The organism is Actinotignum urinale DSM 15805 (genome assembly GCF_000420445.1).
Classification (GTDB): Bacteria; Actinomycetota; Actinomycetes; order Actinomycetales; family Actinomycetaceae; genus Actinotignum; species Actinotignum urinale.
The window spans coordinates 69785-127455 of the sequence record NZ_ATUY01000003.1; the positions used below are offsets into that span (position 1 = coordinate 69785).

The 57671-nt window shown below is 52.5% G+C and carries 43 protein-coding genes (1 of these 43 cut by a window edge); 10 read left to right on the plus strand and 33 right to left on the minus strand.

Annotated elements, in window-relative coordinates; translation table 11 throughout:
* Window positions 1–249: 249 nt before the first annotated feature.
* The 8 genes from G445_RS0103350 to G445_RS0103385 all read right to left on the minus strand — a co-directional run bounded on the left by G445_RS0103350 (window position 250) and on the right by G445_RS0103385 (window position 9743).
* Window positions 250–1026, minus strand: coding sequence for a glucosamine-6-phosphate deaminase (locus G445_RS0103350; RefSeq protein ID WP_022866153.1), 777 nt, complete (start codon window positions 1024–1026; stop codon window positions 250–252).
* A gap of 83 nt (window positions 1027–1109) precedes the next feature.
* Window positions 1110–1811 (minus strand): N-acetylmannosamine-6-phosphate 2-epimerase, encoded by a 702-nt coding sequence (locus G445_RS0103355; RefSeq protein WP_022866154.1) that lies wholly within the window; start codon window positions 1809–1811, stop codon window positions 1110–1112.
* 86 nt (window positions 1812–1897) lie between these two features.
* Window positions 1898–3031 carry an ROK family protein gene (locus tag G445_RS0103360; RefSeq protein ID WP_022866155.1) on the minus strand — a complete coding sequence of 378 codons (1134 nt, stop codon included), beginning with the start codon at window positions 3029–3031 and terminating at the stop codon, window positions 1898–1900.
* Window positions 3028–3951, minus strand: coding sequence for a dihydrodipicolinate synthase family protein (locus G445_RS0103365; RefSeq protein ID WP_022866156.1), 924 nt, complete (start codon window positions 3949–3951; stop codon window positions 3028–3030). The genes G445_RS0103360 and G445_RS0103365 overlap by 4 nt, the downstream gene beginning before the upstream one ends.
* A 6-nt stretch (window positions 3952–3957) precedes the next feature.
* On the minus strand, window positions 3958–4821 hold the full coding sequence (locus G445_RS0103370) for an ABC transporter ATP-binding protein (RefSeq protein ID WP_022866157.1): 864 nt from the start codon (window positions 4819–4821) through the stop codon (window positions 3958–3960).
* A gap of 9 nt (window positions 4822–4830) precedes the next feature.
* The gene (locus tag G445_RS09500; RefSeq protein ID WP_022866158.1) at window positions 4831–6960 is read right to left on the minus strand and encodes a dipeptide/oligopeptide/nickel ABC transporter permease/ATP-binding protein; all 2130 of its coding nucleotides are present in this window, start codon (window positions 6958–6960) and stop codon (window positions 4831–4833) included.
* Window position 6961: 1 nt separating this feature from the next.
* On the minus strand, window positions 6962–7918 hold the full coding sequence (locus G445_RS0103380) for an ABC transporter permease (protein ID WP_022866159.1): 957 nt from the start codon (window positions 7916–7918) through the stop codon (window positions 6962–6964).
* A gap of 229 nt (window positions 7919–8147) precedes the next feature.
* Window positions 8148–9743: an ABC transporter substrate-binding protein gene (locus tag G445_RS0103385; RefSeq protein ID WP_022866160.1), complete on the minus strand. Its 1596-nt coding sequence runs from the start codon at window positions 9741–9743 to the stop codon at window positions 8148–8150.
* A gap of 359 nt (window positions 9744–10102) precedes the next feature.
* On the opposite strand from G445_RS0103385, the gene G445_RS0103390 reads away from it, so the two are divergent.
* The gene (locus G445_RS0103390; RefSeq protein WP_022866161.1) at window positions 10103–10888 is read left to right on the plus strand and encodes a FadR/GntR family transcriptional regulator; all 786 of its coding nucleotides are present in this window, start codon (window positions 10103–10105) and stop codon (window positions 10886–10888) included.
* Between the two features lie 22 nt (window positions 10889–10910).
* Here the strand turns inward: G445_RS0103390 and G445_RS0103395 are convergent, their stop codons facing one another.
* Window positions 10911–15608 (minus strand): DUF3418 domain-containing protein, encoded by a 4698-nt coding sequence (locus G445_RS0103395; RefSeq protein ID WP_026420916.1) that lies wholly within the window; start codon window positions 15606–15608, stop codon window positions 10911–10913.
* A gap of 97 nt (window positions 15609–15705) precedes the next feature.
* Window positions 15706–17256 (minus strand): hypothetical protein, encoded by a 1551-nt coding sequence (locus G445_RS0103400; RefSeq protein ID WP_022866163.1) that lies wholly within the window; start codon window positions 17254–17256, stop codon window positions 15706–15708.
* A 477-nt stretch (window positions 17257–17733) separates the two neighbouring features.
* On the opposite strand from G445_RS0103400, the gene G445_RS0103410 reads away from it, so the two are divergent.
* The gene (locus G445_RS0103410; protein WP_026420917.1) at window positions 17734–18750 is read left to right on the plus strand and encodes an endonuclease/exonuclease/phosphatase family protein; all 1017 of its coding nucleotides are present in this window, start codon (window positions 17734–17736) and stop codon (window positions 18748–18750) included.
* A gap of 246 nt (window positions 18751–18996) precedes the next feature.
* Complete coding sequence (locus G445_RS10770) at window positions 18997–20136, plus strand: trimeric intracellular cation channel family protein (RefSeq protein WP_051126996.1); 1140 nt, start codon at window positions 18997–18999, stop codon at window positions 20134–20136.
* A gap of 241 nt (window positions 20137–20377) precedes the next feature.
* Here G445_RS10770 and G445_RS0103420 read toward each other — a convergent pair whose 3' ends face one another.
* The 5 genes from G445_RS0103420 to G445_RS11895 form a co-directional block, all read right to left on the minus strand.
* Window positions 20378–21130, minus strand: coding sequence for an iron ABC transporter ATP-binding protein (locus G445_RS0103420; RefSeq protein ID WP_026420918.1), 753 nt, complete (start codon window positions 21128–21130; stop codon window positions 20378–20380).
* Window positions 21131–21246: 116 nt separating this feature from the next.
* Complete coding sequence (locus G445_RS0103425) at window positions 21247–22449, minus strand: iron chelate uptake ABC transporter family permease subunit (protein ID WP_022866168.1); 1203 nt, start codon at window positions 22447–22449, stop codon at window positions 21247–21249.
* Window positions 22449–23567, minus strand: a complete 1119-nt coding sequence (locus G445_RS09510) for an ABC transporter permease (RefSeq protein ID WP_022866169.1) — start codon at window positions 23565–23567, stop codon at window positions 22449–22451. The genes G445_RS0103425 and G445_RS09510 overlap by 1 nt, the downstream gene beginning before the upstream one ends.
* Window positions 23568–23679: 112 nt before the next feature.
* Window positions 23680–24732 carry a siderophore ABC transporter substrate-binding protein gene (locus tag G445_RS0103435; protein WP_022866170.1) on the minus strand — a complete coding sequence of 351 codons (1053 nt, stop codon included), beginning with the start codon at window positions 24730–24732 and terminating at the stop codon, window positions 23680–23682.
* 244 nt (window positions 24733–24976) lie between these two features.
* The gene (locus tag G445_RS11895; RefSeq protein ID WP_051126997.1) at window positions 24977–25795 is read right to left on the minus strand and encodes a hypothetical protein; all 819 of its coding nucleotides are present in this window, start codon (window positions 25793–25795) and stop codon (window positions 24977–24979) included.
* Between G445_RS11895 and G445_RS12110 the strand changes: the two genes are divergently transcribed.
* Window positions 25794–25982 carry a hypothetical protein gene (locus G445_RS12110; RefSeq protein ID WP_211210500.1) on the plus strand — a complete coding sequence of 63 codons (189 nt, stop codon included), beginning with the start codon at window positions 25794–25796 and terminating at the stop codon, window positions 25980–25982. The genes G445_RS11895 and G445_RS12110 overlap by 2 nt on opposite strands.
* A gap of 248 nt (window positions 25983–26230) precedes the next feature.
* Here G445_RS12110 and G445_RS09520 read toward each other — a convergent pair whose 3' ends face one another.
* From G445_RS09520 to G445_RS0103505, 12 genes are all read right to left on the minus strand, one after another.
* Window positions 26231–27265 carry a bile acid:sodium symporter family protein gene (locus tag G445_RS09520; RefSeq protein ID WP_022866173.1) on the minus strand — a complete coding sequence of 345 codons (1035 nt, stop codon included), beginning with the start codon at window positions 27263–27265 and terminating at the stop codon, window positions 26231–26233.
* 310 nt (window positions 27266–27575) lie between these two features.
* Window positions 27576–29033 (minus strand): NADP-dependent phosphogluconate dehydrogenase, encoded by a 1458-nt coding sequence (gndA, locus tag G445_RS0103455; protein ID WP_022866174.1) that lies wholly within the window; start codon window positions 29031–29033, stop codon window positions 27576–27578.
* Window positions 29034–29322: 289 nt separating this feature from the next.
* Complete coding sequence (gene pgm, locus G445_RS0103460; RefSeq protein WP_022866175.1) at window positions 29323–30999, minus strand: phosphoglucomutase (alpha-D-glucose-1,6-bisphosphate-dependent); 1677 nt, start codon at window positions 30997–30999, stop codon at window positions 29323–29325.
* Window positions 31000–31085: 86 nt separating this feature from the next.
* The gene (locus G445_RS0103465; RefSeq protein WP_022866176.1) at window positions 31086–31487 is read right to left on the minus strand and encodes a fluoride efflux transporter FluC; all 402 of its coding nucleotides are present in this window, start codon (window positions 31485–31487) and stop codon (window positions 31086–31088) included.
* Window positions 31484–32293: a fluoride efflux transporter FluC gene (locus tag G445_RS0103470; protein ID WP_022866177.1), complete on the minus strand. Its 810-nt coding sequence runs from the start codon at window positions 32291–32293 to the stop codon at window positions 31484–31486. Before G445_RS0103470 ends, G445_RS0103465 begins: the two co-directional genes overlap by 4 nt.
* A gap of 411 nt (window positions 32294–32704) precedes the next feature.
* Window positions 32705–33403, minus strand: a complete 699-nt coding sequence (locus G445_RS0103475; protein WP_022866178.1) for a DUF981 family protein — start codon at window positions 33401–33403, stop codon at window positions 32705–32707.
* 5 nt (window positions 33404–33408) lie between these two features.
* The gene (locus G445_RS09525; RefSeq protein WP_022866179.1) at window positions 33409–33618 is read right to left on the minus strand and encodes a hypothetical protein; all 210 of its coding nucleotides are present in this window, start codon (window positions 33616–33618) and stop codon (window positions 33409–33411) included.
* Window positions 33619–33991: 373 nt separating this feature from the next.
* On the minus strand, window positions 33992–35629 hold the full coding sequence (locus tag G445_RS09530; RefSeq protein ID WP_022866180.1) for a DUF2079 domain-containing protein: 1638 nt from the start codon (window positions 35627–35629) through the stop codon (window positions 33992–33994).
* Window positions 35629–38520, minus strand: coding sequence for a lysylphosphatidylglycerol synthase transmembrane domain-containing protein (locus tag G445_RS10780; RefSeq protein ID WP_022866181.1), 2892 nt, complete (start codon window positions 38518–38520; stop codon window positions 35629–35631). Before G445_RS10780 ends, G445_RS09530 begins: the two co-directional genes overlap by 1 nt.
* Before the next feature lie 72 nt (window positions 38521–38592).
* A complete protein-coding gene (locus tag G445_RS0103495; protein ID WP_022866182.1) occupies window positions 38593–41316 on the minus strand; it encodes a heavy metal translocating P-type ATPase in 2724 nt (907 codons plus the stop codon).
* Between the two features lie 270 nt (window positions 41317–41586).
* Window positions 41587–41820 (minus strand): heavy-metal-associated domain-containing protein, encoded by a 234-nt coding sequence (locus G445_RS0103500; protein ID WP_022866183.1) that lies wholly within the window; start codon window positions 41818–41820, stop codon window positions 41587–41589.
* Window positions 41821–42225: 405 nt separating this feature from the next.
* Window positions 42226–42984: a DedA family protein gene (locus G445_RS0103505; protein ID WP_022866184.1), complete on the minus strand. Its 759-nt coding sequence runs from the start codon at window positions 42982–42984 to the stop codon at window positions 42226–42228.
* A 410-nt stretch (window positions 42985–43394) separates the two neighbouring features.
* Between G445_RS0103505 and G445_RS09540 the strand changes: the two genes are divergently transcribed.
* Both G445_RS09540 and G445_RS0103515 read left to right on the plus strand, forming a co-directional pair.
* The gene (locus G445_RS09540) at window positions 43395–43682 is read left to right on the plus strand and encodes an AbrB/MazE/SpoVT family DNA-binding domain-containing protein (RefSeq protein WP_022866185.1); all 288 of its coding nucleotides are present in this window, start codon (window positions 43395–43397) and stop codon (window positions 43680–43682) included.
* Between the two features lie 9 nt (window positions 43683–43691).
* A complete protein-coding gene (locus G445_RS0103515; RefSeq protein WP_022866186.1) occupies window positions 43692–44090 on the plus strand; it encodes a PIN domain-containing protein in 399 nt (132 codons plus the stop codon).
* A gap of 6 nt (window positions 44091–44096) precedes the next feature.
* Here the strand turns inward: G445_RS0103515 and purB are convergent, their stop codons facing one another.
* Window positions 44097–45521, minus strand: coding sequence for an adenylosuccinate lyase (gene purB, locus G445_RS0103520; RefSeq protein WP_022866187.1), 1425 nt, complete (start codon window positions 45519–45521; stop codon window positions 44097–44099).
* 374 nt (window positions 45522–45895) lie between these two features.
* The gene (locus G445_RS10785; protein WP_022866188.1) at window positions 45896–48919 is read right to left on the minus strand and encodes a coiled-coil domain-containing protein; all 3024 of its coding nucleotides are present in this window, start codon (window positions 48917–48919) and stop codon (window positions 45896–45898) included.
* A gap of 392 nt (window positions 48920–49311) precedes the next feature.
* Between G445_RS10785 and G445_RS0103530 the strand changes: the two genes are divergently transcribed.
* From G445_RS0103530 to G445_RS0103540, 3 genes are all read left to right on the plus strand, one after another.
* Window positions 49312–50127, plus strand: a complete 816-nt coding sequence (locus G445_RS0103530; protein ID WP_022866189.1) for a transporter substrate-binding domain-containing protein — start codon at window positions 49312–49314, stop codon at window positions 50125–50127.
* Window positions 50128–50253: 126 nt separating this feature from the next.
* Window positions 50254–50922: an amino acid ABC transporter permease gene (locus tag G445_RS0103535; RefSeq protein ID WP_022866190.1), complete on the plus strand. Its 669-nt coding sequence runs from the start codon at window positions 50254–50256 to the stop codon at window positions 50920–50922.
* Window positions 50923–51066: 144 nt separating this feature from the next.
* The gene (locus tag G445_RS0103540) at window positions 51067–51831 is read left to right on the plus strand and encodes an amino acid ABC transporter ATP-binding protein (RefSeq protein ID WP_026420923.1); all 765 of its coding nucleotides are present in this window, start codon (window positions 51067–51069) and stop codon (window positions 51829–51831) included.
* Window positions 51832–52110: 279 nt separating this feature from the next.
* Here G445_RS0103540 and G445_RS0103545 read toward each other — a convergent pair whose 3' ends face one another.
* The 4 genes from G445_RS0103545 to pheA form a co-directional block, all read right to left on the minus strand.
* On the minus strand, window positions 52111–53046 hold the full coding sequence (locus G445_RS0103545) for an HAD family hydrolase (protein WP_022866192.1): 936 nt from the start codon (window positions 53044–53046) through the stop codon (window positions 52111–52113).
* Between the two features lie 278 nt (window positions 53047–53324).
* Window positions 53325–54596 carry a serine--tRNA ligase gene (gene serS, locus G445_RS0103550; protein ID WP_022866193.1) on the minus strand — a complete coding sequence of 424 codons (1272 nt, stop codon included), beginning with the start codon at window positions 54594–54596 and terminating at the stop codon, window positions 53325–53327.
* Window positions 54597–54600: 4 nt separating this feature from the next.
* A complete protein-coding gene (locus G445_RS10790; RefSeq protein WP_211210501.1) occupies window positions 54601–55767 on the minus strand; it encodes a phosphotransferase in 1167 nt (388 codons plus the stop codon).
* Between the two features lie 219 nt (window positions 55768–55986).
* Complete coding sequence (pheA, locus tag G445_RS0103560; RefSeq protein WP_022866195.1) at window positions 55987–56937, minus strand: prephenate dehydratase; 951 nt, start codon at window positions 56935–56937, stop codon at window positions 55987–55989.
* Window positions 56938–57252: 315 nt separating this feature from the next.
* Here pheA and G445_RS09555 point away from each other — a divergent pair, with 315 nt between their 5' ends.
* Window positions 57253–57671, plus strand: partial view of an alkaline phosphatase family protein gene (locus G445_RS09555; RefSeq protein ID WP_156825539.1) — the 5' end (the start) only. 2044 nt of this gene lie beyond the right edge of the window; the window shows 419 of its 2463 coding nt (coding positions 1–419); the start codon lies at window positions 57253–57255; its stop codon lies off the right edge, out of view.

A 57671-nucleotide genomic window follows, 5' to 3' on the forward strand; every position in this document is an offset into this window, starting at 1 on the left:
GTTCGCAACAACCACGTTCGCAACAACCACGTTCGCAACAACCACGTTCGCAACAACCACGTTCGCAATCCGCACGGTTTACAACAAGTGTACCCGTGCCAATGTGCGCGAAATTAACAATGCTGTTCCATATGCGCGCAGAATCCGCGTCCTTGTTCCATATATGCGCAAAATCTGCGTCCTTGCCCCATATGCTCAGTGTTGCCGATGTTATGGCAACCCGTGCGGGTCACGTTATAACAAGGGAAATTACTGAAGATTCCAACGATTACGGTACAGTTCCGTGAGCTTGAGCTGGCTGGCGGCCGCTTCGTCGACAAGAACCGTCACATCTGGGTGAAGCTGAAGAATGGTGGCGGGCCAGAACGCGCTCACCGCGCCCTCTACGAGCTCGCGCACGGCATCCGATTTCCCCTCACCGAAAGCGAACAGCACAATCTTGTCCGCATCCATAATGGTTGCCAATCCCTGAGTCATGCAGGTTGTGGGAACCTTGGATTCGTCGTTGTCGAAGAAACGTGCGTTGTCCTTAATCGTTTGCGGGGCAAGAGCCTCAACGTGTGTGCGAGAAACAAGTGAACCGCCCGGTTCGTTGAAACCGATATGCCCATCGGCGCCAATACCCAAAATCTGCAAATCCACTCCGGCATCCGCAATGGCTTCATCATAGGCCTCGGCGGCGTCATAAGGAGTTTCGAAAGTCCCGCCGTGCCCCGGCGTGTGCAAGCCTTCTTCCGTCAGCCCCGTTTTGTCATCGCCCACGAGCTCGCGACGCAACACATTGCGGTAGGACTCGGGATGATCCGAATCTAAGCCAACATACTCATCCAGCGCGAAAGCCTTCGCCTTTGCGAGACTAAACGTGCCGGCAGCGTGATCCGCACGAAGATGAGCATAAAGCTTATCGGGTGTGGAACCCGTTGCGACACCAAGATGAGCTTCCGGGTTTCCCGCAAAAAGCTCATTAATCATATCTGCGCCCACCCGTGATGCTTCATCAGCAGTGGCGAAAATTCCGATACGCATTTTCTCTCCTTTAGTTGCGTGTTTCGAAAACGTAGTGATTGTTATAAAAATGTACGACGACGAAGCGCGTTCCACACCTCGATTTATGCGTGCTTGCCCGCGTCCTCTACAGCAGAGCGGAACCACGTGGTAATCGTCGTCGGGTGGGTAATAGCTGTTCCCACGACCGCGCACCACGCGCCAGCCTTAATAACGGCCGCAGCGTGTTCAGGAGTGTGGATACGCCCTTCGCACACAACGGGGTGGTTGGGGAGCGCCTCAATAATCTGGGCGAGAAGCTCAAAATCCGGGCCGTCTGTTTTCGGGCGATCCGGAGTATAGCCCGAAAGGGTTGTGCCAATAAGGTCCGCCCCGGCATCGGCTGCACGCAAAGCGTCATCGAGGCTGCCGCAATCTGCCATAACCAGCGCGCCATGCTTATGCAGAGGCGCCACGTTATCCGCAAACGTGAGACCATCGGGGCGAGGGCGAGAGGTTGCGTCAATAGCAACAATATCCGCGCCGGCATTCACGCATGCGCGTGCGTGGCGAAGGGTCGGGGTGATATATACACCCTCATGGCCTTCTTTCCACAGGCCGATAACGGGCACATCCACCTGCCCTTTAATGGCGGAAATATCGGCAAGACCCTGGCAACGGATAGCGGCAGCGCCTCCGCGTTCGGCGGCGAGCGCCATTTGAGCCATTGTTTCCGGGTGGCGTAACGGTTCGCCAGGATATGCCTGGCAGGAAACCACGAGTTTGCCTCGAAGTGAAGCGATCAGAGGATTGAAAAGCTCGGTCACGGTTGTTAGTTCCTTAGATCGAAATGTAGGTATTTGGAAAAGTTGAGTGTTTGTAAATTGTGGTTGGGCAACGCCTAGGTCGCGTTTTACGTAGCGGTGTGCGCTGGTTCGTCGTCGTTCATTATGGAATCGAAATAGACGGCAGCTCCTATCAATGGGGCCGAAGAATCGAGGGATCCCTCAATAACGAGGGTTTGACCAATAAGGTTCATAGCTTGATCCATGAACCCTTTGTGCAAGGCGTTCCACCAATATGCGCCAACGTGCGTGAGCGAACCGGAGAGAATAATGACGTCGGGGTCGAAGGAATTTGCGAGCCCGGCAATGGTTTGCCCGAGCGCGAAAGCTCCGTCGATGAAAATTTGGCGTGCGAATTCGTCGCCCTGATCGGCGAGCTGTTTGAGTTCAAAACCTCCGCGCACGAGTGCGGGGCGGGAGCGATCTTCGCGCACCTCGTAGTGTTCTTCAGGAATATTCTCGACGACACCCGTGATACTTCCTGCAACCTTTTCGGCGTAAGCTATTTCTTCATCGGTGAGTGTGCCGGATTCAATTTGGCGTGCGGCGTAGAGCCGGGCTGCGCCCGAACCCGATGCCGCGGTTTCGATATGGGAGGTACGTCCGCACGAACACGTCAGTCCGTGCGCGGTTTCGTGGTAGAGATGGCCGAAATGGCCGGAAACTCCGTTGGCGCCACTGACGAGTTTGCCACCTACGATGGCGGCACCTCCCAGGCCGGTGCCAACGGCAAAAATGAGGGCGTTTTGTGCCCCGCGCCCCGCGCCATAAGCAACTTCTCCAAGTCCGTGGCCGTGAACGTCATTGAGGACGGCAACGGGGAGTGAAAGGTGGGCGCGTAAAGCCGGGCCGAGAGGTTGCCCAGCCCAGCCGGGCATCGTGTCTGTTGCCGAAGCAATCGCTCCGGTGACAGGATCAATAACTCCCGCGCTGGAAACTGCAATGCCACGCGGTTCAATACCTTCTTCGCGGGCAGTTGCTAAAAGTTGTTTCGCAAAGTCGAGGATAGTCGCGAGCACGGTAGCCCCGCCACGTCCGGCATCCGTGGGAACAGAAGCCTGATGTGAAATGTTGGCTTGGGTGTCCGTGAGGGCGACGAGGGCTCCCGCGATTTTTGTGCCCCCGATATCCAGCCCGAGGAGAGGGGCGGTGGTGGCCACTCCTCCCTTCCCGGACTGGACGAATCGGTTGCTGTTCATCATGACAGGAGATTACTTTCAGCGAGAACCTGACGGATCGCTTTAATATTGTCACCTTCCAGGCGTGCCACGGGGCGTGGCATCTGGTTGGTGGAGATAATGCCGAGTTCCTTCATCGCCGTCTTGAAGGCGCCAACGCCTGCGCCGAAGCCGACAACACCCTTGGGAACTACGGTGATGCGCATGAGGTCCGCGAGGTAGTTCTGGATTGAGGCAACCTTGCCCCAGTCGCCCGCCTGCGCGGCATCCCACTGCTGTACATAGGGATCGGGGTAGACGTTCGCCAAACCCGGAACGGCACCATCTGCGCCACCAAGATAGGCTCCATCCACCACCACTTCATGCCCGGTGAGGATATTGAGAGGATTGCCTTCCTTGTGGTTCATTTCCAGGAGGAAACGGAAACCAACATCATCGCCTGAGGAATCCTTAACGCCGGTCAGAACACCTTCCATGCCGAGTTTTAGGAGAAGATCGCCAGGAAGTTTCTTGTGGACGCATACGGGGATGTCGTAGGCGAAAAGGGGGAGGTCAACCGCGTCGTGAATGTAACGGAAGTTGGCTTCAATTTCAGCCGTACCCGCGATTGCGTAGAACGGTGCTGTGGCGACGATACCATCAACACCGATGGATTGCGCTACTTTGGCGTGTTCAATCATGCGTTCTGTTTGCATGTCGATAACGCCCGCAAGGACGGGGACGCGTCCATCCACTACGCGAACCACTGTTTCAAGAATTTCACGACGGCGTTGATCCGTTGAGAAAACGACCTCAGATGTGGAACCGAGAACAAACAAACCGTGAACTCCGGCGTCGATCATCCGGTTGAGGGAACGTTCGAACGAGGCTACATCAAGTTCGCGATCTTCTGTCAGTGGCGTGACTGTTGGGGGGAATACGCCCCGGAATCGTGTGTCAGCCATGTAAATTTAGCCTTCCAATTTAGGATGAAGTAGTGATGGGGCCGCGCCCAAAAGGGTACGGGTGTAAGGATCTTGCGGATTGTTGAGAACATCCTTAGCCGGCCCTGTTTCCACAATTTGACCGTGGTTCATCACCGCAATACGATCCGATACGTAACGTACCGTTTGAATATCGTGGGTAATAAAGACCATGGCCAAACCGAGATCCTTTTTGAGGTCGGTAAGGAGATTGAGAATCTGGGCGCGAACAGACACGTCCAGCGCGGATGTTGGTTCGTCGGCGATAATCGCGTCGGGGCCTACCGCAAGTGCGCGAGCAATAGCAACACGCTGACGTTGCCCACCGGAGAGCTGGCCAGGAAGAGCGTCAAGTGCTGAATGAGGCAAGCCTACAAGCCCAATGAGTTCTTTGACGCGATTGTTGCGTTCCTGCTTGGTTCCAATGTGATGAACAATCATGGGATCCAGGAGCTGTTCGCGCACCGTCATTCGGGCGTTGAGAGCGGTTGCGGGATCCTGAAAGACCACGGACACCACGCGCCCAATGTGTTTACGCTGTGTTGCGGTACGTTTTGTGACTTCTGTTCCCTTAAAGAACACTTTTCCTTTTGTGGGGGATTGAAGTCCGCACATCACGTTCGCGGTTGTTGATTTACCGGATCCCGATTCGCCGACGATACCGATTGTTTCGCCCGGAAGGAGAGAAAGGTTTACTCCCTGCACGGCTTTCACAAGGTTCGGCTTGAAAATGGAGCCTGTTCGCGTACGGAAGGTAACATCAACGTTACGCAGTTCGATAATGGGCACGTTTCCTTTTGCTTGAGCATGGGAGCCACGTGGCGCGGTTGCTGTATCGAGTGTTGCAGTCATGATTCCCTCCTATTCCTGTGTCATGGTGGTATCGGTTGCTGCCGCAGTTTCATCGGCGACGATGGTTGCGGAAGAAACGTTCGGTTTCCCGGTTGCTTCGACTTCTGCTTGCCCGACGAATGCGCGACGGCTTGTTGGTGGCCCATAGTTTGGGTACGCACCGGCCGTATTTTGCTGTACGAGTTCGGGCTGGGCCGCGTAGAAGTGCCAGGTGTTTTCTACTCGCGTCATGACTGGGCGCGTATTCAGGCCAACCGTGGGGTGGCTGGAACGCGGTGCGAAACGATCGCCCTTGGGGAAATCGCGCGGGGAAGGAACGGTTCCGGGAACCTGGTGGAGTCTTCCAGCGCCAGCTTCGATGGAAAGAACGGAGCCGAGCAGGCCACGCGTGTATTCGTGGCGAGGATCGGTAAGAAGTTCCTTCGTGGAGGCTTGTTCAACAACCTGGCCGGCGTACATTACGGTGATGGAGTTGGCGACTTCGGCAACGAGTGCCAAATCGTGGCTCACAAACACCATGGCGAAGCCGAGTTCGCGCTGGAGGCGGTTGAGGAGTTCAATAACCTGTTGCTGAACTGTTACGTCCAACGCGGTTGTGGGTTCGTCGGCGATAATGAGCTTCGGGTCGCGAGTAAGAGCCATAGCGATAAGGACGCGCTGGCGCTGACCACCGGAAAGTTCATGCGGGTAGGATTCGAGGGTTCGCTTCGGATCCAAATCGACGAGCTTGAGGAGTTCTTCCGCGCTACGTGTTCCGCCACGCTTTGTCAGCTGCTTCATTTGAGCTTTGATGAGCATGGACGGGTTGAGCGAGGAGAGAGCATCCTGGTAGATCATGGCGATTTCGTGCCCGCGAAGCGCATTGTGTTCCTTGGGGGTGAGCTTCAACAGATCTTTTCCGTTGAAGAGGATCTCACCGGAAATCTTTGCGCTACTGTCAAGGAGTCCCATAACGGTCAGTGAGGTAATGGATTTACCGCACCCGGATTCGCCCACGAGCCCCATTGTTTCACCGGGACGAACGTTGAAGGAAACATTATCGACGACGTTAACATCTCCGTGGCGCGGGAACTGGATGCACAGGTTGCGTACTTCCAAAGTGGGTGGTTCTTGGGATGTTGATTCGAAGCGATCGTTTCGTTGTTCTTCTGCGGCTTTGAGTTCCGCGAGTCGTTGGACGAGAGCGTCATGCTGTGCTTCGTATGCGGCAACAGGGTCAACGAGGATGCGATCCTGTTCGCGCTTTGCGTTGGCGTCCACGTTATCGGGAACCGCGGGAGCCTTGGGCGCTGCCACCATGGCATCCGTGAGGCCTTCGGAGAGAATGTTGAGGCACAGCACGGTAATCATGATTGCGAGGCCGGGGAAGAGGGCCTGCCACCAGCGACCAAGAAGCACGCCACTTCGTGCGTCGGCGAGAATATTACCCCATGTGGGGGTTGGTTCTCCGATGCCGGCTTGGATAAAGGAAAGAGATGCTTCGAACACGATTGCATCGGCGACGAGAACGGTGGTGAATACCATGACGGGGGCGATGCAGTTACGTGCAACGTGCTTGACAAGAATCCATGGCGCGCGGGCACCTGAAACGATGACGGCACGTACATAATCTTCACCGTATTCGCTCATGACATTCGCGCGAACAACTCGGGTGAGCTGCGGAATGTAGAGGAAGCCAATCGCCATAATGATAATGGGCAAGGTATTTCCGAAAACGGAGACGAACACGGCAGCAAGGGCGATGCCCGGGAAGGACATAATAATGTCCATAACGCGCATGATTACTTCGGAAATGCTTTTTCGTGTAACGGCTGCCAGAGCACCGAAGATCGTTCCGAAGATAAGAGCAAATGCTGTTGCCGCTAAACCAATAACAAGGGAGTATCGAGCGCCGTAAATCATGCGGGAGAGAATGTCTCGCCCTTTTTCGTCGGTACCAAAGAGGAATTCACCATTTGGTTCCTGGCGCGCTAGTTCAATTTTTAGGGGGTCATGTGGAGCGATAAGTGGTGCCAAAATCGCCACTAAAATTAAGAGGAGAATAACGATTACTGAAATCTGTGCACCCAGTGTCATGTTGCGGAAACGTTTTGCGCGGATCTTGGGTTGTTCCATTTTTTCCGTGAGTTTACGCCTCATTTTAGACCTCCCGGATTCTCGGGTTGATGAGAACGTAGAGCATATCAACCACAATATTGATGATGATGAAGGCGAGTGCCACAATGAGCGTTACGCCCTGAACGAGTGTTGGATAGTTTTGCTGGACACCTTCAAGAATTGCTTGTCCCATGCCGTGCAAATCGAAAATAACTTCAATAACAACCGCGCCACCCATGAGGTAACCGATTCGCAAACCAAGAACGGTAATGGGGGAGATGAGCGCGTTGCGCAAAACGTTGCGGGAAACGACGACGGATTTTGGAATACCGGCACCAATGGCGGTACGGACGTAATCGCGATCAAGTTCTTCTACCATCGAAGTACGAATAACGCGCGTAAGAGATCCTGCAACGGGAAGTCCCAGGGCGATGGCGGGTAGTGCCATACGTGCCAACCATCCACCCGGATCTTCCGTGAAAGGGGGAAGGGGGCCGGCGGCCGGTAAAATATTCATGTTCACTGAGAAGAGAAGAATCATCAGCACAGCGAGCCAGAACGACGGGGTGGCAATAAAGGCAATCGAGAATACGCGGATAACTTTATCTGGCCAGCGATCGCGGTAGAGAGCCGCAAGGACGCCGAAAATTACCGCGATAATGACGGCGATAATAAGACCGAGGAATGTCAACTGCATCGTGATCGGGAAGGCTTCTCCAACACGTGTTGCCACGGAAGCTTGATTAGGGCCGTATGTCCCCAAATCTCCATGGAAGAAGTTGACGAGGAAGTGCCAGAATTGGACGATCCAGGGGTCGTTTAGTCCCATGAGTTGCCGGTATTCTTCTAAAGCTGTGTCAGAGGCGCCTTCGCCAAGTGCCGAGTAGGCTGGGTCAATCTTTGAGAATGACATAAGGAAGAATACGAGAATAGCAACTCCCAGAACCATAATCGGGAGGACGGCGAGGCGTCGCCCGATGAGTCTGAGAAGATTATTCACTGCTGTCTCCTAAATGCTGATGTCTATATCGAGCAGTAGGTTGGTGTTGCGTATGTGTGTCAATGTGACGGTTAGCAAAATTTACATTATGTAGGCATGTATTGCGTGAATACGCAGGAAGAAATTGTGTGAATCGGGGGTAGGCAGGATAGATGCTCTACCCCCGATTCGTTATATGAAGGAAATGAATGAAAATGTAACGCGATATTTATTCGCGTGTTACCACGCCCTACTTCTTTGCTGGAGCTGATCCTGCGTTAATGAAGTCAAGTCCCGTGGTGGAGATCGGTGCAAAGTTGGTGACCTTGTCCTTGTTGTAGGCGGTCAACACTTGGCGATGGAAGAGGGGATAAAGTGGCACTTCTTCGGAAAGAAGATCGAATGCCTTATTCCATTCTTTCTGCTGTTCGTCGCCCGTAAGGGTAACGGCCTTGTCGAGAATCTTATGAAGTTCGGCGAACTTCGGGTTGCTCTTCCAGTGTGTACGCTTCTGGGTCCACACGTTATCTCCATACCACCAGTTCATGAGGAGATCGGGATCGTTACCGAAGACGGAAGGATCGCCGGGTGCAAGAGCGACGTCGAAGGTTGCATTTTCGATATCGAGCTTGTTGGAGTACAAAGAAGCAGATGCCTGCGTCTTGATTTCTGTCTTGATTCCGACCTTTTCAAGATCGTTCTTGATCTGCGGAGCAAGAGCTGTGATCCACGGATGGTCGGTGGTTTCCAAGGTGATGGAAAGGTTTGTTACACCAGCTTCTTTCAGAAGCTGCTTTGCCTTTTCGGGATCATTCTTGTACACAACTTTGGCTTCGTGGAAGTTCTTGTTATTTTCAGCAAGGAAGGACTTTGCGGCCTTTGCCTTGCCGGAAAGGGCATTGTTGATGAGCTTATCGGTATCGATAGCGTAGAAGAATGCCTGGCGAACCTTGTTGTTGTTGAATGGAGCCTTTTCTGTGTTAAAGAGGAGGAAGGGGAGGTTGAAGCCCTGAACGGCTTCAATCACGCCACCTGCGCCCTTAATCAGGCTTTCGGCGTCAGCTGGAGCTGCTTCGATAACATCCACTGTTCCCTGCTGGAAAGCAGTTGTGCGGGCGGTATCGTCCTTGAGAATTTGCCACTCCATCTTATCGGCAGTTGCGGGGAACTTACCGTTGTAGTTGGTGTTCGGAACGAACTTCACGGCTTTCCCATCAATGGATTCATACTTCCACGGACCGGTGCCGACAGGCATCTTTGTCAGTTCATCGTCGGTTGCCTTAGCGGGAACAATCTTCACCAAAGGCAAGCGGTTCTTGACGAGGGAGAAGGGGTGCTTCAGCTTGATAGTGACTGTGGTGTCGTTCTTCTTTTCAACCTTGTCAATGAAGCTCAGCATCGGAACGTAAATATTTCCGGGCTTAAGGGTGCGTTCGAAGGACTTGACAACATCGTCAGCGGTAACAGGATCGCCGGTGGAGAACTTGGCACCGTCGCGAAGCTGGACTTCGTATTCGGTATCGCTCACCTTGACGGGTTCATCTGTTTTGGCGAGAGCGCGATATGGTTTGTAATCACGCATATCGAGTTCATAAAGGCCTTCTACCACGTGGAGGTTCCCGCCGAGGGGTAGAGCCTGTGAGGTGGAAGAGGGATGGAAATTACTTCCTTCGTATGCGATGGCGGCTTTAATAACGCCACCCTTTGCGGGCGTTCCGCTGGGGACAGTTGCGTTGCCGCCACCTGACTTGTCAGCGGTTTTACCTCCACCGCAACCAGCTAGTGCCAGGCAACTTGCCGCTGCGATAGCGACGAGCTTGGCGCCCCATTTCTTTGTTATGGACATGTGAAGAGTTCCTCTCCGTTGAGTTTCACTTTCGAAAGTGATTGCAAGCAATCAACCTGTATATGTTGCCTTGGCGGATTCGGTTGGGCGATGTAACAAGAAGTAAAACATCTGGTTGTACCGCAAATCGTAAGCACCAAGGGCTATACATAACATCTAGATTAATTTGTCCGACAAATTCTTGCAATATGATTTAGCGATACGAGATAAAGTGTGAGATAGGCCACTCTGTAAAAATCTTTCTGAGATGCAGTTCATAAAAAATCCGCTAATTTTATTACGCATGTAACGCAAGTCTCATTATTGTTTAAAGCCTTAGTTTATTTGTACAGATTTGTCCGATGAGTTAAGGTAAATTTGTGACACTCAATGAAGAGCGCGAAAAAACATTGCGCCAAGTACTCGATGTTGCGGCTGGGCACGCCCCGCCGCAAGTTAATCGAGTCGATGAAGTCATGGAAGCCGTTAAGCAACACATTGTCACACATAGGTTAAAATCCGGAGACAAACTTCCCACCGAAGCCAAACTTGTTCAAATGATTGGTGCTTCTCGATCCTCCGTGCGCGAAGCAATATCCAAACTTGAAGCCCTCGATATTGTGACATCACGTCAAGGAAAAGGGACAGCCGTCGGAAAAATGTCTTTCATTCCTCTCATGGAATCCGTCATGCTACGTTCCTCCTCGGAAACATCCTTCCCCAACACCAACGTAGATGTCAAAGCCATTCGAAACGTCGTTAATATGCGTCGCTATCTTGATTTAGGTATGAGCGAGAACGTTGTTGCCGCACTTCGCGGAACACGTAACCAAAAACTGCACGCTATCGTCGACGAAATGACGGAAAAAGCATTGCGCGGAGAAAATTTCCAAGAAGAAGACGTCCGTTTCCACACCGAAATCGCATCCGTTCTCGACAACGAAATCGCCTACGAAATGGTTATTGCCCTGTGGCTCGTCCACGCGCGGGTCATGCACTATCTCGAAGGAATAGAAGAGCGCCTCCTTGAAACCGCTCTCGCCCACAAAAAAATCCTTGAGGCGGCCGAAGCCGGAAATATTTTCGCCTATCGCGGTGGCGTGATTGACCACTTCCGCCCTATTGAGCGCCTTCTTGACGACCTCGTCCCCAAGGACGACGAATAACTGCAAACCCCCGTCGAAAAAATTACGCTTGAATCGTGGCAAGCAATTTTTCGATACGCTTGACGGAAACTTTCCCCTTCGTGCCCAGTTGCTGAGCGAAAAGCGAGACCCGCAACTCCTCAACCATCCACCGCGCCTGCTCCACAACTCGCGCAGTTGCGGGATCGAAAACCGAATATTCCGCGGTTTTTTGGGCGCTGGCCACCTGCTCTTGGATAGATGCGACCTGCCAGGCAAGCGCGTCATCCGCACTCGGATTCACCTGCGCTTTCTCAATGCGCATCATGACGGCTTTCGCATACCTCGGCAAATCCCACAGACGCTCGTGCGGAGTAGTTCGGATAAAACCATCCGGCATAAGCGCATTCATGTGCGCCCGCTCATCGCTGACAGTCGCCAACAACGCCACCGAGGAATTCTCCCTAATCAGGCGGTCCACATGGCCACGCGCCGTATTCGCCTCGCCAACCGCCTGAGCAATAAGGAAAATTTCGTCCTCGAACTCGTCTCGCGCCCACGCCACAAGCTCCCCAAACTCGCGAGCGCTACGCATTTCCTCCGGCGCACACTGATTATCTGCACCCCAGCGATCCGCGAGGTTGCGCGCGGCTGCCCACTGAAGATCCGCAACGAGCGCGGACGTTGCCGGGTAGGGCGTTGCCGCAAGCGCCAGGCTCAAATCCCCGCCCCAGCGCGAAGTGACGCGCGCCTCGGGTAGCGCCAAAGCATTAGTAAGAAGCTGAATCACGCCGAGCCTGTGCGTTCGGACCTGTTCGCCAGGATCTGCGCAGGCATCCAGGTAGACCTTTTGCTTGCGTTCTCTGAGGGCCGGATATGCACGAACCGTCATGCCGAGCGGTCCATCCATATCGACGACGGCCGGCAGCACACCGCCGTCTGTTGCAGGCCAAGTTGTCAGTGCGGTAGAGGCGTGAGGTGGGACGGTGGCCGGTTCGGCAGCGGTGTTTGCGTTGGCCGGTGTGTTAGGTGCGTCAGGTGCGGTAGGCGCGCCCTGCGTTGCCTTCGGTTGGTGCCCTCGCGAACCGTTTGCGTAATGTTTCCTAGAATTTGCGAAGGCTTCTTGCTGCAGTTGCCTGCGTGCCTCGTCAAGGGCGCGAGATACTGCGGTTTCCACAACTTCCTCGACAGCTTTTTTACTGTGTGGGGCGAGTTTTATTTGCAGATGCTCCAGCGATGTTGATTCCTCAAGAACGGCTCCGCGTTCACTCACAATACGGAAATTCACGCATAGATGCGGGGGAAGTTCGCATTCTTTCCACGCATCTTTATCAATGTCAACGCCGCGAACCTTAAGAGCCGCGCGCGTAAAAGCCTCCTCAAAGCTCAAAGTTTCCTCAGCACCCTGCGAGGAAACTTGCTCTCCTACAGCGGGGAAAGGGAGGGCTTTCAAAATATCGGCGGCGGCGTCGGGTGCCGGCACAAGGCCGCGACGTATCCGTTTCGGGAGGGCGCGAATTGTGCCAATCACGAGTTCCTCACGCATACCTGGAACGAGCCAGTCAAAACCAATGTTATGCACTTGCGGCAACACAGAAACGGGGATATCGATGGTGATTCCGTCCCCGTAATGTCCTGGCGAGAATGAGTAGGACATGGGGAATTCTAGGTCGCCTTGGCGCCACACTTCGGGGAAATCGCCCTCGCGCGCATGCGCATCCCCCAGCAAAAATTCCTGCGTAAAATCAAGCAAATCCGGGGTTTTATGGCGTTGTTTTTTCCACCAGTTATCAAAATGACGCCCGGACACAATACCGTCGGGAATTCTTTCGTCGTAGAACGTTGCGAGCGAGTCGCTATCGGCAACAAGTCCGCGCACACGCAACTTATTTTCCGTTTCCGTGGCTTCTTCCAGCGCTTCGCGGTTGCGTTTCAAAAATTCGTGGTGTGTTCGCCATTGTCCTTCCACAAGTGCGTGGCGGATAAACATATCGCGGGCAAGTTCGCGGGAGGCGTCGCTACCCGTGCGTGCGAGGAGGACGGGACGGTCCGCAACAAGGGTGAGTCCGTAGAGTGTCACTTTTTCTTTACACATGGCCGCGCCGTTTCGGCTTGACCAGTACGGTTCCGTGTAGGTTGTGCGGGTGAGGTTTTTCGCGAGTGGCTCGATCCATTCGGGTTGGATCAATGCGACTGTGCGTGCGAAAAGTCGCGATGTTTCGACGAGCTCTGCCGCCATCACCCAATCGGGGGTGCGCCGGTGAAGGCCCGAACCTGGCCATATGACAAAGTGGGTGTTGCGTGTGCCGGTGTAATCGCGGGTACGTTCCGTGTAATTCCCAATATTTGAGAGAAGGCCGACGAGGAGGGAGCGATGGATACTTCCGGCTTCCGGAGTGTTACTTCCACGCCCCATGTCACGGCAGGCTTTGGCAACCGCACGTGAGCTGAATGTGTTGCGTGAGCTGAATGTACTAGGAGGGTACGCCCTGTTGCTAGTTTCTCCAGGAGTCCTATCGTCCCCATTGCGGTGCCCGTTTTCTTCGACGGCGTGTTGGGGATAATTTCTTTCTTCAGGGGCACGTTGGGGTGATTTTCCTTCTTCGACGGCGCGAATATCTGCCCGGGAAGGCAGGGTCAAGGGGCGAGTGTTCAAACCGAGTGGGCGAGCCATTTCTTCAAGTTGGCGTACCACATCCACCCACTCGCGGAAACGCAAATAGTTCAAGAATTCTGCCCGGCACATGCGCCTAAAAGCGCTCCCCGAAAGTTCGCGTTGCTGGGTGCGCAAATACCGCCACAGTGTAAGGTAGGCAAGGAAGTCGGAGGAGGCGGCATTGAAGCGGGCGTGAAGCTGATCCGCCTGCACTCGCATCTCTTCGGGGCGCTCGCGAACATCTTGGACGGAGAGCGCAGCCACCAACACAAGAACCTCGGACGCGCAGGCAAGGTTGTTCGCCTCTATGAGCATTCGCCCAAGGCGCGGATCAATGGGCAGGCGGGCAAGCTGTTTCCCAATATGCGTCAGGCGCGATTCTCCATGACGGTTCGTTCGTATCGCCCCGATTTCTTCCAAAAGTTGAGCGCCAGCGCGCACCGCACGAGCTTCGGGCGGGTCAATGAAAGGAAAATCCTCAACTTTTCCCAAGCCGAGCGCGAGCATCTGCAAAATCACGGATGCGAGTGAGGTGCGCTGAATTTCAGGTTGGGTAAATTCGGGGCGTGCCTCAAAATCTTCTTCCGAATACAGGCGGATCGTGATTCCGTTTGCCACGCGCCCGCATCGCCCGGATCGCTGGTTAGCGCTTGCTTGCGAAATGGGTTCAATGGGGAGGCGTTGGACTTTGGTTTTGTTGGAATAGCGGGAGATACGCGCGGTTCCGGGGTCGATAACGTAACGAATTCCGGGAACCGTGAGCGAGGTTTCCGCAACATTCGTCGCCAAAATTATTCGACGATATTTTCCCGGCGTGAAAATCCTGTGTTGCTCGGCTGCGGATAGGCGCGAAAAGAGGGGAAGAACTTCCACTGCGCCGGGCACATTGCTCGTGCCACCTGGGGCAATATATCGGGAGCCGAGTTCGTCCTCGAAGGCTTTCTGGGTATCACGAATTTCGCCTTCGCCGGAGAGAAAGACGAGAATATCGCCTTCCCCTTGCGACATGAGTTCGTCGGCTGCCAAGAGAATTCCGGTCACCTGATCGTGGGCGCTGGCGCGTCCCGGCGTTTTCGGTTGAGCTAATCCGGCGGAGCCTTTCGTCCGCGAATGCTGGGCTAATCCGGCGGAGCCTTTCGTCCGCGAATTCTGCGCATGTTGTGTATGGTGACGTTCTCGCGCTGAGCCTTGCGTATGTTGTTCTAGGCTATTTTTGTTACGACGATGGGCATACCCATCAAAGTCGCCACGAACATTTGGCTCTGAATCGCGAATTTCGTCTGCTACGTCATCAGTCGACTCGGGGTCTGCTCCGTCGTAGATATCGTCGTCGAGGGGGCGGTAACGAATTTCTACCGGGTAGGTGCGTCCCGAAACCTCAATAATAGGTGCGGGTGCGTAACTTTTCGCGCTTCCTGCCCCAATAGCTGTGTGTGATCCAAAATGTTGCGCGAAGCGTTCCGTATCAATCGTTGCGGAGGTAATAATGACTTTTAAATCGGGGCGACGAGGCAAGAGGCGTGCAATATATCCGAGGAGGAAGTCAATGTTTAGGCTACGTTCGTGTGCTTCGTCGATAATGAGGGTGTCGTAGCGGGAAAGTTGCGGATCCGTTTGAATTTCTGCGAGGAGAATACCGTCCGTCATGAGTTTCACGAGGGTTTGGCGCGTGACTTCTTCGGTGAAACGCACCTGATACCCGATGGTTAGCCCGACTTTTTGCCCGAGTTCACTAGCAATGCGTTCGGCCACCGAGCGCGCGGCAATACGTCGAGGTTGCGTGTGCCCAATCATTCCCGTAATTCCACGCCCAAGTTCCAAGCAAATTTTCGGAAGTTGCGTTGTTTTCCCCGAGCCCGTTTCGCCCGCAATAATCGTCACCTGATTGTTGGTGATTGCACGGGCAATATCTTCCCGACGGGCACTCACGGGTAACGTTTCAGGGTACGTTATCGATGGAACGGAGGCGCGACGCTGTTCGAGTTCTTCGACGGTAAACGGCCGAAAAGCCTGACGTTTGGAGCCACGAGGTCCACGTGGCCCTCGACGTTTTGCCCGGGAATTATTCACGTTACGTTGATTGGATGCGGAATTTTGAGAACTCATATCGCTTCCATTATTCCATGCAACGTGTGTGCGGGCGTAACCGGCGCAGGGCGATTCGCCCCAGCTCACTCACCTATTATTTTATGAACGGAAATTCTTAGTATAGGGCGTCCTCTAGCTCCTCAGCGATGGTGAAAGACATTCCTGCAAGACTTCGTAGGTAGAAACCGATACGTGAACCAAGATATTGCTCTATGGTGCGGATATCGCTTTTGAGGCTATCGTATGAGGACTTTGTTTCCTCGTAAAAACGCTTTTCAAAATCTTCATATCTCAAAGAGTCTAAGAAATCAAAGAAGGTGGCGGATGAACTCAAATAGTAGTACCCGTTTTCCTCCACGAACGTGAGAGCAAGAGTACGGCCTTCTCGGAAATAGTTTTTTAACTGTAACTTTGGAGATCCTGATGTATCTCCTCTGCCGTCGGGGTGTCTGCCTGGGGACCAGGACTGGATGGGCAGATAGAAAGCACCATCACGGATACCGAAGTATGTTGAGGAACCTTTATATAATGGCCCCCAGAATTTAGTGATGGGAACAGCAGTGCCAAGTCGCGTTTTGTAGCTTTTCCCAAATTCGATGATGAAATCTGCCAGAGGGCCCCGACCTTTTTCGGAAGGACGTTTGCTTTGTAGGCCACCGAACACCATGATAAGACGCCGTTCTGTCATGGATAGATAGGGGAGGAGTTCATCCGGGGATTTTGCGTTGAGCAATGCTCGACCCGCACTTTGCGCAGCATCTTCTACACGTCGCTCATGTGCTGCCACGCCTTCCCAATCGGCATTCCAGTTAGGGGAGCAATTGCCTCTATCCTGGCAACTGTTGAATGCTAGCGTCATGGTGGGAGAAAAATACCATTTCTCTTTTTCTTTAACCATAACCAAATCTAAACGACCTTTGCTTCCAATCGGCACAGGTCCGTTCTGCTCCAGTTGTTTTTCAATTTCATCAGCTGTTGAGCGCGCCTTTTCTTTGTCCATAATGTTTTCGAACGCCTGAGCTAGCTGTTCCTTGTTCTTCACACGAGGGGTGATTGTTCCTTTAGCTTTGGCGATTGCTATAGTGCCACTCATGTTCTGGGGGTCTGAAATTTTAAGCCGGGACGTGTCGTATTCCACCGAAGTGATTATTTGCCTAATGTCTGCTAACGACAAAGCATTATCGCTGTTTTCGTGTCTGCCGCGAGGGTTTCGCGAGTTTGCGTCACTAACAATATCGCCGGTTGCAAGGAATGGATCTATGAACGTTTTTTCAGATGGCGCATAGAGCTTAAGGAATTGCGAATAGTCCTTTTCGTCGACGATATTACGAATATTTGCCGTGATTTCTTCGGGAGAATCAAATGCCTGAGCCGGAGGAAGAGCTAATTTTTTCTCGGTAAAGAAGAACCACCATACTCCACCGCTAAGAGCCAAAAGGACGACGAGAACCGCAGCAATTATCGTATAGAGTTTCTTGCGACTTTTCTTTGGGGGTAGTGAGGTGGACGCGGTGAATTGGGGCTGAGGCATGTAGGGCCCGTTCCCTTGAGGGTGGGCGTAGGGGTGAATATTTGGCGCACCTTGGGCAAACGGCTGTTGGGCTCCGGGCAAATTTCCTTGTGGCGGTTGATTGGGGACTTCAAAGGAGGGGGCTGTAGGAGCCATACCCCCTTGGGGTGAGTAGTTTTGCGCGGGATTTGGAGGTTGAACGGGAGGCTCCCAGTTATTTGGGAGAGGTTGCGGGGGTAGGGGTGACGACGGCGGAGGTGGTGGCGGTGGTGGCGGTGTCGTGTTTTCAGGCATGTTGTTCACTCCTCGCGTGAAATCCGCAAAAACTTATAACCTAATAATAAATGATAAAGCATACAAATTTTAGGACGCCTGCATTATTTCCTCTGAATATTTTCAGGCGTGGCGATTAAAGTAACGTTAGTGTGCAACGCCGGCTCGCCTCGCGAAGCACACATTTTCGCGAAAAAGAGTGTGTTTTTATTGCGTGGAAAACGGGTGATTTCACACGCCGTCGTGCACATCATTGAAAAAACATCGTGCCTTCAGGGTACAATCCAGTAGTCACGCGCCGCTAGCGCCCAACAAGGCAACGAAGAATCGCGTGAGGTTTTGCAACGAGGAAGGAAAAATATGCGACTGCTGAAATGGGGGATGGCTGCACCTATTATCCTGCTTGCCATCTACACAATTCAGCCCGCCTGGTTTGGTCCCTTTGCTTCCTGGGCAACATTCTTGCCCGGTGCGCAAATTATTGCTCTGCGTGGATGGCTCGTCGTAGGGTTTGCCGTTCTTGCTGTCGCAACAGGTGTGTTGTCCGTCGTTTTCCGCTGTTTCGGTTCTGCGCATGCCACACGTGTTCTCGCCCTTGTTCTTACAGGAACTGCCCTCTGCCACGCGGGCACAATCTATTTTCGCGGATTGGGCGACGATGACCTCACGGTTGCCCCGCAAAAAAACGACATAACCGTCATGCAATACAACACCGAAGGCGGACAAGTTGATTTTGACGCCGTGGCAGATAATATTGTGAAAAACCATGTTCAAGCGGTGTCCCTCGTCGAAACATCAACCCAAGCTGGAAAAGATATGGTGAAGAAACTACGCGCTCGAGGGCAGGAGTTTCAGTTTTTCCATCAGGGTGTGTCCCGGTGGGATTCGGATTGGCGTTCCTCCGTGTTGCTCGTGAACAAAAATCTTGGCACGTATGTTCCCCTCACCTTTGAGCACGACGGCAAGGGCACGCAACGCACTCTTGGGGCACGCCCCGAAGAACCCAATGGTAAACCGGCATTTATCTCCGTTCACCCCGTTGCGCCCGTACCCAAATATATGGAGGAATGGCGCGAGGAAGTAACCAATATCTACACCATGTGCGATACCCGAAAGGACGCCATTATTCTTGGGGATTTCAACTCCACCCGCGACCATCAAAAAATTCTAGGCGTGGGCACATCCTGCATCGATTTATCGAAGGATGCCGGAATTGGCGGGTGGGGGACCTGGCCGGCAAAAACGCCTTCACTATTGGCTTCCCCCATTGATCGTGTCCTTACGGGCGGACATTACCGTGGCGTGGGCGGATCGGTTCTTAATAATGGGGGATCGGATCACCGCGCCGTTATTGTGCGTATTGCGCCGGAGAAGTAAAGGGTGTGTTGTCCTGAACAGTAAGCGGGCGCGTTGTTCCGGGCAGTAAAAGGGTGTATTGCGCGGGGAGCCGTGTATTGTGTGCGTTATTCCGAGCTCTAAAAGGGTGCGTTATTCCGAGCGCTAAAAGGATGTGTTGTTCCAAACAGTAAAGGGCGTATTGCTCTGGGAACCGTGTATTCTTTTCCGTTCTCGCAAAAAAACCACGTATTTAATTTCCTTGCCACTACGGCTTAGACTAGTTGCGTGACATTGGAATTTTTAGCGGATTTGTACCCCATTATTTTCGATACCCTCGATATTGCGGGAGTCTTTATTGCGGCCGTTTTGGGCGGCATGGTTGCGCGCGAAATGCGGTTCGACCTTGTCGGTTTCGTCGTTGTCAGCATTATTAGCGCCCTGGGTGGCGGAATGTTGCGCGACGTCCTCATCGGTAACGCACCCGCTCTTCAAGCTCCGCCTGTTGCCCTCACTAATCCCTACTATTTGAGTTGCGCAATTCTTGGAGCGCTCGTCGCATATCTTTTGCGCATTCGCGGGCGCTGGATTAACCGTGTCATGATTACTGCGGATGCTCTTGTTATTGGTTGCTGGACAGCTACCGGGGTAATGAAAACTCTGAACGCGGGCTACTCCTATATTCCTGCCATTATGATGGGTGTGATTACCGCGGTTGGTGGCGGGCTTATCCGCGACACCGTTGTTGGGCGTACTCCGGTTATTTTCGGTGGAAATACCCTGTATGCGACGGCTTCGCTGATCGGCACAATACCTGCGATTGGTTTGTGGCTTCTCCACATGCCATCGACGGCGATGGTTGTGACGACGTTAACCTGCGGACTTATTGCCACGCTCGCTAAGAAGTACGAGTGGGCGTTGCCCCAAAATAGAGATTATTCGGTTAACGATACTTTGGTCCAGGTCACGGATTCTGTGACGCGACGCCTGGCATCTTTGCGAGATAAAGAGAACCGGTTGGAGCGGCAAAAGCAGCGTGAGGAAAAAGCTACACGTGACCGTCACAAATCGGCAATGTCTTTGCGTGCCCGCGCCCAACATACGCGCCGCGGGGAAGGAAAAACGGAAACATCGGCAAAAGTTGCGACGAAAAAGGCGCCCTCTGCCCATAATCCGAATCCGCAATCCGCGTCTGCCACACAAAAGTCGGGCGTGCAGAAACAAAGCATGAAAAACGAGGTGCCGGAGTGGAGGCCACCGGAAACGATTATGCCTCCTAAACCTCGCGGACGTGTGAAAAAACATCGCGATATTGCAAAGCATCAACGCGAAGGCGCGAATCAGCATCGCGTGAAACCGGGAGGTTTGGGCTGGTTGCTAGGGGCCGTGCGCAAGTATCGCAAGGGCGATTCCCGCAACGAATCATAAAGGTAAGCCCGCCAAAATCGCACCAAGCCCGCAACGAATCGTCAAGGCAAGCCCTGCAAAAAGCGCAAGGGCGATCCCAACCAAGTACTGTAAGGGCAAGTCCCGCACATATCGCAAGGGTAAGCCCGCAACGAATCGTGGGGCTAAGCCCTGCCAATTACCGCAAACCGCACCAGTGCGGGCCTACAACAGATGCAAGGTAGTTTTCCAGACACCTTTTTCGTCGTCGTACGTATTAACGTTAGTACACCGCAACGGGACCCTTGGGGCCTTCGATAACGTAAATTTCGGCGTCGAAAATTGTGGAAAGGCGCTTCGAATCCATAATTTCTTTCGGCGTTCCCTGATCCACAACGCGCCCCTCTTTCATCGCAATAATTCGATCCGAATAGGTGGAGGCAAAATTAATATCGTGGACCACAAGAACAACCGTTCGCCCCAGCCGGTCAGCGACATCACGCAAATGCGCCATCATGTGAACCGCGCGCGAAATATCGAGGTTGTTGAGAGGCTCATCAAGGAGAACAAGGTCGGTTTCCTGGGCGAGAACCATGGCAACGTAGGCACGCTGGCGTTGCCCGCCGGACAGTTCGTCAAGGTAGCGGTGCTCTAGTTTGGCTAGATCAAGGAAATCAATGTACGTCGAAATGATTTTTTCGTCGTTTTTATTGAGACGCCCTTTAGAGTAGGGGAAACGTCCGAAACTCACGAGCTGGCGCACCGTGAGGCGGGTGACGAAATGATTTTCCTGCCGCAAAATTGCCACGATTTTCGCCAAATCTGAGGATTTCGAGCGCGTCACGTCCATGCCCGCCACGCGGATAGCGCCTTCGTCGATGCGCATGAGGCGCCCAATCATGGTCAGCAGCGTGGATTTTCCTGCGCCGTTCGGGCCGATGAGCGAGGTAATACCGCCACGTGGAATGTTGAGGTTAACGGGACCAATCTTTACCTCGTCCGTGTAGGAGCGGACGGTGTTCTCCGCTTCAATCATAGGGGCTGAGACGTCTGCTGCGCCTTTGCGTTTCCTACGTAAACCCTTTGTTTTCGGAGGATTTTCGCGTTTCGCGGTGACGGTATCTTTGTTTGGAGTGGTATTGCTTTGTGTGCTCACAAACGTCCCTTTCGTAGAATGACGACGAGGAAGGCCAGGCCCCCAACAAGTTCAATAATGATGGATACAACGCCTTCTGCGTAGAAAATATTTTTCATCACAAAATAGCTACCCATGAGGATGGCGTACCCGATAGTAACCGCCATGGGGAAAAGGTAACGGTGGTCATGAGTTGAGGCAGCCTGGTAGGTGAGGGTTGCAACGAGGAACCCGAAGAAGGTCATGGGGCCTACAAGCGCCGTGGATACCGCCATGAGGAAGCCGATGAGGGTGAGGCACCACATGAGAAGTGGCGTGTGGCGTATGCCGATATTTACCGCAACGTCACGTCCCAGGGTGATTGCGTTAAGTTTTCGCGACGACGCAATCAGTAGCACTCCGGCGATTCCCGCCACGATGAGGGCAAACGTGAACATTTCGGCCTTTGCGTTTGAAATAGAACCGAACATGCGCGCTGTGAGCACATCGAATTCCGACGGGGAGAGCATGCGTCGCATAAATGACGCTAAGGAATTTAACCCCGCGCCCAAAATAAGGCCAACGAGGAGCATAACACGCAGGCTTCCGAGTTTCCCGCGAAGTAGCCACCCATACAGAAGAATAACCATGCCGACCATAAGGAGAACCTGTGTAATGAACGCAAAATTCCCCGTGAAGGCAATAAACCCTGCAATACCGAAGAAATACATGGTTGACGTGTGAATCAACGAATAGAGTGCTTCGAAACCCATAATGGAGGGCGTTAATATTCGATTATTCGTAACTGTTTGGAACGCTAGTGTTGCTAATGATTGACAGAACGCCACAATAATAATGGTGATAACGGCTTCACGCCGAAGCTGCACAATAATCCAGAACTCTTCTGTCCCAAACTCTGCAGGGTTATCCCACAGCATGTAAAGAATGGTGGCTGCAATGCTGAAGATAATGCCCGAGGCGAGGAGAACCCAGTAGCGCAGTGCATCTCGCGTTTTCGCAAAGGAGTGTGTTGCGCGTTTGGGGGTGGAACTTTTCGCAGTCGATACGGATGTTGCCACGGTGTCGTCGCGGTTTTCTGGAGAATTATCCATGTTCGTGCTATCCGTTGTGTTTGTGGAGGGTTTCGTTCCCGTGCCGCCGGTTTTTATTGTGGAGGCTTTCGTTCCCGTGCCGGTTTCAGTTGTTGCTACGGCATATTTAGGCATCGTATTTTTTGTCATTATCCGAGCCTCCTACGTTGCTTCAAAATAAGCGCGATGAAAACGAAAGCACCTAAGGTTCCCAAAATTAACGAGACCGGGATTTCAAAGGGAGAAATTAAGGTACGCGACACTAAGTCGCACGCCATAATGATTCCCGCGCCGAACAAACATACCCACGGGAGGTTGGAACGTAAATCGTCGCCACGAATAAGGGAAACAATATTGGGGACGACGAGACCAAGGAACGGAATATGCCCGATAACGACGGTGATAACCCCGCATGTGAGGGCAATAACGGCTGTTCCAAGGATGACGATTCTGTTGTAGTTAATGCCAAGGCTTGTGGCAATCTCTTGTCCTAGGCCCGCGACGGTGAGGCGGTCGGCGAGGAAAAACACAGCGATGGCGCTAAACAAAACAACCCACAGTGGTTCATAGCGTCCGGCTTCCACCATGGAGAAACTTCCTTGGAACCACGTGCCCAGGCTTTGCAACATTTGTGTTTTGAGGGCGAAAAATGTGGTGATGGAGGAGACGACCGCGCCGAGCATCATACCCACGATGGGGACGATCACGCTGGAACGTAAGGTGACGCGTCGGAGGAAGGCGAAGAACACCATGGTGCCACCGAAGGCGAAAATAATGGACAGAATCATGCGTGGCATAATCCCCACGTCGGGGATGAAAACATAGGCGCAAAGCAATCCGAGGGATGCCCATTCTGTTGTTCCGGTTGTTGTGGGTTCAACGAATTTGTTTTGGGTAATGAGTTGCATGACGAGCCCGCACATTGCCATGGAGGCGCCGGCTAGGAGGAGCGAGATTGTGCGGGGGAAGCGGGTAATCCAGTACATTGCTTGCCCGTCTTTGTGTTCGCTGATTTTGTAGACGCCGGTTGTCATCGACAGGTAGATGAGGATACCGAGAATCGCAAGGCCGAAAATGAATGCGATGGTGCTTCCAGCGCGGGTTCGACGGCGCGGTTTTTTCGTGTTTTCAGGGGAGGTTGCCCCGGGGTGTGCCCGGTGTTCTGCCTGATCTTCGGCGTGGAGGGAGGTGGGTAAGGATGCGCCATATTCCTCCACGTTGGAGCTGGTGTGGCGTGTAGCGGGTTCTGAAGAGGGTGTAGTTGTCACGAGATACCTCATAAAAGGCGAGCCGACTAGCGGGGACCGCTGGCCGGCTCGCCTAGGAGATGATAGTTCATGTTTTAAACAACATTGTTAAAACATGTGTTAGCGTACCGATTTACTTGGCTTGCTTTGCAAGATCGTTGAAGAACTTGGTGAAGAGCTGGATGCTTTCGTTGACATAGGTGTCATCTGGCATCGCAATAATGTGGTTCTTCTTGACCGCATCAACATTTGCCATAGCGGGGGAGGACTTCACAAGATCCACACCGTGGGCGGCGTTGTTCTTGCTTCCAACAGCTGCGTCACGATCCATGACGAAAATCCACTGGGGGTTAGACTGTGCAAGAGTTTCGACGGAAACTTCGTCGCCCTTGTGGTTGTTGGTGCCTTCCTTAACGGCGATTGCTGGGGTCCAGCCGAGGATGTCGTAGAGAGGACCAAGTGTGCGCCCAACGTGCGGTGCGAGGTATCCGAGCTTACCGCCATTGGTGTTCACGGCGAGAACCTTATCGCCTGCGGGGATGGCCTTCTTTGCTGCTTCGATGGACTTGTCGAAATCAGCGTTAATCTTTTCAGCTTCCTTTTCCTTGCCGAAAATCTTGCCGAGATCCGTGGTGTTCTTCTTCAAGCTATCAGCGAGAATCTTGCCGGCTTCCGATGCCTTGGTATCTTTAACTTCCTTGGGAAGCTTGATGTCGTTGTAAAGAACGGGCGCATCTTTGGCAACATCCTTAATCTTGTCATAGTGCTGACCGAAGCGCTGGCCAACGATAATCAAATCAGGCTTCGCTGCTGCAATGATTTCAAAGTTGGTTTCAGTGTGGCTTCCAACGTCCTTAATGGAGTCATCGTTCTTGAACTTGGCATTCTTGGAGAGCACAGGTTTGGGAACAGCAACGGGTTTGATGCCCCAATTTTCAAGGGTGGCAACCGAGCGGTTATCCAGGAGGACAACCTTCTTCGGCATTTTCTCAAGTGTGATTTCTGCGGGATTGCCCTTAGGATCCTTAAATGAAATCTTTACGGGCGCCTTATATTCGGCTGGTGCGCTTGTGGTGGATTTATCCTTCGTATCGCCCTTCTTATCGGAGGCTGTGCCTGAGCAGGCTCCTAGTGTGAGTGCGCCTGTAGCTACGAGGGCAAGCAGGCCGCGTAGTGTCTTTTTCATAATTTCCTTTGGTAGAGAAACAACCTACGAAGATAAGGGTATCCTAACCTTAACAGAAAAAAGTGTGTGTTACGCCACAATTTGCGTATTCCTATGAAATTATTTTCTTTTTGATGTAGCAAATGGGAATTGTTCTTACAAAAAAGTATCGTTGCGCTACATGGCGTAAGCGCAACGATACTGTATGAAACAAATTGTTAATGATTGCAATCCTGTGAATAGTGAAGTTTGAGGAAAATTGTCACTATTCGACGGATGGCGCTACTGGCCGAGGAGGTTGCTGGGGGTAACCCTGCTGCGGGTGGCCCTGCTGGGGGTGACCCTGCTGGGGCGCCTGCTGGTATCCGCGAGGAGCCTGCTGCGGGTAACCCTGCTGGGGCGCCTGCTGGTATCCGCGAGGAGCCTGTTGGGGGTAGCCCTGCTGTGGGTAACCTTGAGCAGTGCCGGTGCCGAAAGGCGCATTGTACTGAGGGGCAGGAGCCTTAGGGGCGGGAGGTGTGCCACCAATCTGTACCGTCCAGCCATTAACCGGAGTTTCCTTACCGAGGATAAGGAGAGCAATTGAGCAACCAATGATTCCTAGAGCGGCGAGAATAGCAATGATAACGCCGAAGCCCGCGCTAGCAGAGGGGCCGGAGCGAGCAGAAGGGCCGGATGGCACAACCGCCACAATCAAAATATTGGTGACTAAAAGTGTTGTGGCCAAAGACGTGCCGGTAATAGAAGCCATAAGGCGAACCCAGGGCATCGTGAGGAAAATTGACACAATAGCCGTTGCAACTATTGCAATATTGAAAAGGAAAATAAACGCTACTGCTCCGGAGGATAATTGTGAGACACTATAGGTGCCAGTTACCCATCCCACGCTTCCCAAACCGGAGCTTGCAATCGGGAAGAAGATGGAAAGGAATGACAATCCGCCACAGGATGCAAGAGCGATGCTGAGGATGAAACGTAATTGATTTCCAGCATAGGGCCCGTTTTCTGTGGGTTTAATATAGGTGTGCACGGTTGATGCAGGAGCGTTGCCTGGCATACCATGCTGATAATTAGGTTGAGACATGAGAAACCTTTCTGTATGTGATCAGGTTGAAATTGCCTGTCTCTATTGTCGTGTTGATTCTATCAATAACTTAGAGTGTAAAGATTACGGAGTCTATTTTGGCCATAAAGTTCCATCAGACGGAAAACGCCAAGCATCTGAGATGATTTTCCCGAGCCAAGCATTTGAGATGACTTTCCTGCGCTAAACAGCTAAGACGATTTTCCCACGCCTTACCAACAAAACTAGACAGCGAATCCTCCAAAATTGTCCTATAGATTTCCAATTTTATCTGCTGGTTCGCAAAGCCGAGAGGCACATCGTCCCAAAACCACAAAATGAGAGTGTGTGCGCTTTGCGCGCCGCCACCCATAACAAAAGTATCGGAGCCACTTTCAATAAAGTGACCCCGATGTGTGGAAAGTTAAGGAAACGCGACAGAAATCGTCGTATAACCTACTTGGATGCCTTTGCATCCCGTGCGGCACGCGCCTTGGCGTCTACCTCATCCTGGTGCGTGGCAGCCGTGCGGCGGTAATACATTGCCAGCAATGCGCCAGAAATGTTGTGCCACGTGGAGAAAATCGCACCCGGAAGCGCGGTGGCAGGCTGAGTTGCGAAATGAACCGTCGCAAGCTGAGCTGCCAAACCTGAATTTTGCATACCGACCTCAATGGATGTGGTACGCGAGCCTCGCACAGAAACCCCGAGAACACGGGAGAACCAGAAACCGAGAGCATACCCGCAAAGGTTGTGTGTAATAACGACGACGAAAACAATCAAACCCGCGGACTTAATGGCATTCACGCTACCGGAAACCACCGCGAGCAGAACGCCCGCAATGCCGAAGGTTGAAATCCAGGGAAGAATGGGGAGAGCCATTTCCACAAGGTTGTGTGCCAGGAGGCGGATCACAACACCCGCGATAATCGGCAGAAGCACAACCTGCACGATGCTCAACGCCATGGCTTTACCGTTAATTGGCATGTAGGAGCCGGCAAGCCACGAGGTAAGGAGCGGAGTCATAATTGGCGCAAGGAGCGTGGAAATGGAGGTCATAGTAACTGACAGAGCCACATCGGCCTTGGAAAGATAGCTCACAACATTCGAGGATGTGCCACCCGGAGCGCAACCTACGAGGACGACGCCAACGGCAATCGCGTTGGAAACGTCGGTTCTTCCCATGACGAGAATAATGATTTTGGAAAGAGCAAAGGCAAGCCCCGGCATAATAATGTACTGAGCGATAACGCCGATAACGACGGGGATGGGGCGCTTGGCTATAAGTTTGAAATCGCCGGGGGTGAGGGTGAGTCCCATGCCGAACATAATGATTCCGAGAAGAATGGTAACCCAAGGCCCTAGGACGCTTGCCTGTTTTGGTGAGAAGAATGCGAAAGCGAAGGCCGCAATAATGATGAGCGGGAAAACGGTTACGGCGACGAGTGCACTACGATCTTCCGCACTTTGCTTCTTAGGTGATTCTGACATGTACTCAAGATTGCCCGAATGTCCACATTTTGGTAAATGGTATCACCATGTGAGACGTTTTGGGCGTTTTGTGGCGTGCGAGACGTGTCTAGCGGTGTGGGGGAGGCAGTGTTAACTAGCCCGAGTGGGGTGATGGTTTTCGAGGAACGTGGTTGCGTGGAGTGTGTGTTTTTATGGATGTGCGACGCAAAGCTGTCGCGTGAGTAATGTGGAAAGGGCGGTTTCTGGTGGTGGAGGAAGTGGTGTCGACGAACGTGGGGGGTGCGGATTGTATCCGCACCCCCACGCGACTAAAGCCAGGAGTTAATGATTAAGCATCGACTTCCTTGCGCCCTTCTTCGCCCCAGAGGGTGTGGAAGGTGCCTTCCTTATCTGTACGCTTGTAGGTGTGTGCGCCAAAGAAGTCGCGCTGTCCTTGGATAAGGTTAGCGGGGAGTTCGTCGGAACGTACACCGTCGTAATAAGAAAGGGAAGATGCGAAAGCCGGGACCGGAATTCCTACCTGTGCGGCGAAGGAAACGATGCGACGCCATGCCGGAATTGCCTTCGTGATTTCTTCCGTGAAGTAGGAATCTGCGAGAAGCAGGGCAAGATCGGCGTTGCGCTCGTATGCGTCGGTGATGCGATCGAGGAAGCGGGCGCGGATAATGCAGCCGTCGCGCCAAATGCGGGCCATATCGCCGAGGTTAATATTCCAGTCGTATTCCTTGCTGCCCTTGCGGATCAGTTCGAAACCTTGAGAGTAGGCGACCATCTTGGAGGCGTAAAGCGCAAGGCGAATATCTTCGATAAAGCCTTTAACGTCCGTAATATCAACGTCTTGAGCGAGTTCCGGAAGTGTGGCAACGCCGGCTTTGCGCTCTTCTTCGTCGCCGGAAAGTGAGCGGGCGAAGGTCGCCTCCGCAATTCCGGTGGTGGGAACGCCAATGGCGGCCGCGTTTTGCACTGTCCATGCGCCCGTGCCCTTCTGGGATGCGGCGTCCTTAATAACGTCCACGAGCGGCTTGCCTGTGGTGGCATCAATGTGGCGAAGAACTTCTGCTGTAATCTCAATCAGGTAGGAATCAAGTTCCGTGGTGTTCCATTCTGCGAAAATATCGCCGATGGCGCCTGCTGACATGCCCAGGGCCTTGCGCATAATGTCGTAGGCTTCAGCAATGAGCTGCATATCGGCGTATTCAATACCGTTGTGAACCATCTTGACGAAGTGGCCGGCGCCGTCCGGGCCGACGTATGCGCAGCAGGGTTCGCCATCTTTGTGGGCCGCGATTGCTTCGAACATTGGGCCGAGGCGCTTGTAAGAATCCACGGTTCCGCCGGGCATAATCGACGGGCCGTTCAATGCGCCTTCTTCGCCGCCGGATACGCCTGCGCCAACGAAGTGAAGGCCACGTGCGCGAATATCTTTTTCACGACGAAGTGTGTCCGTATAGAGTGCGTTACCGCAATCAACGATAATGTCGCCTTCTTCCATGAGGTCGGCGAGCTGGTCGATGACGGCATCGGTGGGGGCGCCGGCCTTCACCATAATAATGGCAACGCGCGGTTTGGAGAGGGACTGGACGAAATCTTCCATCGATTCTGCGGGGTAGAATTCGCCTTCGTCGCCATGCTGGGCATAAATGGTTTCTGTTTTCGCTGCGCTACGGTTGTGGATGGCGACTTTGTAGCCTTTGTGTGCAAGATTGCGAGCGAGGTTTGAGCCCATAACGGCCATGCCGGTAACGCCGATGTCGGCGGCTCCTACTGGTGGGGTGGGGATAGACATAAAACTCCTTAACATTGAGTTAGGCAGGCGAAGCGCACCTTATTAAGTGAATAAGATAATGATAGGTGAGTGCCAACGTTGGCGGTTACCTATCGCTATATTCTACCGTGTATGTAGTACCTTTGGAACTAAAAATAGTACTTAATGTTGTTTGTGTATAATTGTTTCAACGAAGTTTCAGTCGGGTAATAAGAAATAATTGTTGTCATTGAAGCGTGGGGGGAACGTTACTGGTGTAACGTTCCCCCCACGTAATACGAGAAGCGCCTAGTTTAACGCTTCGTTAGCCCTAGTTACCGAGCGCTGCGCTCACAACCGCGCGGGCCTCGGCCTGAACTTCCTTCAGGTGGTCTTCGCCCTTGAAAGATTCTGCGTAAATCTTGTACACATCTTCCGTGCCACTTGGGCGGGCGGCGAACCAGGCGTTTTCCGTCGTCACTTTCAAACCACCAATTGCGGCATTGTTACCGGGTGCTTTGACGAGCTTCGCGGTAATCGGTTCACCAGCAAGCTCTGTTGCCGTCACATCCTCAGGGGAGAGCTTGGCGAGCTTCGCCTTTTCAGGCTTCGTTGCCGGTGCATCAATACGTGCGTAGGCGCTCTTCCCATACTTGGCGACCTGCTCTTCATGCAACTGGGAGGGCGATTTGCCCATCACCGCGGTAATTTCAGCGGCCAACAGGTCAAGCACCAGCCCGTCCTTATCGGTTGTCCACACGCTACCATCTTTGCGTAGGAAGGAAGCGCCAGCGGATTCTTCGCCACCAAAACCAATCTTGCCGTTAACCAAACCGTCTACGAACCACTTGAAGCCAACGGGGACCTCAACAAGTTTCTTGCCAATACCGGCAACCACGCGGTCGATAAGCGAGGAGGAGACGAGCGTCTTTCCAACGCCGACCTCGCCACCCCAAGCGGGACGATGTGTAAACAGGTATTCGATCGCAACAGCCAGGTAATGATTCGGGTTCATCAAACCGGCATCCGGAGTGACGATTCCGTGGCGATCCGAATCGGCGTCGTTACCCGTTGCCAAATCGTAGGGAGCCTTGCCGTCCTCGCCCGGTTTCATGCGCTGAAGCAAACCGGCCATCGCGTAGGGGCTGGAGCAATCCATGCGAATCTTGCCATCCCAGTCAAGAGTCATGAAAGGCCAGGCCGGATCAATAACGGGGTTCACAACCGTGAGGTCAATCTTGTAGTGATCGGCAATCGCCTGCCAGTACTCTGCCGAAGCGCCACCCATAGGATCAGCACCAATGCGAACGCCAGCTTCGCGAATCGCATCAAAATCAATGATTGTTTCCAGCGCTTCCACATATCCCTTGCGGAAATCGTGGCGCCCAATGCAATCCATCTTCACGGCTTCCTCAAAGGGGATGCGCTTAATATTCTTCCAGCCTTCGCGCAACAGTTCGTTGGCACGCGCCGCAATCCAGGAGGTCGCGTCCGTATCTGCCGGGCCACCATTGGGTGGATTGTACTTGAAACCACCGTCGCGGGGCGGGTTGTGCGACGGCGTAATAACAATGCCGTCCGCTAAGCCCGGACCGTCCTGGCGCAGGTTGTGAGGAGCGCCGTTTGCTTCCAAAATTGCCAGGGAAACAGCCGGTGTGGGGGTGAAGGAATTGCGTGAATCCAACAGGGTTGTTACCCCATTGGCTGCCAGCACCTCAACCGCTGTTTTTTCTGCAGGTTCAGAAAGTCCGTGAGTATCGCGACCAACAAAAACAGGCCCATCGTAGCCCTGCTTGGCGCGGTATTCGACGATAGCCTGCGTTGTTGCGGCGATATGTGCTTCATTGAAAGCGCCATCAAATGCGCTTCCGCGGTGACCAGAAGTTCCAAACACAACGTTCTGTGCTGAATTTTCCGGATCGGGTTCGATTGTGTAATAGGCGTCGATGAGTTCATCAACATTGATGAGATCTTCAGGACGCGCGGGTGTTCCAGCTCGTTCGTTCATAAGTTAAGTGTCTCACGTTTTTTGTGTATCGTCGCCTCTTTTCGCTCTCTGGTCAACTTTGTTGAGGAGTGATGTCGATTCTGCCGTTAAATCAACGAGTACATCAACGAGAAAAATATGAGGGTTGGCAACCATAAGCCGATATAGAGCGCAATAAAGGCCGAAATGTATGTGCCAGTTAGAAGGGCGAAGGAAGCGACGTAACGTTTTTGTTGCGCGAGGTGAACAACGTCCGTCATTGCCGTCGAAAATGTTGTGAAACCACCCAAAAAACCAAGGGTTATTACGGGGGAGATCTCCTTAAAAAACGGCAGAAACGCGAATCCGATGAGCGCGCCGATACAGAAACAGCCCAGGACGTTGACGGTGAAAATACCCACGGGCCATTTTGCGCGAGTGTGGGTGGTGATGAGGGAGTCAAGCCATGCACGTACAACCGCACCGCATCCGCCGGCAAGGACAATGAAAAAGAGCTGTATGAGTATCACGAGTTGGCCCCTTCGCTATTGTCCCTGTTGTGGAAAGAGTCGGATATGGGTGGGTTTTCCACTTGGTGTGTGCCGGGTGCGTTTGCCAGTTGCTGTGTGCCGAGCAGGTTATGAGGGGATTCAGGGGCGGACTCGTGAACAGTGCCGTGAGCAGACTCCGATTCTTTTGAGGGCTTCGAGCCCGAGGAGTGACGCATGCCAAGAAGGGTTCCCAGCCAGGCGCTCGTCACCCCGACGGTAAGTGTGAGAACTCCATAGATAAGGCTAATGTTGACATTGCTATAAGGGGGATCTGTAAGAGTTAATCCGTTGAGATCCACCCAGCTTCCCCACATTAGCGTCGAATATGTTGTGAAACCGCCACACATGCCCGTTCCGAAGAAGAGGCGGTAATTACTGTAGGAATATGCGCGTTCCTGCGTTTTGTTTGCAAAATGCTTGCAGGAAATGCGGGTTGTATCACGAAAACATAACGCGCCGTTCAATAGCCCGAGAAGGAACGCACCAACGATGTTAACAATGAAGGTTGCGTAAAGTCCCACCATAGTTGGGGTCAGTGGCTGGCCGGGATCAGATATATATTCCGGGAAGTAATAGTTTTGTGCGAAAAGGAATTGAGATATCCACGTGAAGCTCACGCGAAGAAAAGTGCCGAGCGCTCCGCCCCAAAAAACCCAGAAAAGTGCGCCGGGATCACGATACAAAGGGAGGCTCGCGTGATCGCATAGCGTGCCAGACCGTGCAGAATCGCTCCCGTTGTTGGGGGAGTTGCTCAAGAGAGTGTTAGAGCTATTAACGGAGTCCATAAACACGATTTTATCGCTGAAAGGAAAAGGAGAAATGAGTTATCCACAGATTTAGTGCTCGCTCGGGTGTTGTGGATGGCGGGTATTGTTGGGGGATGGAGTTATCCACAGGCTTAGGGGTGCTCAGTATTCTTAAGAACAGTTTGACGTGGTGCGCGTTCGCGTCAGATCGTTGCCTACGGCGTTGAGTAATGTACGACGGGTGTGGTGCGAGTACGTCGTCCCTCGTCGTAAAAATTGCAAAAACGGGTATAAAAACGTTGCAAAAACAGGTATGTGGAAATAACGCGACGTAAAAATACCGTACTCCCCGGTTTTTCATGTTGTGAGTGTCAAGAAAATTCGAGGAGTACGGTATTTTTATCTGATAAAAATCAGAAATTATGCGATATGTAGCGTTGAGGCCACTGTCTAGATGTAGCTACCGTCCGGCTGTGGGAAGAAGCCGATGTGGCTGTAGAACACGGTGAAGCCGAGGAAAATCCAGAGCATACCGATGCACCACGTAATAACAAGGACAACTTTGGCGAGCTTCTTATTCTCTCCGACGAACGGAGAAAGAATCGCGGCCAAACCGCTACCGACGTAGAGCGTCATCACCATAAGCGGTTCAATAAGGCTTCCAGCCATGAGGCGGGCAACCGGTTCAATGTCCGGCGGGCGCCACATTCCGAAGTACATACCGCCAATTCCGATGAGTACCAGGCCGAAACCAATGATTGCCGCGACGAAAAGCAGAGGCCTGAGGGTGCGGAACATTACTGTTGCCGTAACTTCCCCGTCTGTGCGATCCGCTTTGCGTTGCGCCGCAAGAATGGCAAGCCCGGCAACGAACGTGAGGATGCCGTACACCGCGGCTGGTTCACCGAAGGTAATGTTGTCGACCTTACAGCAGAAAGCGCCGTCAATCTGTTTCAGTGGCCAGGTGAGGGTCATGTGAAGGCCGGTGATTCCTAGGAAGGAACCAAGTGCAATAAAAGCCCAGCCCCAACCTGTGAGATCTCCATGATTTTCGCGCGCTACAATGCGAGCGAAAACAACAACGAGGAGCATAATAGTTCCGGCAATAACAGCCATTGCGGTGTTATAGGTAATTCCCTGCATAAGCATGATTATTACCTCCCGGCCCTATAAAGCTCGCGAATAGAAACAGCTGCAATGGATGCGGCAAACGTTATGCATAGGGTAAGGATTGCAACGTCCTGCCCGTGAATGCTTCCCTTGGCAATAAGCCAGAGAATTCCTGCGGCAAGTGAGCCCAGGATGAGGATTATTGCAGCAATTTTTCCCCACAGCGATGCCTGAGCGTCAACATTGTGTTCCATTTATTTCCCACCTTTCTTTAAGCTAAAAAGGGTATGTAAGTAACATACCACAGCCAGTGAGGAATGTCACAAGGCATTTAGGACTTTTGGCCGATTGGTTGAAAAAGGGCGAAAAACGGGTTTTTCTCTAAAATTCACTGGATTATTGCTGGAAATAACTTGAAATCGCCATCATAACTTAAATAAAAAGCACGACGGGTGAGGTGCGATGCTTAGCACGACGGGTGAGATGCGACGGGTATCGCGCGGGGGTAGGGCGTGGTGCCCATCGCAAGGAGGCGTGGTGCAATACTTATCGCGGGGCAGTGCGGTGCCTATGGCGAAGAGGGATTAGTTGCGGTTGTCCTACGACGGTAAAAATAGATTGCGGTGCCTATGGCAAAAGTCTGCGTACAACAACGTAACCGTTTTCGTCGTACACAATCTTCCAGTCACCACCGAAGGTTTGTCGCGCCCAGTCGAGAACGTTTTCACCATTCCCATGATTGGAATGTGGCGAAAATACAACATAATCAACCGGGGTGCCCTGCACGGTTCCCTCCCAGAAAACCGTGCGTCCTGGAACAAGATAGGCGAGCATGTAAATATCCGTCACAACTTTCGCGCCCTGAGGAACCGCTTCGACACTGGAACGAGCGCTAAGGCGTTGTTTGCTGGAAAGCTCGGGGTTGACGCCCCGAAGAAGCGGGATAACGCCCTGCTGAGTAGCCCATGTGGCCGAAGGTAGCAGGCTCACAAGTGCGCAACATGTGGCAAAAATAGTGTTTTTTCGCAAATATTTGCTGGGAGGTGCGCCTGTTTGTGGGGTTGTTGCAGGTAAGCCCGCCCCAGTGGTGGTTGCGGGTAGTTGGGGGTTGTGGTGTGAGGTCTGCGACGTGACCGCCTGAGAAAAAGACGTTACGTACTGGAGCGCATCGATTAACGCAACCATGGCAATAGGCATCAGAATGGCGGAATAGTGCCAATCCGTCCCCCAATAATAGGGGATATTCCCTAGGAAACGCCAGGCAAGTGTTGGTAGAATGAGGAGCGCGAAAGGGCTGATCGTGCCAACTGCGCCCATTGTCAAAACGAGCGTGAATACGGTGGTCATTTTGGTGGAAAAATGCGCGAAAAGCCCCGAGTCGTTTCCGTCGAACCTTCCGTAATAATCCCACTGGCCAGCGGTATTAAACATCGGTAGTACGACGAAAACGCTGAGCAACACCCACAATAACCCCCAACAGCCAAGGAGAATTCCGAGCCGTTCTGGCGTCAACCAGCCACTGCTTCGGTTCGATAAACGCGACCGCAACACGGCAAAACGCTCACGCAATGAACCACGGCTAGATCGCAGAGTGATCAAAGGCGGAACCGCGACGAAAGCCATGAGAGTGAGCCCCATATCCTCTTTAACAAAAACAAGCGCCCCAAGATACGTGGCAGCACGGAAATAACGTCCCTCCAACCACGCAATTAAACCAAAGGATATGAGGGGAACCGCGAAGGCGATCTCGTGAAATTGCGCAACAACTGCCGTGTGAAGTCCCCAAGAGAACGCGCCGGCGAAACCAATAAACGCCCCCGCAACATTGCCGAACCGCGCACATGCATACCGCGTGATGGGGTAGCTTGCCAGTGCAAAAAGAGCATTTTGTACGACGAGGAGCGTTAGCCCGCTTGGAAAAAGTCGATATATTGGGGCGAGCAGAACGAGAATTGGATGGAAATGGTCGCCGAGAAGATTAAACCCAGGCCCTTTAATGTCCACAATTGGGGCGCGGAAGTGGGAGTACTGGTCAACAAGCTGTGTAAAAATCCCTAAATCCCAGGAGGGGGACACGAAATTACGCCATTGATAAACAGATACGTATGTGAAAGTGGCGAAAGCGAAAAGCGCTATGCTGAGCGCAATTGCGTGGTTGATCCGGAACCGTAGAGGTGAACGGCCACGGGAATGTGGAGCTTGTGTGGTGTTTGGCGTAGCGGAAGAATGTGTGGAGCCTTGAGAGGAGCCCGGTATTGTCGCCACTACAATATCCCCTTCTTTTGTAGGTATCTTAACGCAAACCAGCCGAGCGGAACACGCAACCAGAAGGTGACTAAACGATACAGAATCGCGACGGAAAATGCCACAGAATAAGGAATCCCCGCAAGAACAAGACCACCTGTGAGGGCTGTTTCCACAGGGCCAATACCACCCGGGGACGGAACCACAGAACCAACCGAATTAGAAACAAGGAAGGTGACGGCGAGAGAGACAAGAGGGAGGGTTTTGCCGAAGGCAGCAAGGGCGAAACCGAAAGCCCCCACAAAGCCAACTGTTTGGACGAGTGCCCCTCCAAAGCCTAGGAGTAGGCGGGAAGGATGCGTGCCAAGCCATACGAGGCGTGGCCAGACCTGCTCGATAGTCGGGCGCAAAAGGCGCAGGAGGAATTGGCGGAAGGGGCGAATAAAGAAAATACCCGCAATGGCAAGAATAATGAGGATAATTCCGATAATGACGGAGAAGCTGGGGGCGCTTAAATTACCGAAATCTCCAGTGAGGAGCCCCAAAAGGAGAAGCAGTAACACCGTTGAGAGGAACTGGGCAATCTGCACAAGCGAAACCGTGGCAACCGCAACCGGTGTGGAAATATTGCGGCGCTGAAGGTAGCGAAGGTTAATGGCTGCCGGGCCGATACCCGCCGGGGTTACAAGGCCAACAACGCTTGCAGCAACCTGAACTAGGCTCGCCTGGAAGGTCGGAATTTTTTCCGCAACATAGGCTTTGAGGCTGATTGCGGACCCAACATACGTGGCAAGCCCTGCAAGGAATGCCGGGAGAATAAACCAGGGGTTCGCAGCAGCTAAGGTTTGCTTCAACTCCTGGAAGTTAATAGAACCCAAAAGAATGAAAATTGCGACCACGCCGATGACGATGGTGACGGCAGTTTTTGCGGAGAAGCGCCGAAGTTGAACGGCGTCAGATTCAAGAGGGGTCGATGCGGGTAGTTGCGCAACAACGGCATTGCGCAGCTCTTGAAGAGCATTCTTTTCGTTCAGCATAGCGAGCGTTTCGGCGGGCATAATGGTTTTTTGCAAAGTAGGCGCAACGTAAGTGAGGCGATTTTTTCCAACATTGCGCAGTGCAACCGCAACGGCACGATCCTTGCCCACAAGTCCCGCCTGCATTGCCAGGAGTTGAGCCATATCAATATGTCGCGAAATTTCTGTGGACGAAATTTTGCCGTGGCGCCATTGAACAAAATTGACGACGTTGGTTGATGCGGTTGCGCCGTTGCGTGTTGGTCCTGTGGCGTTGGATGCGCCTTCTACCGCGCCCTCCGTCGTACCTTCTACTACGCTTTGCGTCGCGCCTTCGTCGGAGTCGAATGAGGCATTCGCTGACTGGCTCTCTCCAGCGCCCGCGTCAGTTAAAGCTGAAGTGCGGGTGCCAATGATTCCTGCACGAATATCTTGATGCGTGAGGCCCACCTTGTGAGCACGTCGCAACGTCTCCCACGCCCCGTCGAGAATCTCATCCGTTATCTCCTCGCGAGGTAAGTCGGAGAGCGGAATATCTTGCGTATCTGCAAAGGTAACAATGGAGGAGGATTGCGCAGTTGCGTAGTGTATCGTGCTCGCAGGTGTCAGCCCATGCGAATGTGCCACATGGTGCATAAGGAGAATCCGCTCGGCAGTTTCCAGCGTCGTCTCAGCGGCCTGGAATGTGGATGTGGTGAGCGTTAACCGTTGCCACCACGCAGATAAACGTCCGAGAACGAGCTGATCCGAGTCAATAACAATGGCGAAATGTTTCTCGCCCGTGGTGGTGGTGACGAAATAGTGGCGGTCCGTTGCTGACGAGTAGAAAGGCGTGTGGTTGTTCAAGGTGTCGTCAATAATCGCCCGTGCGTCAACATCTTTCAAAAGTGTTGTTTCGACGACGATAGATTTTTCGTCGTTCGCCTTGGGTGTTTGTCCCAGTTTTGTGGGTTTCTTACGTGCGGCTGTTGCTGTGCTGAGCGCGGCTTTGGGAATGGGGGATGCAGAATCCGAGTCGGGTGGGGTGTCGCTGTCAATGAATCGTCGAAAATCTTCGATGCCGATACTATCCGTGTAGCCGAGTTGCCCAGAAGTTGTAATATTCCATGCGTGAACAGGGGTTTCGGGGGGCGGGTCGATGCGAATCGCGCTACTAACGTCAAGCCCTGCACGCCGGAGGAGGGTAATAATGTTGGCGCCGAGCATGCGGTCGGGGGCGTCGCCGATAATGTAGAGGGCAAAATATGCGCAAGCTGTCCCAATGAACACCGTAATAAGTGCGCCGGGAAGAGTTTGCACTCCTTGAAGAATGGAAATGACAAGGACGATGCCGAGAAGCCACCAGCCGGTGTTGGTGAGTCGGCTTTTTCTGGCCGTTCCTGCCACGACGAGGAGAACGGCAATAATGGACACGTAGGGAAGCATTCCTACGGACACTTGTTCGTCGAGACTTCCCGAAATGGCTATAGTGGCGCGGGCGTGGGGGAGGTAGCGTTCGAGGAGGAAAACGCCAAGATACGAGATGCTGAGCGCCGCGGTGAGTGCGGTGAGTGCGGTGGCGAGGGCGCGCCAGCGGTAGGTTCGTATCATATCAACGATAAGAAGGATAGGCAGGAAAAGCCCGAGCATTCCTTCCAGCACATTGATGGGGAGGAAAACTATGGTGTGAACAAGATCTTCGGTAGCGTGAGCAACGTCTTGCGTGACGGCAATTGTTGTGGTGTAACCGTATTTTGTGAGGAGAATCATTGAGCCGACAACGAGGAGGCTAATGATTCCGCTTAAGAGGTTGGCAGGACGGCGTGCCCAACGGGCAATGTCGTCAACAAGAAGCGCCGTGCTTGTGTGTGTGAGGCTGGCTTCTTCGAGGGGTTGCGCCGTAAGATTCTGTGCCATTCTGCAATTCTAAGCTAAACTGCAAGGTTTTGCCCTTTCCCGCACGGAGTTGATTTGTTGTGGAGTGCGTCTTTAGGCTCGGCGCAGGCGCAGGGAGTTCAGCACCACAATCACGGAGCTGGACGCCATGGCTGCGGCTGCTAAGCCGGGAAGCACGATTCCTGCAACGGCCGCCGGAATGGCAACCGCATTGTAGGCAAAAGCCCAGCCGAGATTTTCGCGGATAACTCGCAAGGTGCGTGAAGAGAGACGTAGCGCCGAAGGTACCATCGCTACGTCGGAATTCACCACAACAATATCGGACGTGGCTTTCGCGACATCCGTCCCGCTCCCCATAGCAATAGACAAATCAGCACGCGCAAGAGCGGCTGCATCGTTCACGCCGTCGCCAACCATCGCAACGTGGCGATTTTCGGCCTGAAGCTCCGCAACAATACGCTCCTTGTCCTCCGGCAAGACGTGTGCGTGAACTCGCGCAATACCAAGCTCTCGAGCAACAGCCTCCGTCGCCGGCGCGTTATCCCCGGACGCCAACACAGGCTCGATTCCCATGTCTTTCAGGGCTTTAATGACGTCCGCAGAATTTGTGCGAACCGTGTCTCTAACACCGATAACGCCAAGCGCCACACCATTTTCTTCTACGACGACGACACTCATACCTCGATGGGCAAGATTATCTGAAGCCTTCTCGGTATCACCGAGTTCGACCCCGCGTTCCTTCATCCAGGCAATGTTGCCCATAGAGATTGGGGCGGGCGCAGCTTGCGTGGGTTGAGCGTTGTGCGCGGGTTGCGTTTCTTGTGTTTCTAGTGCGTCCGGCGTGTTGTTCGAGGTTTGCGCGGAAAGATTCACCGTGTTGTTGGATGTGGCAGTGGCGTCGGAATTCATCGTACCTACGCCCTTGATACCGCGACCCGCGACGTTTTCAAAATTTGCGACAACAACGGGTGTGATGCCACGTTCCTTGGCGCTCGCGGTAATTGCGCGCGCGATCGGGTGTTCGGAATGGGATTCCAGCCCGGCGGCAACCGCAAGGAGGCGGATTTCCTTCTCGTTTTCTAGCGAAACGGGGTGATTTTCTGACCGGGTTTCTTTTGAGTCGGCACTATTTTCTTGACGGGTTTCTTCCGAATCGGCACCATGTTTTAAGCTGTGCGCGGTAATAATTTCGTGAACCGCCATTTTTGCGGTGGTGAGCGTTCCGGTTTTATCCAGAACAATCGTGTTGACCTTGTGGGCAGATTCCAAAATATCCGGTCCATGAATCAGAGCGCCCTTTTGAGCCGCGCGCCCGGAACCAACCATGAGTGCCACAGGAGTCGCAAGGCCGAGAGCGCAGGGGCAGGCGACAACAAGAATCGTCATCGCTGTCGTGAGGGAAAGTTCAACGCTGTGTCCCAAAAACATGCGCACAATGAAGGTGAGCACCGCAATAGTAATCACCGCGGGCACGAACACCGAAGAAATTTTATCCGCGAGTTTTTGTGCGGGGGCTTTCACACTTTGGGCGTGCTGAAGGGCGCGACCCATCTGCGCAAGGGTTGTATCCTTGCCGACGCGAGTTGCGCGAATATGAAGGGATCCGGAGATGTTAATCGTAGCGCCCGTAACTTCCGCGCCTTCCGAGGCGTCAATAGGGGCAGACTCGCCGGTGAGCATGGATGCGTCAACCGCGCTATGCCCTTCCACAACAACGCCGTCAGTGGGGATGGATTCGCCGGGTTTTGCCGTGAAAATATCGCCACGCTGGATTGCCGAGGCGGGAACGATTTCGTCCACGCGGGTTCCGTTCGCGAGCTGAACACGGTGTGCGGAGGTTGCGCCCAAAGTGAGGAGTGCGCGCAGTGCGCTACCCGCATTGTACGTGGAACGCACTTCCATCCAGCGTCCGAGGAGCAGGAACGTCACAATCATCGCTGCGGTTTCCCAATGCAGATGCGGTGCCATGGCGTGTGCTATGTTTGCCACATGTGTATTAGCTGAACTTGCCTCGTCTGCTAGGTCTGAGATGTGCGCGTCTGCCATGCTCCCCGCGCCGGAACCCGCCACGCTACCCAGCGAATGCATCCCGCTCATAGTCATACGGTAATCTGCCGATCCCGCGCCTCCCCAAAAAATCGCCCAAATGGACCACAGCATAGCCGCGATAACACCCATAGAAATTAACGTGTCCATTGTTGTGGATCGGTGGCGCAACGACCGCGCCGCGCTAATATGGAACGGCCACGCACACCAGGTCGCAACCGGAATCGCGAGCGCACCCGCAATCCACTGCCAGTAGTCAAACTGAAGCGCCGGAACCATAGACATTGCGACAATCGGGACGGACAACACAAGAGACACATAGAATCGACGACGAATGTCGCGCGTTCTGCGCGTTTCTGCGTCAGAATTATCTACGCCGTCACTCACGGTTGCGTTGTTTGCGGAATACTTCGCGCAAGCCTTCGCGGAATCTTCCGCTGTGTCCAGCACGGAATTTTCGGCCACATCTTTCACGGAGTCCTCTGCCGTGCTCGATTCGAAGGCGGTTAAAGACGCTGTGTCGTCGTACCCACGCGGGTAAATCACGCGCGCCTTGTAGCCTGCGCGTTCAACGGCGTCAATATACGCCGTTTCGTCCAAAGGCGCGCCCTCGCCCAATTTCACTAATGCAGTATTCGTGGCGAGATTGACGGACGCGGTCACGCCTGGGAGTTTGCCGAGTTTTTTCTCCACGCGGTTCACGCAGGAAGCGCAGGTCATGCCGTCAATTGCCAGTTGGATTTCTGTTAAATGGGATGCGTCTTGTTTCATGAAAGTATTCTGTTGCGTTATATGGAATGTGGTATTCGGTGCGAAGAAAAACGTTATGTATGTGGTAGGCGACTGATTGCGTGTGGCGACGCATCCCGTAGGGGCAGGTGCGTGCCGGATGTGTCTGGTGCGCTACAGGTTTGCAGGTGTGCCAGGTGTGCAATATGAGTGCCAGATGCTACAGGGCGTGCCATGTGTGTGCAGTCGAGTAGGTGAAGTAATGTTTCGCGATGTTATGAGTTACGGCAGATGCGCGACGGGCGCGGATCCTTAGTGACGTTCAATTGTTGTGACGACGTAACCACCAGCATCGTCGACGGTTTCGCGCAAGGTATCGTCGTCCACATCGGTGTCTACCGTGACGACGGCGGAAGATTCTCCGCCCTTGACGAGGGTAACCTCGGTTTTTTCAACTCCGGGAAGGGCTTCGAGTTCTTCGGTGACGTGGTTAATGCAGTGTTCGCAACTCATTCCAGTGATTTTCAGCGATATTGTGTTGGCCACGATTCTCCCTAACTCTTAAAAATATACGTAAGGTGCGCTACGTGTATGCGCAAGTCGCGCGGTGTATCGCAAGGTGCGCAATAGTTCTATGTACGTTTGTGTACGTGTGCGTGTTGCGTGTACGCGCGAGGTGAACCTCGCAAAATGCGTAGCGTGAGTTAGGCGTATAGCGCCCGGACTCATGTGTTATAACGGTTTCGCGGGTTTTTTATTCCGTGCGGATGCGGGATAGGGCGTTGCGCATATGGGGCACGTGTGGGAGCGTTGAAATTCCTAGCGCGAAATCTTTATGCTTTCTTCGCACGTCGCGCGAAATCCGGTTAGTACGCCTTTGCGCATCGCACCAAATCCGGTTAGCCCGCTTTTATACGTCGTGCGAAACTGTGGCTAGTGGGTGGTAAGTGCCTACTTTGTGTCCGCTACGCCCGCGGTGTCCGTAGCTTCCGCAATGTCCCCCGCCCCGTTTTTCTTTGCGCGGCGATTCCTCACGACGCGGAAAATAATCCACAAAAGGACGACGAGGACGCACATGGCGATAACAATCTTGGAGAAAACATCCACATACCAGCCGACAATATCCCACTTTGCACCCAGGTAATATCCGGCGCCGATGAGGAAGGAGTTCCAGATCGCAGAACCGATGGTGGTAAGGATGGTGAATTTAAGGAAAGGCATGCGGGTAACTCCCGCGGGAAGTGAGATCAGAGAGCGGAAAATCGGCACCATCCTGCCGAAAAATACCGTCCATGTTCCGTGTTTATCGAACCATTTTTCGGTTTTATCCACATCGGATTGTTTTGTGAGGGGGAGCCAGAGGAGAATTTTGCGGGTGCGTTCGCGGCCGAGCCACGCGCCCATGCCGTACAGCACCCATGCGCCTATGAGGGAGCCTGCCGTCGTCCAGAGAAGAGCACCGATAAGTGTCATATTCGACGCGGGATTAGCAGCGGTGAAGCCCGCAAGCGGAAGAATAATTTCAGAAGGCAGTGGCGGGAAAATGTTTTCCAGGGCGATGAGGAAAGCTGCGCCCGCACCCCCAATATGGTCCATAATGCTTGTTACCCAGGCCGCGAGTCCCTCCATGTTCTGGGAGCCGTTGGCTTGCGCGTCGGCTTGCGCGAGGAAAATATTTGCATGAAAAGCTAGTAAGTTAAGGATGTTCACGGATCTCCTAGCGTTGTGACTCGCCGCGTGTTGTTACGCTCAAACGAGGGGGTTGTTCTCGCGTGGGTTCGGCTTCACCCATTACGCACAACAAAGCGATCGCTAAAGAACGAGTCGTCGCCGTGGGGTTTGGCTTCACCGTTAGGGCCATTATGAGGTGGGGAGACGTTCTCCGTGGCACCTGTTTCGTAGTGTTGTATCGACGACGAAAAAGCGCTGGTGTTACATCTCCGCAACCAAAATGACCATATAAGGACATTCGCATTCTAGGGAGATTACCACGGATGGGTTGTGAGGGCGCGCTCAATGTGACCTGTTTCGCGAGTTGGGCTTGCGGAATGGAGGGTTTAACGTACTTTACTTAAGTAATGGCTTTGCATTAAAATAATGAATTTCGTTATATTAGTTACATGAACACCGTTTCCATTACTTCACAAGGTCAAGTCACTATACCTGTTGCGGTTCGTCGTGCTTGGGGGATTGAGAATGCGGATAAATTGCAAGCTCATTATGACGAAGAAACAAAAACACTTGCGTTGCGGCCTTACTCGTCGTTTGATGAAGTGATTCAGACACTTTCCTCGTTTTCGCCTAAAAAAGATAGAGAGTTTTTGGCAGACGTCAGCGACTTCTATGAGACTCATAGAGCGGCCGACGTGGGGGGAGTGCTGGACGAGTCTATTGACGGTAAAAGTTAAGGAATTCTTGTGTCCTATTCTTATATCGCTATTGATACGAACATTCTTCTGAGATTTATTTTGCAACACGATAATCCTCAGACTTCAACCGTGAATTCACTTTTCCAAGAGGCGACGACGCTTGTTATTCCCGATCAGGCGCTTATTGAGGTCTGCTTTGTTCTGTCAAGACATTATGGCTACTCGCGCAAGGGAGTTGCAACGGTGTTGGGTGCTGTTACATCCATGCAACACGTGGTATGCGAATATGATGTATTAGAAAATTCGCTTGGTTTGTGGATGAAGTTCCCGAAGCTGAGTTTTGAGGATTGTTGGATGGTTTATTCGTGCGAGAAAAAAGGTATTGAACTTTTAACTCTAGATAAAAAATTAGCCAATCAAGCGCCGTCAGCGAAACTATTGGTTTAGCTTGGATCAATTGAGGTAGTCCACGAGTTGGGTGGCGAGCCCGGTGTAGGTTGCGGGGGTGAGCGCGAGGAGGCGCGCCTCAACATCTTGTGGCAACCCCAGTTCGCGAATGAAATCGCGCATATCTTCGCCGGTCACTTTGCGCCCGCGCGTGAGCTCCTTCAAGCGCTCATACGGATCAGCCAAGCCCTTCACGCCAGCCAGCCCGAGCGCGCGCATTGCCTGCTGGATGGGTTCGCCCAAAACTTCCCACTCGTTATCTAAATCTGCGCGGAGCTTTGCCGGGTTGGGATCCACGCCGCTAAGGCCGCGAATGAGATTATTCAGCGCGAGGAGCGAGTGCCCGAAAGCTACGCCAATATTTCGTTTCGTGGAAGAATCCGTGAGATCGCGCTGCATACGCGAGGTCACTAAGGTTTGGGCAAGCTCCCCGAACAGCGCAGAGCTTATCTCGAAATTTGCCTCCGCGTTCTCGAACCGAATCGGGTTCACCTTATGTGGCATGGTAGAAGATCCCGTAGAACCCTGTGCCGCCAAATTCTGATGGAAATAATCCAAAGAAATATACGTCCACATGTCCGTGGCAAGATTGTGTGCAATGCGGTTGGCATGCTGAATATCTGCGAAAAGATCCGCCATCCAGTCCGCGGGCTCGATTTGTGTGGTGAGCGGATTCCACGTTAGCCCCAAATGTTCGACGAATCCGCGCGACAGCGCGGGCCAGTTTGCGCCTGGAACGGATACTTCGTGGGCGCCGAACGTGCCCGTAGCGCCCGAGAATTTAGCAAGGTACTCGGTTTTTTCAATTCGCGCGATTTGGCGGTGGAGGCGGTGGGCGAAAACGGCGATTTCTTTGCCGACCGTTGTGGGGGTTGCTGGTTGGCCGTGAGTGTGGGCGAGCATGGGAAGATCTGCGTTTTCGCCGCCGAGGGAAGCGAGTTTCTCATACAATTTTTTGGCTTCCGGAAGCCAGGCAGTGTTCGTTGCTTCCTTAATGGCGAGCGCCCAGGCGATATTGTTAATATCTTCGGATGTGCAGAAAATATGCGCCATTTCTTTCAATCCAGGTAGCGCACTTTCCGGGTTTTCTTTGCCCGCAACGTCCATACGAGCCTTGAGATAGTACTCGATTGCCTTCACATCGTGCCGTGTTTCGGCTTCAATACCTGCCAGTTCCGCAATATCTTCATGCCCGAAATGTTCGACGAGATCACGTAAATACGTGGTATCGGTATTTGTGAGTGGCTCGACTCCCTGCAAAACGCCACTGTTCGCAAGGTAAATAATCCATTCAATTTCAACATGCAGACGGTAACGGTTAAGGGCCGCTTCGGAAAGATAGTTCACAAGCTGGGCGGTTGCTTCGCGGTAGCGTGAATCAAGAGGGGAGAGAAGGATAGGAGAGGAAGATGCGGCGGATAAATCAATCATGTTCGTACTCGTTCCCGGCAATCGTGGTTGTCCTTCTAGTGATGTGTATGGCGAGGCGTAAACCCAGGAGGCTCATAGCTTCTCCCCATCCTTATGTCAACGATACCAGGTGTGGTGGGTACTCCCGATATTCACTATTAAGCATACGGGTTGTGGCCACAAAAAATCCTGGAAACACTTTTTCTGTGGATAATATACGACGAAGGGCGGGCTGTGGATAACATGGCCTGGTAGCCACAAGGGCATGTTTGTTACTTGCCAGATGCGTCGTTGATGAATGTATATGTAAAAAGTGCGCGGGTTGTATAGATAAGTTGCGGGGGCGTATCGAACTGTGTGCGATACGCCCCCGGTAGATTACTTACGAGTTTCTGTTAGTTATTGATTGCCCTGCGGCCACGGCGTGCCACAGCTACGCCTGCAAGAATGAGAGCGATGCTTGCGGCCCCGGCGGTTGTCATATCAACACCGGTGTTCACAAGCGTTGCCTTCTTGTTACCAGAACGCTTATTAGCCTGAGCAAGTTTCTCTTTTTGCGCATCCTTAGCCTTCTGGGCGACTTCGTCAGCTGCCTTCTTCTTCGCCAAAAGATCCTGGTAGACCTTCATTGCCGCAACAGCCTTAGCACGTGCCTCAGTAGCTGCCTGCTTCAAGGGAGCTACTTTAGCGAGAGCCTCAGCTGCCTCAGCATAGGCCACCTTTACGGTAGCAAGTTCAGGTTCTTCCATACCAGCCCCGGTAGCAGGATTAGCGGCCTCCCACTTTGCTTTGAGAGCTTCGGCTACTTGAGCTGCTTGGCTGGCGGCCTGTTCAGCAGCAACTGCTGTAGCTAGAGCATTATCTGCTTCAATCTTTGCTGCATCGGCTGCTTGAGCTTTCGCTATAGCGGTAGTGAGAGCATCAAGCTTCGCCTTATCTGCTTCATAGGCATCATTCTTAGCCTTTTCATCGGCTGCGAGTGGAACCAACGCATCCTCAGCAGCTTGTTGCTCTTGAGTGGCTTGAACGGAAGCGCTATTGGTTTCTTGCGCCTTTGTTTCAGCCGGCCCTACGGCAGCGTTTGCAGTATCGGCTTCTGTTTGAGCACTAGCTTTCTCAGCGTTCCTCGCATCAAGAGCATCACCCTTAGCCTTGGCATCCTCGCGAGCATCAGCCAAAGCCGTACCACTTTCTGTGGCTGCTAATTCGCTATCGGCCTGAGCTTTTTCAGTTTCCGCATCCCTAACAGCCTGCTCACCAGCGGTGACCGCATTATCTTTAGAAGTCTTATCGTTTTCCGCTTGCGTAACAGCAGTATCAGCAACGCTTACTGCCTGATCTTTTTCTTCCTTAGCTGTAGTAAGGCGCTGGACTTCCTGCTCTTTAGCCGTTAGGCGCCGGGTAGCATCATCAACAGCCGCCTGTTTTGCAGTAACGTCTGCATCTTTAGCATCACGTGTTGTTTTCGCATCCTGAACTGCTTGCTTGGCGTTATCAAGAGCCGTTTTTGCGGTATTTTCCTGCGTTACGGCTTCTTCTTTTTGAGCCTTCAGCGTAGCAAGCTCAGTGTTAGCGGCATCAATCTTTTCCTGAATCTTCGCCGGGTCAATGCTATCAATATAAGCGTTGAGCTTGGCCTCAAATTCTTCGACAGAATAGAGGGTTTCGTTCGCAATCTCATTTTTATCGAAATCAAAAGCGAACGTATTAATGTGACAGCGGTCATATCCTACGGCGCCACCATTTGTTACGGCATATCCGGTAGCTAAGGTTTCCCTCTTATTATAAGCCCCGTTGAAGTTAGGCCTATCCGTCATCGTCATATAATGTCCGATTACTCCGCCATTCTGGGTCTCGTAGTTCTTCTTTTCTCCGGTATACCAGCCAGTGAAGGGTCCGTCTATGCGATCAGTTACATGGTTTTCGTGTCCAATATGTCCGTTTTCATTAACCCAGTCATTAGCAGGCCCCCAGCTTGCATTTTCAAGGAAGGGGTTACTGGAGCGGTGGCCTAACTTATTCTTTGAAAAATTGGCGCTTAATTCTGCTTCCGCCATAAGAACAGGGGAAACCTTCAATATGGTGAGACCATCCTTGGCGCGGATTTCATTGAGAGCTTTCATCCACTGGATGGTTTTCTTCACGTTGGCTAGATTTGCCGGGTCGTTGGAATCTGCAGGATTAAGAGAGGTATCTGCCGGAACATTCTTCAACGCATTGACAGCATCCGTGGCACCAATGCTTTCGAAGAATCCGATGCTGCCCTTATCGTATTGGGTTTTAGCTGTTGCTTTATCCTGGGTGAGCTTCGTAATTTCAGCTTCCTTGGCGGTAACGGCGTTAGTTTTATTTTGAGTATTCGCCTTGGCGTTATCGTAAGCTGTTTGAAGTTCGGCAACCTTGTTTTCAGCGGCCACCACAGCTTGATCTGCTTCCGTTTTCGCGTTCTGCGCTGTTGTTAAAGCTTGCTGTGCGTTGGCCTTTTCAGTATCCAGAGCTGTCTTTTCATTCTGAGCTGTTTGAAGAGCCTGAGCGGCAGCTGTAGCTTCTTGAACCTTTGCTTCCTTAGCGGCTTTTGCGTTCTCAAGATTACGTTGAGCAGCACTCGCTTCACTCTTAGCGGCTTCCAGTGCCTGTTTCTTTTCGGCTACTTTCTGTTCAGCAGCCTTAACTTTATCTTGCGCATTCTTCACCGCTTCACTCGAGTTAGCTTCAAGATTGCGGACCTTTTCATCTGCCGCATCTTTCGCGGCCTGTGCCTGGCTAACAGCAGTATTCGCGGCCGCTAACTTCTGATCAGCAGCAGTTTTATCAGCATTTGCCTTATCGAGAGCCGCCTGAGCATCATCGGCTGCCTTCTTCTTTTCTGTAGCAACAGCTGTTTTTGTTTCTACCTCTTTACGTGCCACATCGGCTTTAGCTTTAGCTTCATCAGCATCCTGCTTAGCCTTATCGACTTTCCCCTGGTCGATACCGCTAGCAGCTGTTTCAGCTTCACTCTTCGCCTTATCGGCCGCTTCTTTCGCAGTGGCTGCTTGCGTAGCCTTAGCTTCAGCAACCGTTTTCGCATCTACAGCGTTATCATGGGCTGTTTTCTTTGCTTCAGCATCATCAACAGCTGCTTTCTTGCCATCATTAAACGCCTTATCGGCAGCAGCTTTCTTCTCCTGAGCGGTTTTTTCCGCATCCTGAGCTTGTTTTTCCGCTATCTTAGCATCCTGTTCCGTTTCCTCTGCTTCCTTAGCGGCCTGCTCAAGAGTGATAGAAGCATCCGGTTCTTCTGCCGGTTTTTCAGGAACTACAGGAGTGCGGGGGGGGGTAGCAGAATCCTCAGGATTCGCAACAGCAAACGAGGGTACCAACATGCCAGCAGCAACAGTGGCCGCGCCAACAGCCACAAAAGACTTACGAATGGACATATTTCTATCCTTCCAGAAGTGGATACCTCGACCGTTAAGCCGAAATATATTCGATACAAATTTTCCCGAGGCGAGGCACTGCCGTCACACCTACGCGAAAGACACATCTTTTAGTCTATCAGAAATAATTTTTTCCACATACCCCTTTTGTCCCATATATCACTTTGTTATAATTTCGTAACCTTAAATTAAAAAGCGTTAAAACTGCGGAAAATAGAGGGCGAATTAAACAAAAGTTGCCTTTATGCAAATGAATGTTTGAACGTATCATATTGTGGACAATTCGATAAGGCGTTTGAATGTGCATTGGTACGGTATTTTCTATGACGGCACATAAGCCAACGTCGTCGATAAAAATATAAAACACTATTTATAGAAAGAGAGGAACCACCATGAAAAAGGTGCTAGCTCTAATATCCGGGCTTTTCATGATTTTCGCACTCACAGGATGTGGTAGCCACGGCACAAGTGGTTCCAAAGATGCCGATGGGGCAAAAGGAAAAGGCGGAACGCTGACCGTCGGCTTCGATGCCGGATTCCCGCCCTTCGGTTTCAAAGACGACGCAACAGGCGAATATAAAGGCTTCGACCTTGATGCAGCAAAAGAAGTTGCCAAGCGTGCAGGCCTCAAATATGGCGAAAAGGCCATTAATTGGGACTCAAAAGATGCAGAACTCAACTCGGGACAGATTGACTGCATCTGGAACGGTTTTACAATGACCGGACGCGAAGATAACTACACCTTCTCCAAGGCATACGGAAACGATCCCATTATCTATCTCGTTAAAGCCGGTAGCGGAATCAAAGACGTAGCAGACCTTAAAGATAAGCGAGCCCTCGTTCAAGCCGATTCCTCAGGACTCCAAGCTCTCAAATCTCCCGAAGCAAAGAACGTGACAGACTCCTTCAAGTCTCTCCAAGAAGTACCCGATTATATGGTTGCTTTCCAAAATCTTGAGTCCGGCGCAGCCGACGTTATTGTCATCGATAAGACAGCCGCGAAGGACATTATGAAGAAGCGTGGAGCAGACAAGTACGAAATTCTTAAAGAGCCACTCAAGAACCTCCAGTACGGAATCGGGTTCAAGAAAGGCAACACCGAACTTCGTGACAAGGTACAAAAAGCACTCGATGAGATGAAGAAAGACGGAACTCTCAAGAAACTCGCTGAAAAGTGGGATATTGCAGACGTTGTCATTCTTGACTAATACATCAACGTGACGGGTGTGTCGGAAAATAAGGAACTGTTTTCCGGCACACCCGCATTACGTCGCCCCTCTACCGTTCCCCACAAATCAAACAGAACTTTACATCCGCGCCTCTAAAGGTTCACTATGTCAACAACTTCAGCAACACTCACAAATATTCTTTACCAACTCGCCTGGGCCTCCCTCTACTCGCTCCTAATTTTCTTTATAACCCTCGCAATCTCCATCCCCTTGGGGTTGCTGGTGTATAGCGGACGAGCAAGCAAATTCCTACCCATCGCATGGATTACACAGTTCTACATTTCCGTTATGCGTGGAACGCCACTCATGCTCCAGCTCATGATGGTGTACTTCGGCCCCTACTATATTTTCGGCATGCAAATCAGCCAAGAATACCAGTTCTACGCCGTCATTATCGCCTTTGGAATCAACTACGCCGCGTACTTTGCCGAAATATACCGTGGCGGATTCCAATCCATACCCCAAGGGCAGCGTGAAGCGGCCTTCGTTCTCGGCTATTCCAAGCGACGCACCTTCTACACCATCGAACTGCCACAAATGTTCAGGCGCGTATTGCCGTCGATTACCAACGAAGTCATCACCCTCGTAAAAGACACCTCCCTCGCATTCGTTCTGGGATACACGGAAATGTTCACGGTGGCTAAGCAGTTAGCGGCTTCCCAGGCATCCATGATTCCCTACGCCTGCGCCGCGGCGTTCTATTACGTCTTTAACCTTATAGTGACCGTTATTATGGGCATTGTCGAAAAACGTTTAAGCCTCTACTCGATTTAAGGAAGCACATATACGACGGTGGTGAAGGCACCACAAACAATGAAAACAATGAAAACGACACCGGGTTACGTCGCCCGGCAAGCGAACAAACTTACATAAACTTACACATTCAACACAACACACGTAACAGACAGTGGGACAGAAATGCCAGCTTTAGAAATACGCGAGATGAAGAAAGCCTTTGGGGGCAACCAGGTCCTCAAGGGTGTGTCACTAACGGTTGAGGAAGGCGAAGTCGTCGCGATTTTGGGGCCATCCGGTTCGGGAAAATCCACCCTCCTTCGATGCGCAACCTTCCTAGAAACCATGGATCACGGAGAAATACTGTACTTCGGGAAAACCGCGTTGAAAAAAGAATACGGTTTGAAAGTAAATAAGGAAAACGAACAAGATTTCCGCCACGATTTCGGCCTCGTTTTCCAAAACTTCAACCTTTTCCCGCACTGGACGGTTATGCGCAACCTCATGGATTCCCCGGTGAAGGTGCAAAAACGCAACGAACAAGAGGTGCGCGAACATTGCAAAGATTTGTTGCGAAGCATGGGATTGCTGGACAAGGCAAACTCGTACCCCAGTGAACTTTCGGGAGGGCAGCAGCAACGTGTGGCGATTGCCCGCGCTCTGGCACGTAACCCCAAAATGCTCTACTTCGACGAACCAACCTCCGCGCTGGATCCCGAACTCACCGGCGAAATACTCCAGATTATTAGAAGTTTGGCAGATGACAATATGACAATGGTTATCGTCACCCACGAAATGGATTTCGCGGCAGAAGTTGCTGACCGTGCACTGTTTGTGGACAACGGAGTCGTTATCGAAGAAGGCGACGCGAAAGAACTCATTTTGCGCCCCACGGAAGAACGCACCAAGCGTTTCCTCCAAAAACTCCAGGGCAAAAATAGGCCTTAAGTTTGCGCACAGATAGCGTGGACAGTCATCTTAGCGGTAATGCCATTTCTCGTTTGAAACTACTTGCTTTCTACGGAAGGCTTCATTGGGAGTGTTTTGAAAACCAGTTCGGAAGTCCGGATTGTAGAATTATTGTCCCTTCAAAAAGAAGAAGGCACAACGTTCAGCTCACGGCTATTGCGAATATTCTTCTTCCTCCCATGGCACACATTAAGGCATGCTATAAGGGGAAAAACGAGATAGCGCATCTCTCAAAGCCTCGTTACTTTTGATTTTCGTCTAGGCCTCAAGCATGGCTTCGAGCAAAAGGGCGACGCCGTTCTCGTCGAATGGCGCGGTGCTAACGCGGGCTGCGTTACGTACATAGGGTTCTGCCTGCCCCATAGCAACCCCGAGGTTAGCCCAGGACAACATGTCCACATCGTTTCCGCCATCCCCAACAGCGACGGTTGCCGAAGGGGAAATCCCCAACTCGTCGCGAAGATTTTCCACGGCGGTTGCTTTTGTGACGCCTTCCTTACCTATGTCCACCCACCCTGAACCAGTGGACGAGGATGTTGCCCACTCCACGCCCGGTAAATCCAGAGCCCCGAGGTGCCGTCGTACAACAGTTGCGGGCATATCTGGCGTAATCATCACAAGACGTAATGCGTCGTCGATAATAAGCTTCTCTAAATCTTTTCTCACGTATGGTGGCGCTAAATAGCCGTCCGGGAAAGAGGGGCATAAAATGCGCGGGCCTTCAATGGGTTCCACGGCGAAAAGGGCGTTAGGAAGATGTGCTCCGATTTTAATAACGGCGCCACGCAACGCCTCCGGATCCATGGTGTGAATATTAAAAATCCTGTGTCGGGTAACGAGCCCGTGGTCGGTTTCCGTGAGTACTGTGCGTGGCTGGATGCCCGGGATGGTGGCGTTTCCAGTAAGGACGGTTTGGTTTCCGTTAGAGCACACCATCACGGTGTCTGTGATGCCGAGTTTGCCCACAATCGGTGCCACGCTTTGCCTTCCGCGCCCGGTTGCGATAATCATGTGTGTTCCCGCATCCAAGTGTGCCTGGTAGGCTTCGTGGACGCGGGCGGTGATGGAGTTGTTGTGGCCGAGGATTGTTCCGTCCAGGTCGAGGGCGATGAGGAGCTCGTTTCCGGCGCGCGGTATGCCGGTTTCGCGAATTGCGTTATCGAGCTGTGCACGTATGGCACGTACGTTACTCAATGTTCCTCCACTTCCCTTGATGGTACGGTGTTGGTTCGACGATTGTGCTGCGTCGCTTTCCGTGGCGTTATAACGTTAGTACTGTGGCTGTACGATTTTTGGTACTGAGCCACTTTCCTTGACGTTATAACGTTAGTACGACGACGGTACGGCGTATGTTGTTGTCTCGTTTTGTTTACCTCACTGTTGAGGATTGTGAGCGCATGAATTGCGGTTTTACGTCAACATACCCGGCAGTTACGGTATATCCCATCAGTTAGGGTTTCGTGACAACGCAATTAGTTGAGGGGTTCCAGGATTTCTTTGCCACCGAGGTAGGGACGCAGAGCCTTGGGAACGTAAACGCTTCCGTCTTTTTGCTGGTGGTTTTCAAAAATGGCGACGAGCCAGCGCGTGGTTGCGAGGGTTCCGTTGAGTGTTGCGAGTGTGCGGGTGCGCCCATCGACACGTTCGCGAATATTGAGGCGACGCGCCTGGTATGTGGTGCAGTTGGAGGTGGATGTGACTTCCATGTAGCGGTTTTGGGTGGGGAGCCATGCTTCGCAATCGAATTTTCGTGCCGCGCTTGATCCTAGATCGCCGGCTGCCGTGTCAATAATACGGTAGGGAAGCTCCACTTTTGCCAACATTTCGCGTTCCATGGCGAGTAGCTGGAGGTGTTCTTCTTCTGCCAGTTCGATTGGGCAGTAGCTGAACATTTCGACCTTGTTGAATTGGTGGACTCGAATGATTCCGCGCGTATCTTTGCCGTAGCTCCCGGCTTCGCGCCTGTAGCAGCTGGACCAACCGGCGTAGCGTAGGGGTTTGCCGCCAAGGTCTAAAATTTCGTCTTTGTGGTATCCGGCGAGGGAAACTTCGGATGTTCCCACAAGATACTGATCGTCGGCGTTTAAGTAGTAGATTTCGTCGGAATGTTCACCCAGGAATCCGGTGCCGTCCATAATGCTGGGGTTCACGATGGTTGGGGTCATCATGAGGTTGAATCCGTGTTCTACGGCTTGGGCTGCGGCCATATTGAGGAGGGCGAGTTCGAGCTGTGCGCCCACACCCTTCATGAAATAGAAGCGGGAACCGGAGACTTTTGCCCCACGATCCATGTCGATTGCACCCAGGCCTTCAGCAATATCGAGGTGATCTTTGGGTTCGAAACCTTCGGCCGCGAAATCGCGTGGGTTGCCAACGTGCTCGCGGACCACAAAATCTTCTTCGCCACCCGCGGGGACGCCGTCCAACACAATGTTTTGGATCAGTTTGTTTGCTTTCGTGTAGGCCTCTTCGGCTTCCGTCATCTTTGAATCGAGAGCCTTGACCTGTTCGGCAAGTTCTTTGGCGTGGGCGAGAACTGCCGGGCGTTCCTCCGGGCTTGCCTTACCAACGGAACGAGAAACTTCTTTTTGCTCTGCTCGGGCAGATTCATATGCCTGCAGGGTTTCGCGACGAATTTCGTCGGCCGCGAGGAGGGCATCTACTGTTTCTGGGTCGTTTCCGCGACGACGCTGGGATTCACGGACAATTTCCGGGTTTTCACGAACAAAGCGAATATCAAGCATGGTACTAAGAATACCTTCCTATCCCGAGTTCCTCCATGTATTTTAACGCCGTGTAACACATTTGGATGCCAATCTCGGCAAATTCTTCATTGTATCCGCGAGTGGTGGCGTACCAAAATGTCCCTAATCCGTCCGCGAGCCTCCCAATCCACCAGCTTTCCACGGCGTGTTCGGGTGTTGCGAGAACGTTCTGTGCCGAGTTAGCGGTTTTGTTATTGTGTGCGTTTTGCGATTCCCCAATTTTTTGTTCGACGACGGAGGTGGTGCGCGGATCGCCCCCGTAACCTTCAACAAACGCTGCTTCAAGTTCGGGGTGGCTTATAAACTGCCCGGCAGCTAGGCGCGCGAAATCTGTGCTTGGCGGGCGCCAGCCGAAACGTCCGAAATCAATAATTTTGAGGCACCCCTCGTTTCGGTGCGCTTTGCTTTGGCATCCCTCGCTTTGTAGCGCCTCGCTTTGGTACCCCTTGCTTTGGTGCGCCGGGGTTTCCCGTGTTTCTGGGTGTGGTGGCGTCTCGCAGTTTTCGGGGTGGGTTTCTGTATAGACCCCTTGTTTTCCGTGGTGTGAGGCCTTGTCCCACAACCAGTTTCGTGGCTGGTAGTCCCCGTGAGTGGGAACGATTTTGGTTGGTTGTGGCGTGAAGTTTTCCAGATAGAAACGTGCGGCTTGCTCAATATCGCGGGGTAGTGGCGAAGCGCCGGGCGGAATTTCTGTGAGTCTGTTTAAGGTTCGCAGGCGTAGTGCGTGTTCGTATCCCTTATCTATTCGCGATTCGGTGTTATGAAATATACGCAGTAGGCGCCCGGCTTCCCGATAAATGCCCGGATCCCATTCGCGCGGTGTTCCTTCGACGAGTTCTCCGGAAAGATGCGTCATGATGGCAACATGTGCGGATTTATTTGAACAAAGGAGCTGCGGGGCGCGGCCGATAGCGCTGAGTGGCCGTGTGTAGGTGGGGTGTGCTCGCAGTTCGCGTTCTATGGGGTAGGCGTAGTTCGCTCCCACTTTCACGGTAAATAATTGATCCGTGTACCGCACCCGCAAAACGGTTGCTTCCCGAATATCCCACGAGGTATCCGCCTCCACAATCGGATGCGAGGTAGCGCGCGGTGAAGCGTCTCTCAGTCCTTCAAAATAATCCGATACAACGCGAGCTTGGTCGCCGCGCATAAGGGGTGAAAAAATGGGCGCGAAACTTCCGTTTTCCGCTATGTTACTCAACGTCGCCTTCACTCTGCGTCCCTTTTTTACATGTCAACAATATTTCAACGCGCTATTCTCTGAGCCTCTATCGCTCCCGCATTCCCTGCCGAGGCTGACGCAGTAAGCGTTTCACTTTTGTGGCGATGCAAGTTTGTTCAGACCTGCACGTTCCTCTTTTCGTGTGCATCACTCTTCGACGCGTTGCGTAATGCTTGCCACCCAGTTGCGTGCGCGCGCGAATTCGTCGTTACTTGTGCCCTGTTGGAGGGGTGTTGGTTTGCGATCCGCTGTGGGGTAGGAGCCAAGGAAGATTACCTGCGGTGAAACGCGATGCAGACCAACGAGAACTGCTTGCATGCGCTCCTCTGTAACATGCGCCAGAGCGTCAATGCTGAAAGCATAGCGCCCTAGGGTATCCCCGACCGGGCGACTCTCGATACGGGACATATTCACGCCACGCGCAGAAAACTGTTCGAGCATTCGGAGCAGGGCGCCGGATTCGTCGGACGGCAACTGTACCATAAGCGTTGTTTTATCTGCCCCGGAAGGCGAGCTAATTTTGCCTGGTTTACCTACAAGAATGAAGCGCGTGACAGCATTTTTACTGTCCGCAATTTCGTCGGAAAGGGAAACCATTCCATATTCTTCGACCGTAGGCACCGCACAAACTGCCGCGTCAAAATCCGCATTCGGATTCGTTGCCAATTCTTTGACGGCAGCTGCCGTGGACGTTGCGGGGACATGAACCGCTTCGGTGAGATGAGCGGATAGCCAGTTTCGGCACTGTGCCCAAGCGTGCCCGTGCGTGGAAATGCGGTGAACATCCTCAAGTTTTGTTCCCGGCCGAACCGCCAGGGCGAAGGCAATCGGCACAACAATTTCGCCATAAATTTCTAGGGGGCCACCACTCACCAGAGAATCCAGGGTTGCGTTCACTCCGCCTTCCACCGAATTTTCAATAGGTACGACGGCGAAATCCGTTTCTCCGTTGCGAACTTTTCGTAAAGCTGAGGGAACATCTGTTGCGGGGATAAATGTGTCCGTTGGCTCCTGGGCTACCTGGCGCAATGCCGCATGGCAAAATGTTCCGCGCGGACCCAAGAATGAATACGTGTGCCCGGATGTGTGTGCGTTCATCTTTATCCTCCTGAAATTTTTAACCCTACTTATTCTATAGGGTTCCTTGATAATGTCACTCTACAGACCACCTCCCGCATTAAAATCGCGTCGAACTCAACAACCTACTTTCTAAAGTGGTGGCGCTACCCGTGGTGTCTTTACTTTTATATGTTTTGGGTGCTGTATATGTAATGTTTTTTCTCTACCTCTTGTGTAATGTCCACTTTCCTTACTCCATATGTAATGTTCACCTTTCGTTTTCCACAACAGTGACATTTTCGACGAAAACGTATCCGGGGGCACTAAAAGCCTTGTGAACGTTAGAATTAATGCATGGTATTTTCCCGAAAGCCTTTACGCTTCTTCGCCTGCCTGGTCAGCATAGTGCTTTGTGTAGGTTTTTGCGCCATATCTTTTACAGATTTTTCGCATGCTTTTGCGTCGGGAAAAAATCAGGTTACTCGGGTTGCAAACAACGCAAACTTGCAATTTTCCAATAAGATAACTTCTGGTGAGTACGCAAGCTCACAACTTTATAGTTCCGAGTCCCTTCCCAAGCAACGCAGTGAAAAACAGGGCGAAAAAACTGTTCTTATAGGCATGGGGGGAGTGTCCTGGCAGGATATTAGCCCCAAAGTAACCCCTCGAATGTATGCGCTCGCCAAAGAATCGGCATCCGCGATGGTCTCCATTCGAGCAATTCCAGTATCCTCAACACCGGAGGATGGTTGGCTTACTCTCGCTTCTGGCGC

Coding starts and splice junctions, on each gene's coding strand:
- G445_RS0103350 (WP_022866153.1), bottom strand. CDS start 1,026: ATGCGTATCGGAATTTTCGCCACTGCTGATGAAGCATCACGGGTGGGC.
- G445_RS0103360 (WP_022866155.1), bottom strand. CDS start 3,031: ATGATGAACAGCAACCGATTCGTCCAGTCCGGGAAGGGAGGAGTGGCC.
- G445_RS0103365 (WP_022866156.1), bottom strand. CDS start 3,951: ATGGCTGACACACGATTCCGGGGCGTATTCCCCCCAACAGTCACGCCA.
- G445_RS0103370 (WP_022866157.1), bottom strand. CDS start 4,821: ATGACTGCAACACTCGATACAGCAACCGCGCCACGTGGCTCCCATGCT.
- G445_RS09500 (WP_022866158.1), bottom strand. CDS start 6,960: ATGAGGCGTAAACTCACGGAAAAAATGGAACAACCCAAGATCCGCGCA.
- G445_RS0103385 (WP_022866160.1), bottom strand. CDS start 9,743: ATGTCCATAACAAAGAAATGGGGCGCCAAGCTCGTCGCTATCGCAGCG.
- G445_RS0103395 (WP_026420916.1), bottom strand. CDS start 15,608: ATGAGTTCTCAAAATTCCGCATCCAATCAACGTAACGTGAATAATTCC.
- G445_RS0103400 (WP_022866163.1), bottom strand. CDS start 17,256: ATGGCTCCTACAGCCCCCTCCTTTGAAGTCCCCAATCAACCGCCACAA.
- G445_RS0103410 (WP_026420917.1), top strand. CDS start 17,734: ATGCGACTGCTGAAATGGGGGATGGCTGCACCTATTATCCTGCTTGCC.
- G445_RS0103420 (WP_026420918.1), bottom strand. CDS start 21,130: ATGATTGAAGCGGAGAACACCGTCCGCTCCTACACGGACGAGGTAAAG.
- G445_RS0103425 (WP_022866168.1), bottom strand. CDS start 22,449: ATGACAAAAAATACGATGCCTAAATATGCCGTAGCAACAACTGAAACC.
- G445_RS0103435 (WP_022866170.1), bottom strand. CDS start 24,732: ATGAAAAAGACACTACGCGGCCTGCTTGCCCTCGTAGCTACAGGCGCA.
- G445_RS12110 (WP_211210500.1), top strand. CDS start 25,794: ATGAGAAACCTTTCTGTATGTGATCAGGTTGAAATTGCCTGTCTCTAT.
- G445_RS11895 (WP_051126997.1), bottom strand. CDS start 25,795: ATGTCTCAACCTAATTATCAGCATGGTATGCCAGGCAACGCTCCTGCA.
- G445_RS09520 (WP_022866173.1), bottom strand. CDS start 27,265: ATGTCAGAATCACCTAAGAAGCAAAGTGCGGAAGATCGTAGTGCACTC.
- gndA (WP_022866174.1), bottom strand. CDS start 29,033: ATGTCTATCCCCACCCCACCAGTAGGAGCCGCCGACATCGGCGTTACC.
- pgm (WP_022866175.1), bottom strand. CDS start 30,999: ATGAACGAACGAGCTGGAACACCCGCGCGTCCTGAAGATCTCATCAAT.
- G445_RS0103470 (WP_022866177.1), bottom strand. CDS start 32,293: ATGGACTCCGTTAATAGCTCTAACACTCTCTTGAGCAACTCCCCCAAC.
- G445_RS0103475 (WP_022866178.1), bottom strand. CDS start 33,403: ATGCTTATGCAGGGAATTACCTATAACACCGCAATGGCTGTTATTGCC.
- G445_RS09525 (WP_022866179.1), bottom strand. CDS start 33,618: ATGGAACACAATGTTGACGCTCAGGCATCGCTGTGGGGAAAAATTGCT.
- G445_RS10780 (WP_022866181.1), bottom strand. CDS start 38,520: ATGGCACAGAATCTTACGGCGCAACCCCTCGAAGAAGCCAGCCTCACA.
- G445_RS0103495 (WP_022866182.1), bottom strand. CDS start 41,316: ATGAAACAAGACGCATCCCATTTAACAGAAATCCAACTGGCAATTGAC.
- G445_RS09540 (WP_022866185.1), top strand. CDS start 43,395: ATGAACACCGTTTCCATTACTTCACAAGGTCAAGTCACTATACCTGTT.
- purB (WP_022866187.1), bottom strand. CDS start 45,521: ATGATTGATTTATCCGCCGCATCTTCCTCTCCTATCCTTCTCTCCCCT.
- G445_RS10785 (WP_022866188.1), bottom strand. CDS start 48,919: ATGTCCATTCGTAAGTCTTTTGTGGCTGTTGGCGCGGCCACTGTTGCT.
- G445_RS0103530 (WP_022866189.1), top strand. CDS start 49,312: ATGAAAAAGGTGCTAGCTCTAATATCCGGGCTTTTCATGATTTTCGCA.
- G445_RS0103535 (WP_022866190.1), top strand. CDS start 50,254: ATGTCAACAACTTCAGCAACACTCACAAATATTCTTTACCAACTCGCC.
- G445_RS0103540 (WP_026420923.1), top strand. CDS start 51,067: ATGCCAGCTTTAGAAATACGCGAGATGAAGAAAGCCTTTGGGGGCAAC.
- serS (WP_022866193.1), bottom strand. CDS start 54,596: ATGCTTGATATTCGCTTTGTTCGTGAAAACCCGGAAATTGTCCGTGAA.
- G445_RS10790 (WP_211210501.1), bottom strand. CDS start 55,767: ATGCGCGGCGACCAAGCTCGCGTTGTATCGGATTATTTTGAAGGACTG.
- pheA (WP_022866195.1), bottom strand. CDS start 56,937: ATGAACGCACACACATCCGGGCACACGTATTCATTCTTGGGTCCGCGC.